Raw genomic sequence first — 51,737 nt, 5'->3', positions numbered from 1 at the left:
CAGCATGCCATCGACGTCACCGGCGTTGAAGGCATCGAAATAGGTTTTGACGGTCTGGTTCATGTCCCCTCCGTTGGTTCGCCCCAGCGGTCTTTCAGATGCTGAATGATCTGGTCGCGGGTCTGTCGGTAGTGATGTAGCTTTTGTTCGCGGGTCTCGCCCATCCCGGTAGGGTCCATTATTGGCCAATAATCGACATCGAGGTGAAAAACACGGGTCAGTTCCAGCGCCTGACGCTGGCTGGCGGGTGAAAGCGCCACAACCAGATCGAACGAGCTGAGGTCATCGCCCCATTCCTGCATCTCGTCGAAGGAGCGCGACCGGTGGCGGGACAGTTCCACGCCGACCTCGTGGCAGACCGCGATGCTGAAGCCGTCGATTTCCAGATCGTTATGCACACCGGCGGACTGAACATAGGTGCCGGTGCCATAGAATTTCTTCATCAGCCCCTCGGCCATCGGGGACCGAACCGCGTTGTGGTCGCAACAGAACAGGACCGACTGCGGCAGAGGCTTCACGCGTCAGCCCCCAAAATGCAGAACGCAGATCAGCGTGAACAGGCGGCGGGCGGTGTCGGTGTCGACATCTGCCTTGCCTTCCAGCCGTTCCTGCAAAACACGGCTGCCTTCGTTGTGGATACCCCGGCGGGCCATGTCGATGGTTTCGATCTGGCTGGGTGGCAGCGATTTCACCGCGTCAAAATAGCTTTCGCAGATCTGGAAGTAATCCTTGACCACCTGCCGGAAGGGGCCGAGCGACAGGTGAAACTCGGCCGCTTTTTCGTTGGCCTCGGTTTCAATGTCGAAGACAAGCCGTTTGTCGCGGATCGAAAGCTGGAGGTGATAGGGGCCCTCGGGCACAACGCGGTCGTCGCGTTTGGGCAGCGAGAAGCTGTTTTCTTCCAGCAGATCATAGATGGCGACCTTGCGCTCCTGCTCGATCTCGGGCGTTGGCGGCGGCAGATTTCTATCATCCAGTTCGATATGCGAGATGCGGGTCATCTTTACAGTCACATTCCTTGCGTCAGCACAGACCTATAACAATGATATTCGGCGAGCAACGCACAGAAACGCCATATGCGCCCGGTCTTTGCGTCATTTCAGCCATTCAGGCGGTTCAGGCGCGCGGTGACCGAGAGGCCATGCGCCTCGAGGCTTTCCGATTGCGCCAGCTGTTCGGCAGCAGGGCCGATGGCACGCAGGGCTTCGGGGGTCATCTGGCTAAGCGTGGTGCGTTTGAGGAAATCCATCACGCTGAGGCCTGACGAAAACCGTGCCGAGCGGGCGGTGGGCAACACGTGGTTGGGACCGCCGACGTAGTCGCCGATGGCTTCGGGTGTGTACTGACCCAGAAAGATGGCTCCGGCGTGGATGGTTTTTTCGCTCAGCGCGCGCGGGTCGGCCACGCAAAGTTCCAGATGTTCCGGGGCAATGCGGTTGGACAGGGCGGCGGCCTCGTCCAGGTTGCGCACGGTGATCACCGCGCCGTAGTCACGCCAACTGGCCCCAGCGATGGCGCGGCGTTGCAGGGTTTCCAGCCGTTTTTCGACCGCCTGCGCGACGGATTGGCCGAATGCGGCGTCATCGGTGATCAGGATCGACTGCGCGCTTTCGTCATGCTCGGCCTGGCTGAGCAGGTCCAGCGCGATCCAGTCAGGGTCGTTGTTCTTGTCGGCGATGACCAGAATTTCCGAGGGGCCGGCAATCATGTCGATGCCGACCTTGCCAAAGACGCGCCGCTTGGCGGCGGCGACAAAGGCGTTGCCTGGCCCGGTGATCTTGTCGACCGGCGCGATGGTGTCAGTACCATAGGCCAGCGCCGCCACGGCCTGCGCGCCACCGATGCGATAAACCTCATCCACACCAGACAGTTTTGCTGCCAGCAGCACCAGCGGGTTCACCTGTCCGTCCGGGGTGGGCACCACGATGGCCAGCCGTTCCACACCGGCCACCTTGGCTGGGATCGCGTTCATCAGCACCGATGACGGGTACGAGGCCAGCCCACCCGGCACGTAAAGCCCTGCGGCCGAAACAGCAGACCAGCGCCAGCCGAGTGTTGCGCCCGTTGCATCCGTCCATTCCTGATCCTCGGGCATCTGCCTTTCGTGATAGGCCTGGATGCGGGAAGCCGCCAGTTCCAGCGCCGTGCGATCTTCGGCCCCGACCAGCGCCACCGCTTCTGCGATCTCCTGCGCGCTGAAGGCCAGCGTTTCGGGCGTCAGCGTCAGCCGGTCGAATTTGGCCGTCAGTTCGATCACCGCCGCGTCACCCCGGTTGCGCACGTCGTCGATGATCTGCGCCACAACCGCATCCACATCCGGGCTGTCCTCGCGCTTGGCCGAGAGCAGGGTCCGGAAGGCGGGTTCGAAATCGGGCGATGTGGTATCAAGGAAAACGGGCATGATCTGGCACTCCGGGCGTTGCGCATTGGGACATATCGCCCGGAGCGCGCGGCCTCAACCCTCAGCCCACGGGGTGCAGCGATTTGTGCATGGTAAAGCAGGACAGATCCCCGTGGCCGCAGCACCGGCCGGTAGCCTGCCAGCCGTGGCGCAGATAGAAATCCTGCGCGGTTTTTGTTGCCTCAAGCGAGGCTGAGGAACATCCCGCCGCGAGCAGTTCCCGTTCCAGCCGGTTCAAAACCGCCGCCCCCAGACCACAGCCCTTATGATCCGGGTCGATGTAAAGCAGAGTGATCTCTCCGGTTTCCAACAAACCGCCTACGGCGGCCACCTGCCCGGCCCGTTCAGCCAGCCAGATCTGCGATCCAGGTTTGATCCAGCCCCGGATCGAGGCCGGGTCCTTGTTATCGGTCCATTGCGCGATGGCCTGCGGGTCACCCTGATGATCGGCCCCGCAGAGCTGCGTGATCGAACGGATCAGAACCCGACTGATGTCGAAAACGTCGAAAACGGTGGCGCGACGCAGAGTGACACCTTCGGGCACCTTCGAAAACGCCTGAGATATGCCGCGCTTGTTTTGCATCTATTCGGGATGATACGGGGCCTGACCGGAGGGGGCCTGATAAGGGCGCGTGACGTCCTTGAGGGTGGCATCCAGCGCCTCGACCGTCAGGCGGATCGCGCCGTCACCGGCCAGCGTCAGCAGGACATGGCCCGCGCCATCCTCGCCGGGTTCGAAAACGACCGACATCAGCGACATGATCATGTCGGTGTCACCGCGATCAATGCCCTGACTGGACACCGAGAGAACCGAACCGAAGACCAGCACCGACTGCACCCGTTCAAACGGGCGGTCGCGGCGGGCGGCGGCATCCTTGTCTTCCCAGCGAAAGCGGTTCAGCAGCAGGCCAAAGCGGCGCTGCGCCGGTTGCCACTTCATCTCGGTCACCGGAAACACGGCATCCTGCGCGAGGGTCGAGATCACCTGAAGGTCATCTGCATCCTCGGCCCCCAGATTTAGCGGCGCCTCGCGCCCGTCTTCAAAACTTGCGTCTGTCATTGGCCCTTGATCCGTTCAATCTTTGCACCCACGCCTTCCAGCTTGCGCACCACATGTTCATATCCGCGGTCCAGATGATAGACCCGGCTGACCGTTGTTTCCCCTTCTGCCGCAAGCCCTGCCAGAATCAGCGAGACCGAAGCCCGCAGGTCAGTCGCCATCACCGGTGCGCCTTTCAGTCGCTCGACGCCGGTCACCGTGGCGGTGCCGCCATGCACCTCGATATGCGCGCCCATGCGCACCAGTTCGGGGGCGTGCATGAAGCGGTTTTCGAAAATGCGTTCTTCGAGAACCGAGGTGCCCTCAGCCGTGCACATCAGCGCCATCATCTGCGCTTGCAAGTCGGTCGGGAAGCCGGGGAAAGGTTCGGTCACCACATCCACCGCGCGCACGCGCCCGTTTTTGCGCGCCACTTTCAGACCGCCTTCGGTTTCTGAAACGCTGACGCCTGCCGCATCCAGTTTGGCCGCAAAGGATTCGACCAGCGACATGCGACCGCCCAGCAGTTCGACCTCGCCCCCACAAATCGCCGGGGCCAGCATATAGGTGCCCAACTCGATCCGGTCGGTGACAACCTGATGTGTGGCCCCGTGCAGCCGGTCGACGCCCTGAATTTCGATGGTCGGGGTACCTTCGCCAGAAATCTGGGCACCCATCTTGCGCAGGCATTCGACCAGATCGACGATCTCGGGTTCGCGCGCGGCGTTTTTCAGAACCGTGGTGCCCTTGGCCAGCGTCGCCGCCATGACGATGTTTTCGGTGGCCCCGACCGAGGCAAAGCGCATCTGGTGCACGGCGCCTTTCAGACCGCCCGGAGCCTTGGCGTGCAGATAGCCGTCCTTCAGCTCGATCTCGGCGCCCAGCGCCTCGAGCCCTTCGACATGCAGGTCCATCGGCCGTGCGCCGATCGCGCACCCGCCGGGCAGAGAAACAACCGCCTGCCCGAACCGCGCCAGCAAGGGGCCCAGCACAAGGTTCGAGGCGCGCATCTTGCGTACGATGTCATAATCGGCGGTCTGGCTGGTCAGGCTGTGGCTGGACATTGCAATCACCTGACCGTCTTGCAGCGACGACACCTCGGCCCCCAGCGATTGCAGCAGCGCGGTCATGGTCTTGATGTCGCTCAGCCGCGGCGCATTGGTCAGCGTCAGCGGTTCTTCGCTCAGCAATGTTGCGGGCATCAGTGTCAGGCACGCATTCTTGGCGCCCGCAATCGGTATCTGACCGTTCAGCGGGCCATTGCCCGTTACCAGAATCGAATCCATCTGCTCTTATCCCTCGTCCTTGTCAGGCTTGTCCCCTGCGGCCGCACGCGCCTTGGCCTGCGCCTTGCGACGCGCCATGTTGGCCTTCAGCGCCGCCTTCAGCCGCGCCTCGCGCGCATCGCCGGGTTTACCTTGTTTTTTGGGTGAATTTTTATCCGTCATGATCTTTCTCTACAGGAGGCGAAAAAAACCGTCCAGACACCCTTGCGCCGCGTTTCGTTTGAGTCTAATCACCCGCCCACAGCGCTGCTGTAGCTCAGAGGTAGAGCACTCCCTTGGTAAGGGAGAGGTCGAGAGTTCAATTCTCTCCAGCAGCACCATCCTTCATATTCCTGCGAAAAAGCGCGCTTTTATCCGGAAGGGTTTGGGTGTTCCGGCGTCTTTGGCTATTGGCGTGTCAGAGACTTTTGTGGTGCACGTTTGGTTTATGGGCGGTTCGATACAGCCCGGAGGCGTCGAGCGCTGTGCGTGGTAGTACCATGCGCTTGGCAAGGGGAGCTGCTGCGCGCCCGTTGCATCCCCCCGGCCAGTGGCTCTTTCAGGGCATTGAACCCATTCCAGAGCCATAGATCGTTTCGTGGCGGTCGGGCTTAGGTCATGCCCAGCGCTTCTTTGTACATTTCGATGACGGCCTCTTGCTCGGCGATGTCATCCTTGTCCCTTTTTCTGAGGGAAATGATGCTGCGCAGGGCCTTTACGTCATAGCCGCGCGACTTGCTTTCGGCGTAGACCTCTTTGATCTGGTCGGCGATGTCTTTCTTTTCCATCTCCAGGCGCTCGATACGTTCCACAAACTGGCGCAGCTCGCCCGCGGTGACCTTGTAATTTGCTTCTGCTTCTTCAGACATGCTCATCTTTTTTGTTCCCGGTTATGGACCTGCAACCAGAAGAGGTCAGCCTGCCGCTGGCGGTGAACGGCGGTGGCCCGATCATCGGGGGCACCTTCGAAACACGCCTGTCCCAGAGGCTGAAACCCTGGTGTGGAATGCCGGATACAGTGCTGCCGCCCGGGTCGCAAGCACCCAATGGGCTGGCGCACTTGTATGACCCCAACCGATCCGTTAAGCGCGTGATCAGGTCACGAGGATATGCGGGGAACCATGTTTGAATTCATCACCTGGGGCGGTGCAGCCCTGTCTGTGGCCGGGCTTGCCGGTCTGGTCTGGTGCATTCTTCGCGTGATGCGGGCGCGCAAGGCCGGTCTGTCGGATGACGAGCTGCGCGCGGTGGTTCAGGGGGTCTTGCCCTGGAACCTGGCCTCACTGTTTCTGTCGGTGCTTGGATTGATGCTGGTCATCCTCGGGATTTCCCTTGGATGACCATCCGGTTCACACCGGCAAGTTATCAAACTGCGCTTCAATCGCATCTTCGCACAAGGCCGCATCCAGACGACGCAGGCGCGAAGGCACCTCCATCCCCTGCTGCCGCATCCGGTCAACAATCTTACTCACACTCGGCTGAAGCGCCAAACGCGTTTCCAGACCCGCGTTCACAAGCTTACGTTCAAGCTGCTCGGCTTCGGAATAAAGACCAGTCGGTGTCATAACTATCCTCCCAAGTGGCGCCAGTATCCCCAATATACGTAACGGGATTACGACCCGCAGATAATATCGTAGCCTTGTGCGGGAAATTGCCTGCCATGGTCGAAGTTTCGGCAATCTGACGCGGATAGGTTAAAGATTAAGCCAGGATTTCAGCGGTTGCTTTGACCGGCATCAAATTCAGGTTCGATATTGCATCACATTCCAATTCACATATATGATATGCGTGACCGAAACGGAGAAGATCATGACACCGAAAGTGAAAGCGTTTTTTGACGAGCAGACCTTTACGGTTTCCTACGTGGTTCATGAACCTCAGGGGCGGGCCTGTGCCATCATCGACAGCGTACTGGATTTCGATCATGCCTCGGGGCGGACGTCGACAACCTCGGCGGACAAGATCATCGATTTTGTGCGCGAGCAGGACCTTAAGGTCGAGTGGATTCTGGAAAGCCATGTCCATGCCGACCACCTTTCGGCGGCCCCCTACCTGCAACAGGAGCTGGGCGGCAAGATCGGGATTGGCGACCAGATCGTCACCGTGCAGGACACGTTTGGCAAGGTTTTCAACGAAGGAACCGAGTTTCAGCGCGATGGCAGCCAGTTTGACGCGCTGTTCAAGGAAGGCGACAGTTTTCACATCGGCCAGATGCGGGGCGACGTGCTGCACACCCCCGGCCATACACCGGCCTGCATGACCTACGTGATTGGCGATGCCGCATTTGTGGGTGACACGCTGTTCATGCCCGATTTCGGCACGGCGCGCTGCGATTTTCCCGGAGGATCGTCGGCCACGCTGTTCCAGTCGATCCAGAAGATACTGTCGCTGCCGGACAATACCCGAATCTATGTCGGGCATGATTACAAGGCACCGGGCCGCGACGAATACGCGTGGGAAACAACGGTGGGTGAGCAGAAGGCGCTGAACGTCCATATCGGACAGGGGCGCAGCATCGAAGACTTCGTGGAAATGCGCGACGCGCGGGACGCCACGCTGGCTATGCCGCGCCTGATCCTGCCGTCTTTGCAGGTCAACATGCGGGCCGGTCAGATGCCCCCGGCGGATGAACAGGGCGATGTTTTCCTGAAACTGCCGGTCAACAAGCTGTGACGCGGGCACAACTAATCACAAAGGGAAGTCCCACATGAATATAGAGTGGATCTGGGGGCTGTGCGGCGGTCTGGTGATCGGTCTGGCCGGGGCGGTTTACCTGCTGGGCAATGGCAGGATCATGGGCGCAAGCGGCATTCTGGGCGGCCTTGTCGATGGCAGCGCCAAGGGGAGCATGGCCGAAAAGCTGGCCTTTATTGCGGGGCTTGTCGGAATGCCCCTTCTTCTGCGCCCGTTGATCCTGCCCGAGGCTCAGACGCATCTTACCAGCAATCTGGGCGTCGTCATTCTGGCCGGGCTGCTGGTCGGTGTCGGTACACGGATCGCCAATGGCTGTACCTCGGGGCACGGGGTGTGCGGGATCTCTCGGTTCTCGCTGCGCGGCATCGTGGCCACCGTTTTCTATATCCTTGCCGGGGGCGTGACCCTTGTGCTGCTGCGTCATGTGATGGGAGTGATCTGATGCGTCTTATCATTGCGTTGATCGCCGGATCACTGTTCGGTGCCGGGTTGCTGATTTCGGGCATGACGGACACCACAAAAGTTCAGGGCTGGCTGGATGTGTTTGGCAACTGGGATCCGACGCTGGCCTTTGTGATGGCCGGTGCCATCCTGCCGATGCTTGTGGCATGGCGGATGACAACCGGACGGCAAAACGCCCTGACCGGCGGAGCCTTTCCACCCCCTGCAAAGCCCGAGGTTGATCGCAGGCTGATCGTGGGTTCGGTTCTGTTCGGGATGGGCTGGGGACTGGCCGGGCTGTGCCCCGGACCGGCAATGGCCTCGCTGAGCTATGGCGGGCTGGGCGGGCTGGTCTTTCTGGTTGCAATGGCGGCCGGGATGTTCGTGGCACCACCGCTGGGCGCGCAACTGGACAGGGCGGCAAACGCGGCCTAAGGAATTGGCATGGAGATTCGTCAGATTACCCCCCGCTATGCTGTCTCGCCGCAGATCACGGTCGAGGATGTTCCGGCCATCGCCGAGGCTGGCTTTGCCAAGGTGATCTGCAACCGGCCCAATGCCGAAGTTCCCCCGGCCATGCAATCCGACGCGATCGGCGAAGCGGTGCGGGCCGCCGGTATGGAATATGAGGTGCTGGAGCTGACCCACCAGACGATGACGCCTGAGAACGTGAAGCGGCAGCGCGACATGGCGGAAAACGGCAGTGGTCCTGTTCTGGCCTATTGCGCCTCGGGCACGCGGTGTTCGGTGGCTTGGGCGTTGGGCCAGTGCGACCACATGAGCACGGACGACATCCTGAGTGCGACCGGCAAAGCCGGGTATCAGCTGGACAATCTGCGCCCCATGCTGGACCAGATCCGCGGCACTGGCGGCTGAGTGCCCCTCAACCTAGCTGGTGGACTCCGGGGGTGCCAACCCCGCCAGTTGCGTGATTTCAGCGACCATCCGTTCGGAATCGTTCACGATCAGATCGCTATCTGTCAGATCTGACACCCCGGCCGGGACGGTCTGGGCGTACGCATCATGCTCAGCTGGTTCAACCGGATAATCCTGCGGCGGTGTTCCACTTTTGCTGGCGATGAAGTCCTGCGCGTCAGCGCCGGTCAGGGCCGGCAGTGCAGCGGTTTCATTCAGCCGCACGGCCCGCAGGCCGCCGCATTGCCCAAGGCGACCGATACCGGCGCGTGTCCGGTCAATCGTCAGAACCTCGGTCCGGTCCAGACGCGCCCCGCGCAACGGCAGAATGTCCCCGATCCGCAGTCCGGATAGGTCGGACAGCGGCAACGACATGCGGCACAGCGCGGCGGTCAGTTCCGCCCGCATCACGCCCGAACACTGATCCATGCGCAGATCAGCCTTTTCCCCGGCATCTTCGGCCACGTCCGGGACGGCAGGATGTTCTGGCAGAAAGACCGAGATGCGGCCCTGCTGCTCTCCGTTCGCCAGATCGACGGTCAGTTCGAAAATGCGGTACGCCTCTTCCGTCATCGCCAGTGACAGGGTGCGCAAATCCTTGGCGCGCGAGGTAAATTCCAGCCCTGCAAGGCAAATCTGATCGCTTGAGGCGTCGAACAAAGCGGCGGAACCGGTCAACGCGGCTTCGATCAAGGGGGCCACGATGGCGGCGTCGGTATCCGTGAACGTGCGTGTGCCGGGATCTCCGGACAGGACCTGACCAATGGTCTGGGCCTGAACTATGGCCGAGACCACATTCGGGTTGAGACAGGCTGCGGCGCGCCCTTCAGGGCCGTCAAACACCAGCAGCAGCCAATCCTGCCCTGCGGCGTCCCCCGGCACCTCCTGCGACTGGTTGGATTGCTTTGCCCCGATAACCGCCAGCGGCAGGTTCAGCCGGTCGCCCGCAGCCCGTGCGAACCCAAGGCGCAGCGCCCGCAGAACCGAGCGCGGGCGATCCCCCAGATCCTTTTGCCCGACGGACAGTTTGCGCGCCAACGCGGCATTGACATCTTGTGACATGACGCCCGATCACCAATTGTTCCAGAACCTGGAAACCGGTTTACACCCTCGGGCGTTACCAAGTTCTTTATGGCCGCTTCACTGCGCCGCCTGCTGATAGGCCTGTGGCAGGCTGATCCGGAAGGCCGCGCCGCCCTGCCCCGGCAGATAGGTAATCTCACCCCCCAGCCGCTGCATGATTTCGCGGCAGATGGCCAGACCAAGCCCCGCTCCGCCAGCCTTGTCGCCGCCCACGCGGGCAAACTTTTCAAACACCATCGAACGCGCGCCCGGTGGGATGCCGCTGCCATTGTCGATGAAGTCGACGATGACCCGCCCGCCGACATCATGGGCGGAAATGACCAGCACCGGATCGTCCGCATCGCAATATTTCTGCGCGTTCGAGATCAGGTTGATGAACACCTGCCCCAACCGATCCAGATCCGTATGCAGGAAAATACGCTCGGCCGTGCGAGTCCGGCGGACGGTGATCTTTCGGTCCGCCCCGGCCAGAGCGCTGGGCACGGCGCGGTCCAGAACCGAGCGCAGGCTGTCATCGCTGAGATTAAGGCTGACCTGCCCGTTTTCAAGCACGCTCAGATCCAGCAGATCATCGAGCAGCCGGGTCAGGCGCAGGGCTTCGTCATGAATGATCGCGGCATAGCGGGTCTGCTCCTGGCGGCTGAGGCCATCGGTGTCGCGCATGATTTCCGAAAACGCCCGGATCGAGGTCATCGGCGTGCGCAATTCATGACTGACCTGACTCAGGAAGCTGTCCTTCTGTTCGGAAATCTGGGTGAGCTTCGCGTTGGCTTCGCGCAGCTGGCGTGCGGTTCGGCTGAGTTCGGAGGACTTTTCCTCGAGCTGGCCGGAATATTCCAGCAGCTGCGCGGATTCGTCTGCCACGGCCAGCAGATCCTCGACCGAAACCGACGATCCGCCCACGATCTGGCCGATCATCGCATGGGCCATGGCCGCGCCGACCGAGCCGCTGAGCTCGCGTTCCAGACGGTTCAGGAAACCCGGCGTCGGTTCCGGCAGGTGCGAACGGCCACCCTGTTTTTGCGCCTCGGCCTGAAAGAATTCCTGTGTGGGGCCGGTGCCCAGAATGCGCTGCGTCATGATCATCAGGTCTTCGCTTTGCGCCACTGACCCGGACCACCCGCGCGGCGCGACCGAGTGATCAAAGACGTTGACGAACTGCGCCCCTTGCAACCGTTCCAACGGGCTGGGAAAGCTGAGCAGGGACGCGACGCAGAAGGCAAGCGTGTTCAGGGACAAGGACCACATCACCGTATGCACCATCGGATCGATCCCTTCGATCCCGAACAGGGCATGAGGGCGCAGCCAGCCAAGGCCGAACAAGCCGTTTTGCAGCACGGTTTCGGGCATCCACGCGCCGCCCATTCCCGGCAGCAGCAGAGTGTATATCCACAGCACAAAGCCAACGGTCAGCCCGACCAGCGCCCCGGTCCGGGTCGCCCTGCGCCAGAACAGCCCCCCGACCAACGCTGGCAGAATCTGCGAGATACCGGCAAAGGCGATCAACCCGATCGAGGCCAGCGCCGCACCGCCCCCGGACAGCCGGTAGTAGAAAAAGCCCAGCGCGATGATGGCGGCAATGGAAACTCGGCGTGCCATCAGGACAATGTTGCGCACATCGCCCGATACTGAGCCGGTGCCTTCCTGCGTGTTCAGCCAGATGGGCATGACCACATGGTTCGACACCATTGTCGACAGGGCCATCGCACTAACGATGACCATCGAGGTAGCCGAGGAAAACCCGCCGATGAAGGACAGCATTGCCAGCCAGTCATTGCCCTGGGACAGCGGCACGGTCAGCACGAACAGGTCGGGGTTGGCGCCCTGGGGCAGCAGGTCCAGTCCGACCACGGCGATGGGCACGACAAACAGGCTCATGAACAGCAGGTAGAGCGGGAAAGCCCAGGCAGCGGTTCTGAGATGGCCTTCGTCATCGTTTTCCACCACCATCACCTGAAACATCCGGGGCAGGCAGATGAAGGCGGCGGCGGACAGAAAGATGAACGTCGTCCAGCGCCCGGCATCGACGTTCCACTGGCCGATTTCCGAGGCGTCGATCCGGTCCATCATCGGGCCAATTCCACCCGCGATCCCCCACACCACGAAAACGCCCACGGCGATCAGCGCAAACAGTTTGACAACGGCCTCGACCGCGATGGCCGTGACCACGCCATGGTGACGTTCGTTCACGTCCAGATTGCGGGTGCCGAACAGGATGGCAAACACGGCCAGTCCAGCCGCGACCCAGAACACGCTGGACCCTTCGCGGTAGAGGCCTGACGGGTCAGCCTCGGCAAAGATCGAGAATGACAGGGTAATGGATTGCAGTTGCAGCGCGATATAGGGCGTGCCGCCCAGCACCGCCAGAATGGTCACGCAGACCGCCAACGTGTTCGACTTGCCATACCGGGACGACAGCAGGTCGGCGATCGAGGTGACCCGCTGGCTGCGCCCGACGCGCACCAGCTTACGCAGCCCCCACCACCAGCCGACCATCACCAGCGTCGGACCGAGGTAGATGGTGACAAATTCCAGCCCCGACCGCGCGGCGTTGCCCACCGCGCCATAAAATGTCCAGGCGGTGCAATAGATCGACAGGGACAGCGTGTAGATCACGGGTGAACGCAACCATTTGCCGCGCCCGGCCGCAGCCATGCGATCCGCGGCGAAGGCCACCGCGAACAGGAACACGACATAGGCAAGGCAAACCAGAATCAGAACGTTTATGGTGGCCATCACTCAGCGCCCGTGTCCGATCCCTCGCGCGCGGCCATGCGACGGGCGGCCAGCCCAAAGACAAACCCGGCCAGGATCAGCGCGCCCCAGCAGAGGAATATGTAATACATCGCCGAAGACAAGGGCACCGCCGCATCCCCGCCAGACGGGTCTGGCCACAGCAACGGAAGGGCCAGCAGCGCCGCACCCAGAAAGGGCAAAATCCGGGCGGCATCCGTCAACCTGTGACGGCGATAGCTTTGACGTTCCAGAAAAAGCGAGGGGCGTGTGCCCGGTGGTTTGGTCTTGTTGCCCTCGCCGGACATCATAAGCGCGTCGCCTGCGCGTGAAGGTCACGCACGGCTGTCAGAACTTCGGCATTGGAAAACGGTTTGGTCATGAAGCGGCTGACGCCTGCGTTTTCAGCCATTTCCCGGTCGCGCGACTGACCCCGTGCGGTCAGCATCAGAACCGGCAAGCCTGCCAGTTCCTCCATTTTTCTGAGTTCCCGAAGGATATCCATACCGTTCTTGCCCGGCAGCATGACATCCAGAATGACCAGATCGGGCTGCGCCCCCTGGATCACCTGAACCGCATCCGTTCCGTCGCCATGCGTTTCGACCTGCCATCCCTCGCGCGACAGCAGGAACCGGATAGCCTCGGCGATGTTCGGTTCGTCCTCAATCAGCAGAACCTTTCGGCTCATATGTTCAGTTCCTCCCATAACCGGTCTTCCATCCCGAGACCGGTTCCCGCCAGATTAAGCGGTCTGTCATGAACGTGTCAAAAACCTTCGCTCAAAATCGACGGCTCGCGCCGGGACTTGCAATCGCGGTTTGGGCAGACACGGCAATTTGGCCCGACCTGAGTGACCGGCACCCCGTCTGACGGGTCCCTGACCGGGCGCACCACCATGACCGAGCGATAAGCCGGGTCCTGATCGTATCCCGACACCGCATGCGGCCAGGCATAAGCGACGCAGTCGAACACGGCCGAGGACCTTCCGGTCAGGACGACCTGCTTGCGCACAGGCACCAGCGGACGGCTGAGGGCCGTGAACAGCGGCCAGAGCGGGCAGACATCGCCGTGTCGGGGCAAGGTAAACCCCTGAATCGGCTTGAGAAACAGGATGCTTCCAGACGCATCGCACAGCACCATGCCGACCGGTTGTGACAGGATGCCATCTGGCAGAAAGGCCAGGCGCCTGAGGACGGTGGCAAAATCAACCGAGAACCGCTGCGCCAGTTCGATGGGGTTCGGATCACCCTGCTGAACAACCGCTTTGACGGCCTCCAGCGGCAGCGCCTGCGCGTCTGCGCGATAGATCCTGAGAACTTCGCGCGCGACGGTGCGCGCCGCCGAGGTATTGAGCCCGCTCAGGTCAACCGCGTCCACATCACCCCCGTCTTCCAGTTCGGAAATCGTGTAGGCGCGGGCTTCAAAGAAAGCTTCGACCGCTTCCAGGGGAACGGCACGTGGATCAACCGCCGAGTCGCTTTCGTCGAGGAAGGTCACCAGCGCCTTGGAACTGCCTGCCAGCCGTTCGGCATCCTGATGCAGGTTCTTGTGAAAACGCTCGCGCCATTCGGCCTCGATATCTTGGGTATCCGCAAGGATCGCGGCGGTCGAGCGTATCGCGGCGGCGGTTGACAGAACCTCGTGCATCGACGCGGCCAGTTGCGGGTCGTGCGTAAGGCGGTCGGACAGGGTTTCGACGTTCCGCTCCAAAGACACGACACGGCGATGCATTTGCGCCAGAACACCAGCCCAGCCGGGAAAACGCCCGGCGAATTCCTCGAGCCCGTCAACCTCGGCCTTCTGCCCGACCGCATCCTCGGCCGCCTCGCGCAGGGCGGAAACCAGAGTTGCCTCGATCCCCTGTGTCAGGACCGAAGGTTCAACGCCCAGCGCCGTCGCGATATCGACCAGCAATTTGCCCCCGATCCTGCGCCGATTGTGTTCGATCAGGTTCAGATAAGACGCCGATATTCCGGCCTGCCGCGCCAGTTCCGCCTGCCGCAGCCCGGCAATCTGCCGTCTTTCGCGAATGCGACTGCCTGTCAACGTGTCGCGCATGCTTACTTTCCCTGAATTCAGACCCGTCGAAATTCACTCTCGTTTTCAGATTATAGCATCTGTTTCCGCAGGTTAATCATTTCTTTTCAACCGGCATTTACAACTTTCACAAACTGGCGCAGACCACAGCATCTGTTTCGGGCGTCAATCTGGCGCAAGACATCGCATCCCCCCTTCATTTCCGCGCGCTTTCCCGGCACCATACAGGCATGAGCGACCCCGCCTTTGAATATGCGCCGATCGGGCTTGTTGAGCTGGAAAACCGGATCATCCGGCGCTGCAACCTGCAATTTGCCCGCACGTTTGGCGGAGAAGAAAACGACTATCGCAACATGCCGCTGTTGCACCTTTACCCTTCGGTCGCCGATTGGGAGAGGATCGGCGAACGCAGCCTGCAAGTGATGCGCGGCACCGGATATTACACGGATGAGCGCGTCATGCGCCGCCGTAGCGGGGATCTGTTCTGGTGCCGCGCCCGGGGCCGGTCGCTGACGCCCGACGACCCGTTCCGCCACGGTATCTGGAGCTTTTCCGACATATCCGAGGAACGACCGCTGGTTGAGCTGACCATCCGTGAACGCGAAGTGGCCATCCTGTCCTGCCGCGGCCTGTCGGCCAAGGAAATCGGAGCAGAGCTGGGCCTGAGTTACCGCACAATCGAGGCTTACCGCGCCCGTTTGCTTGAAAAATTCGGCGCACGAAAGCTGTCTGAACTGGTCGCCAAATTATCGGGGATGCCCCTGTGACGCGTTCGACCCCTTAAATTACGCGTGAAACGCATGCCAGATGGTGCGAGTCGGCGCTTTTCATGCACCGCCGCTTAGCCTATAACCCTGCGTAATTTGATCAGAGCCCGCAAGAAACAGACGGGCCAAAGGGGAACCGTCGAGGACACTCATGACAGACACCAAACACGAAGCGGATGTGGCATTCATCAAGGCTCTGGCCGAGTTGCTGCGCGAAAACGATCTGACCGAGTTGCAGGTCAAACGCGAATATGGCGAAGAAGACAGCCTGAACGTGCGCGTCAGCCGTATGACACAGACCGTGGCCGCTCCGGTTCAGATGGCTGTTCCTGCGGCAGCGCCCGCCCCTGCTGCGGCACCGGCTGCGGCCCCCGCGGCGGCCCCTGCTGCTGCCGAAGATCCGGCCAGCCATCCGGGCGCTGTCACCTCGCCCATGGTGGGCACGGTCTATATGCAGCCGGAACCCGGCGCGCCCGCGTTCATTTCCGTCGGCGCGACAGTGTCTGAAGGCGACACGCTGCTGATCGTCGAAGCGATGAAGACCATGAACCACATCCACGCCCCCAAATCGGGCACCGTCAAGCGCGTGCTGGTGGGCGATGGCGACGCTGTTGAGTTCGGCACTCCTCTGGTCATCATCGAGTAAGGCGGGCCCATGTTCGACAAGATCCTGATTGCCAACCGAGGCGAGATCGCCCTGCGCGTCATCCGCGCCGCGCGCGAGATGGGGATAAAGACGGTTGCCGTCCACTCCACCGCCGACAGCGACGCGATGCATGTGCGCATGGCGGACGAATCGGTCTGCATCGGCCCCCCGCCCAGCCCGCAAAGCTATCTGTCGGTGCCCGCGATCATTTCGGCCTGTGAGATCACTGGCGCGCAGGCGATCCATCCCGGCTATGGCTTTTTGTCCGAAAACGCCGAGTTCGTGCAGATCGTCGAAGATCACGGCATCACGTTCATCGGCCCCACCGCGGAACATATCCGCGTCATGGGCGACAAGATCACCGCCAAGGACACGATGAAGGCGCTGGGTGTGCCTTGCGTTCCCGGTTCGGACGGTGGCGTTCCCACGCTGGCCGACGCCAAGCGCATCGGTGAGGAATTCGGCTATCCTGTCATCATCAAAGCCACGGCTGGTGGCGGTGGGCGCGGCATGAAAGTCGCGATGAACGCGAAAGAGATGGAAAGCGCCTTCATGACTGCGCGCGCCGAAGGCAAGGCCGCCTTTGGCAATGACGAGGTCTATATCGAGAAATATCTGACCACGCCGCGCCATATCGAGATTCAGGTCTTTGGCGACGGCAAGGGCAATGCGGTGCATCTGGGCGAGCGCGATTGTTCGTTGCAGCGCCGTCACCAGAAGGTCTTTGAAGAGGCCCCCGGCCCCTGCATCACCGCCGAAGAGCGCGCCCGGATCGGCAAGATCTGCGCCGACGCAGTGGCCAAGATCAACTATATCGGCGCTGGCACCATCGAGTTCCTGTATGAAAAGGGCGAGTTCTATTTCATCGAGATGAACACTCGCCTGCAGGTGGAACACCCGGTCACCGAAGGGATCTTTGGCGTCGATCTGGTGCGCGAACAAATTTTGGTCGCAGCGGGTGAACCGATGTCATTCGGTCAGGACGATCTGAAGATCAACGGTCACGCCATCGAGGTTCGGATCAACGCGGAAAAGCTGCCGAATTTTTCGCCCTGCCCCGGCAAGATCACGGCCTATCACGCGCCGGGCGGTCTGGGCGTGCGGATGGATTCGGCGCTTTATGACGGCTATTCGATCCCGCCCTATTACGACTCGCTGATTGGCAAGCTGATCGTGCAGGGCCGCGACCGGGCCGAGGCGCTGGCGCGTCTTCAACGCGCGCTGGGAGAGTTGATCGTCGACGGTATCGACACCACCGTGCCCCTGTTCCACGCCCTGTTGCAGGAGCCCGATCTGCACAGCGGCGAGTACAACATCCACTGGCTGGAGCGCTGGCTTGCGGAGAACATGGAAAAATAAGGGCCAAGTGCCAGAGGGCCCGCGCCCTCTGGTCGCCCTATCACCGGCATGAGCCTGACCCCAGAACTGCTGCTGCACGGGTATTCCATCGGTATTTTCCCGATGGCCGAACACCGCGACGATCCTGAACTGTTCTGGGTTGATCCCAAGTTTCGCGGGATATTTCCGCTGGACGGGTTCCACATTTCGCGCAGCCTTGCGCGCCGCATCCGGAACTGCGGGTTCGAGATTTCAATCAATCGGGATTTCTCCGGCGTTGTTGATGGGTGCGCTGACCGGTCCGACACCTGGATCAACGCGGAACTGCACGCCCTTTATCGCCAGTTGCACCAATCCGGTCATGCGCATTCACTGGAAGTCTGGGACGGAGCGGCGCTGGTGGGCGGCGTATATGGTGTGACGCTGGGGGCCGCGTTCTTTGGCGAAAGCATGTTTTCGCGCCGCACGGATGCCTCCAAAATCGCGCTCGCCTATCTTGTGGACCGGTTGCGGCAAACCGGCTTTCACCTGTTTGACACGCAGTTCCTGACCGCGCATCTGGCATCCCTTGGGGCGATCGAAATCCCGCGTGGCGCTTACAAGAAAGAACTGGAAGAAGCCCTGAACCAGAGCGCCTATTTTGCTACGCCGATCACTCAGTCCGCAGAAGGCGTGATACAACGGATGACCCAAACGTCATACCGCGCGTGATCCAGCGCATTCAGCGCCGGAGAGGTCGCAATCATCCAACCGTCAAACAGCTGATCCGCTTTGCCCGTTTCCCAAATGGTCAGATAGGCGAAGGCATCGCCTGTCGGGTTATCCACCGGATACCGGCAATCCCCCAGCGCCACATCCAGCCCGAACACAGCTTCGGTCTGACCTGTCTGCAATTCGATATCAACCGTCTGGCCACTGACTTTGTCGAGCCCGCGCAGCATGGCGCCGGGGCCAGAGTTGACTTTCTGCTGCGCGGCGGCGCCGGTTCCAGCCAGCAACAGGGCAATCAGGGCGGCGCGCATCATTCGCCGCCATCTCCGGCTACGAACTTGACCAGCAGCGAGATCAGGCTGACCGCACCCTGGGTATCCTGAATCTCGTCTCCGGGTTCAAAAAAGAAGGGCGAACCGCCAGGCATGACTTCGACAAAGTTTCCACCCAACAGCCCTTCGGACGAGATCACGATGGCGCTGTCATCGGGTACAAGAACGCCTTCGGCAACAGAGAATGTCGTGTCGGCACGATAGGTGTCCGGGTTCAGCTTGACCCCGGTAACGGTGCCGATTTTCACACCGGCAAGACGGACATCCGTGCCGACGCCAACCCCTTCCAGCGACCGGAACGAGGCGCCCAACTCATAGCCCGCAGCACCTTGCGACAGGCCGGTTGATTGGCTGGCATAGACGCCAAACGCAATGGCACCGGCCAAAACGACGCCTCCGACAAGAACTTCGGTCCAGTTATGGGTCGACATCTTCGCCTCGTTTATTCCGGGCTCCAGGCCTCGTAATCCCTGCGCTCAACCGGCTTGGCCCGCCGCAGCGACCCGGCAGGCGCATAGGCCAGCGCCGTACCTGTCAGGTTCTCCTGATGCGGTTTTTCCCAGGCTTTGTGCGGCAGCGGTTTGTCGGTCGGGGGTTCGTCCCAGGTGCGGTGCAACCAGCCGTGCCATTCGGGGTCAACCCGGCTGGCTTCGGCCTCGCCATTGAAAATCACCCAGCGCCTGCTGTCGTCGGCGGTGCGATAAAACACATTGCCTTCATTGTCTTCGCCCACTTTCACACCCTTGCGCGCCGTATAAAGCTGCGTGTTCAGTGTTGACCCGTTCCACCAGGTCACGGCTCGTAAAAGACTGTTCAGGATTCCCATCGGCTGCCTCCGGCATTTCGGTCGAGAGAAGGTATGGACCAAAGGCTCGCCAAGGTCCAGTGCCCCTTGGGCTTCCAGTGTTACTGCCGCAGGATGGCGGTCACTTCGATCTCGATCCGGTACTTCGGATCAATCAAACCGCATTCGATCATCGTCGCAGCCGGTGGATTGGCGCCAAACGTCTCGGCCAGAACCGGCCAGCACTGCGCGAACTCATTGCGGTCCGGCAACATGTAGGTGACCCGAACCACATCTTCAAAACCCGCGCCCGCCTCAGCCAGTGCCTTGCCGATGACATCCAGCGCAGACCGGCATTGCGCCACCACGCCCTCGCCCTGCCCGACGGTCCCGGCGACATGAACCCAGCCGCCCGCAACCACTGCACGGCAATAGCCGACTTTCGCCTCAAACTCACCGCCCGAAGAAATGCGCTTCACTGTCATAACCCGTCACCTTTGTTGTTCGAAAACTTGCTTAAGCTCCCGCCGCCTGACCGCGCATGCCTTCGCGAGCGAGCGACGGATCCCCAGCTTCATCTGGCTATAAATATCCCGGGGGAGATGCCCGAAGGGCAGCGGGGGCAGAGCCCCCTGAACCTGTTCAACTGAAGTCCCGCCGCCGCGAAATGACCGGCCTCAACCAGCCGAGGCCGATTCCTTGGCCGCATCGGCATAGATGAACAGCGGCTGCGCGTCGGACATCACCGCCTCTTCGTTCACCACAACCTCGCTGACATTTTTCATGCCCGGCAGTTCGAACATGGTGTCCAGCAGGATATCCTCGAGAATTGACCGCAGGCCGCGCGCACCGGTTTTGCGCTCGATGGCTTTCTTGGCAATCGCCTTCAGCGCGTCATCGGTGAAGCCCAGCTCAACATCTTCCAGCTCGAACAGGCGCTGGTATTGCTTGACCAGGGCGTTCTTCGGCTTGGTCAGGATGGTGACCAGTGCTTCCTCGTCCAGATCCTCCAGCGTTGCCAGAACCGGCAAACGGCCCACGAATTCCGGGATCAGGCCGAATTTCAGCAGATCTTCAGGTTCCAGATCCTTGAAGATCTCGCCCACGCCGCGCTCGTCATTGTCACGCACATCGGCGCCAAAACCCATGGCCGAGCCCTTGCCGCGTTGTGCAATGATCCGGTCCAGACCCGCAAAAGCGCCGCCACAGATGAACAGGATGTTCGTGGTATCCACTTGCAGGAATTCCTGCTGCGGGTGTTTGCGGCCGCCCTGCGGCGGAACGCTGGCCACGGTGCCTTCCATCAGTTTCAGCAGCGCCTGCTGTACGCCTTCACCGGACACGTCGCGCGTGATCGACGGGTTCTCGGATTTGCGGGTGATCTTGTCGACCTCGTCGATATAGACGATGCCGCGCTGCGCGCGTTCGACATTGTATTCGCTGGCCTGCAACAGCTTGAGAATGATGTTCTCAACATCCTCACCCACGTAGCCGGCTTCGGTCAGCGTTGTGGCATCGGCCATGGTAAAGGGAACATCCAGTATCCGGGCCAGCGTTTGCGCAAGCAATGTCTTGCCACAGCCGGTGGGGCCGATCAGCAGAATATTGGATTTCGCCAGTTCGATATCATTGCCCGCTTTCTGGGCGTGGTTCAGACGTTTGTAGTGGTTGTGGACCGCGACCGACAGGACGCGTTTTGCGGTGGCTTGACCGATCACATAATCGTCCAGCACCTCGCAGATATCCTTGGGCGTCGGAACGCCGTCCGAAGACTTCAGCCCGCTGGCCTTTGTCTCTTCGCGGATGATGTCCATGCAAAGTTCGACACATTCATCACAGATGAAAACGGTCGGGCCTGCGATCAGCTTGCGCACCTCATGCTGGCTTTTGCCGCAGAAGCTGCAGTAGAGCGTGTTTTTCCCGTCACCGCCTGAATTCGTCGCCATGATCTACCTTTCGGGCCTCATCCCAGCACCCCCGGCGGGGATGCGTTTTCGCCTGTTCGTGCAGCTTAGGCCAGCGCTTTGGCCGCTACAATCTCAAAATGGTTCCTGCACCGGTGGTGCAGGCTCCGAAACTCAGACCTCATCCGCGTCCATTTTTGCGCGATTTTCCACGATCTCGTCGATGTGGCCCCATTCCTTGGCCTCTTCCGGACTCATGAAATTGTCACGGTCCAGCGCTTTTTCAACTGCCTTTTTTGTCTGCCCGGTATGACGCACATAGATGTCATAAAGGCGATCCTTGAGCTTTTGCGTCTCGGCCGCGTGGATCATGATATCGCTGGCCTGACCCTGATATCCGCCGCTGGGCTGGTGCACCATGATCCGGCTGTTGGGCAGCGAAAAGCGCATTCCTTTCTCACCACCGGCCAGCAGAACCGATCCCATCGAGGCCGCCTGACCGATCACCAATGTGGAACATTTCGGCTTGATATACTGCATTGTATCGTAAATCGACAAACCGCTGGTCACCACGCCACCGGGCGAGTTGATGTAGATCGAGATTTCCTTGTTGGGGTTTTCCGCCTCAAGGTGCAGCAGCTGCGCCACAATCAGATGGCTCATGCCATCGTGAATCGGGCCGTTGATGAAGATGATCCGCTCTTTCAGCAGGCGGGAGAAAATATCATACGCGCGCTCGCCCCGGCTGGTCTGTTCAACGACCATGGGAACAAGCGTATTCATGTAGGTATCTACGGGATCGAACATTCGTAACCTGCCTGTTTTGCTGTGGATCGGGACATTATCCCAACAAGTGTTACCTGAGTCTTAGTGTTGGCTCCGGGGGGCTGCAAGGGGGTGTCGGTGAGAACGCGGAATGAATGTGGATCGCCGTCAATAAGATTGTCACACCTGCCGCTGTCCCGCAGCAGCACCCTATCCATGATTGCGCCCCGCTAAAGGGGCTGCGGGGAAAACGGCTGCGGGTTCCCCTTTTTTCATCACGGTTTTTTGATTCATACATATAGCAATAATTGATCGAAACATGTACTGAAGTGGCTCGCAGGCGACGAGCTTTACGTTACGGAAACTACGCCCGGTCAACGGGTTCACAAGGAACACATTCGATGGCACTTCCACAGCTGTCTCAGGACATGTCGCAACACGACCTGGATCGTATGGTCGATAATGCGACACGCGCGTCCAACTTCCTCAAGGCAATCAGTCACGAAGGCCGACTGATGATCCTGTGTCACCTGGTGTCCGGTGAGAAATCTGTTACCGAGTTGGAAGAGCTGTTGTCCGCCAGACAAGCCGCTGTTTCGCAACAGCTTTCCCGCCTGCGTCTGGAGGGGCTTGTGATACCGCGCAGAGAGGGCAAAACCATCTTCTACCGGTTGGCCGATGACCGCCCGCGCCGGATGCTTGAAGTGGTGTACGAGCTGTTCTGCGGTGAGGACAAAGGCTAGCTCTGGCTTGGTGTCGAGAAAGGTGCTACCGAATCCGTATCGAGCACTGAGGAGACACACATGATCCGCGTAATTCTGATTGGCCTGAGCCTGTTTGCACTGACCGCCTGCGAAACCGCCAAAGGCGCGGGCAAAGATATCGAAAAGGCCGGGGATGCAATCCAGAACGCAGCTTCGGACGTGCAGGAAAGCCTGTAAGCGCGCTTATCTTGCGGGCGAGCCGGACATTAACGCAATATATGGTTGAAGATTGCGCCCACACGCAGTAGTCTAGCCCTACAGGTGCATAGACGCGGCATTGCATATCTGACACTAAATCGGGGCTCTTTCGCGCACGCAGAAGAGCCCCGTTCCCGTTCGGCAGGGGTGAGTGGTAGCCTGTATGAAACCGAATTTCGGCATAAGAAAAGGCGTCAGGTGCGCAGACGCGGTCTTTGCATGTACCCTTACGGATACGCCCTGACGCCTTACCGGGTCGACGCACCCCGAGGAGCACTCCGATCCAGTCGCCCCAGCCCCCTGAGAGACTGTAGCCGCCGCTTTGTCCCCTAAGGTCCATCGCGGCATGCATTGGCCGTCTGAGAAGATGGTCACCCGACTTGGGTCTGAGACCCATATCTGGCTGATCACCCACCGGTAAGCCTTTGCAGTTAAACGCAAATCCTAAGATCCACCTTCCTCTGCCCAGACCCCCTTGGCCTTTGCGTTCCGCCCCGGCTCCGAAGACCCTGTGCGGTGAGATGACTGTTGCACCACGCCCTGCATCGGACAAGAAAATAGCACTGCAGCATGAAAATTAGACGGGGATAAGATGTTGATATCCGGCGGGAGAATTTTGTGGATAACCTGAGAAATGCCCATCCCGCGAAGGGTTGAGGGCGGAAAAATCCGGACATAACCCTCATCCCCGAAATCCGGGCGATGCTGCGGGTGCGAAACGCTCCGCGCGGCCCGTTAGGCCAATATTGTGCGATTTGTACAACGCTCGGACCCCCAATATTACGAATCGTACAGACGGAGATTCGCCGATGCGCTGCACCATTTCCTATGCCCGCGCCCATCTGGGGCCGCTGATCACCCGCGCCCAGGACCCGCGTGAAGTGATCATCCTGACCCGGCACGGCAAGCCGCTGGCCGCGCTGGTCTCGATGACCGAGGCCAACCGGATCTGGCAGTTGCAGGATGATGAGGAGATCGGATGGAAACACCCGCTGTCGGGGCTGCGGGGGATGTGGTCGAAGGGGCGCAACATCCCCGGTATGGAACCGGGACCGGACGGCCGCTATGTCACCGCACGCGAGGCCGCGCTGAAGGTCCGCGAGATCCAGATGACCCGCGCCGAGGAACGCCGCATTCTTGCGCGGGGCGGTCTGGATCCTGTCGCAGGCGGTGAACTGGCCGCCCGGCCTGCCTCCGCACGATGGAGACGCTGGTTCCGTTTCTGAGAAGCGTTCCGGCCCGGCGGTGGTACCAACACCCCCTCCGCCGCAATCCGTGAGCAATGGCGGCTCATACCCCTTAACAACCCGACCGGGCCGGAAACGCTTCGGTTCACCTCACGGGCCGGAACGGGGTCGAAAACAGTCCCGGTGCGCAGGCTACGGAATTCTCTGATCTGATGATCGGCACCCTTCTTTGGGGTGCGGGCCGTGCTGGCCTGTGACTGAGATTGGATGCGCGCGCGGCGGTTGCAACTTGTCTGAAGGAAACTTCATCAAGGGTTTATGCGCGGGAAAGGTGGGCAAGAAGAAAACCCCACCCTGCCCGGTATCGCGCATTGCGTTTTTCCTTCCAACACCGCGCGCCACAACTTAAACAGGGATTTCAAATAACTGCCCTCATCCAGGGGCGTCCGATCCAACTTGAAAAGCCCCAGACAGAACATGCGATTTCCAAAGCGACAACATCGAGAGTTCAAGAGCATTGTGCGCAGGTTCCGCAACGAGTTTTCGCTGTTCGTGCTGGAACAAAGCCGCGGACAGGTGCTGTGCGGGCCGATGAAGGGGTTTCGCTTTGTCGAAAACGCATTCTGGGGCGGGCATTCGGATACGGCCACGAAAATCTTTGGCCTGTATGAGCAGCAGAACCTGAAGGTGCTGAGCAACTCGGACAAGCCGGTGCTGGTGGATATCGGGGCGGCGGACGGCTTTTGGGGCGTCGGGCTGGTGGCCGCCGGGCAGTTCGAAAAAAGCGTGTGCTTTGAGGTTTCGGCAAAAGGCCGGGATGTCATCCGGGAAACGGCGGAACATAACGGCGTGGGCGACCGCGTGACGGTGTTTGGGGATGCGCTGACGGACACGGTTGAAAATATCGCAAGCGTGGCCCCCGACCCGGCGGACATCTTCTTTCTGATCGATATCGAGGGCGTCGAATTCCGCCTGTTGACCGAAGATTTTCTGTCGCATTTCCGCAGATCGGAGTTTCTGATCGAACTGCACCCCCAGATGGTGGAGGATGGCGATGCGAAACTGAAAGCGATCGAAGCGTTCTGCGCCGGGTATTTTGATGTCACCTATGTGGACGGAAGCGTGCGCGACACGTCCGAGATGGATGAAATCATCCGGTTGGGGGATGATTTCAAATGGCCGATCCTGTCCGAAGGCCGCGGTTTCCCGATGCAATGGTTGCATTTGATCCCGCGCGGGTGAGGTGTGGGTCAGACGGTTGACCCGCAGACCCGAGGGCCGCGAACGGCCAGAATCCCAAGGACGCAAGCGCAGATACAACCGCCCAACCAACCCCACCCCGTAGGGCGGGCTTCAGCCCGCCACCGGACACAGCCAATCCATGCGCGGTGGTTTGGGGTCGGGGAAATGGGGGAGTTGTGGATTGGCGGGCTGAAGCCCGCCCTACGACCCTATCGAAACGTCCTGATTAAATAGGCACCCATCTGAAAGACAGTGTAAATCATCCATACACCCAAACCTGCCTCAGCCAACCATACGGGGTTAAAACCCCAATCAGACCGCGCGACATGGTATGAGTTCAAAAAACTTCCAACAACGAAGAACGAAAGGAATGTCAGTGCTATGGTTACGATAAGTCTGCGCTCCAGCACATTTCGATAAGAAAAATTCATCTTGAGAACCTAACTCGGCAACCCAGTCTTGGCCAGACGGCTGATCACCAGAACAGAGGGACGCGACCGACCCGAGGGGAGGCGCAAACGCGCCGCCCCATGGGGACGGGTCGGCGCGGCCCGGCGGTGCTGCCGGGCGGGAGGTTACAATTGAGTTAACTCACACCGTTTTTTTAGAACTTAGTTCTTCAGGTAGGTATTTACTCAGTTTCGGAAGGAATACTGATACGTAGCTCTTTTGACGATTCTGCACTAACAACAATATATTCCTTCGTTTTCTCGGACCAGAAAACTAGGTTTTGCCCATCACCCGCAATATACGAAAGCTCCGAGACACCTGCCCAACTGTAATAGTTTTCAGATCTCAAGTGAGTTTCTCGCATCTTCCCAAACAAATACGAAGAATGTGTACACACAAGCAATACGAGAAAGACGATACGAGTAGCACTTCCGATCAGTTTTTTTTCGAGCAATCGCGCAACGCTTTTTTCTGACGGTGTTTCGCGAGGAAAAAACCCCTTAAAATGAAAGTAGAGCCGGGACCTGTCTTTGCCTCTCAGGAAGCTCGAAGCAATCAATAAACCTTCTTCTGAACTAGCATAAAATGCCATTACCCCGATCGGAATTATACAAACGAACAAAGCAAGAAAGAATCCTGTTCCAAGATAGATCATATTAAAGATCACGATTGAAACCACGGAAACCAACACGATATTACTGACTGGCTTGCGAACCAAGATGACCGTCAGCACTCGCAAGTTTCTTCGAAATTGCTCCAAAAAACCCAGTTTCAGCACCACTATGGCCAGTATTCTGAGAAAGTAACCTCTCCCTAAGTAGACAACCAACCTTGCCATAAGAACTGAAAACACAATGCTTGCAAAGAATGCCCACATCAAACCAGACAACATACCTGTCGTTAGCAATCCGAGAAGTGCAAAATCTGAATTGGCCGTAAAACCAAGAATGTGCACTGTAAACAAACTGACAAACGGAACTAATACTGCTGCGATTTTAAGTAAGGTCATCGCAACGGACTCTAGCTATCCATCTTCAGCGCTGAAATAAACGCCTCCTGAGGAATATCAACCTTGCCGAACTGACGCATCTTCTTTTTGCCAGCTTTTTGTTTATCCAACAATTTCCGCTTACGTGTTGCATCCCCGCCATAACACTTCGCGGTCACGTCCTTGCGCAGGGCGGACAGGGTCTCGCGGGCGATGACCTTGCCTCCGATGGCGGCCTGGATCGGGATTTTGAACATGTGGCGCGGGATCAGGTCCTTGAGCTTTTCGCACATCGCGCGGCCCCGCATCTCGGCCCGGTCGCGGTGAACCATGGTCGACAGCGCATCGACCGGTTCGTCATTCACAAGGATCGACATCTTGACCAGCGCGTCTTGACGGTAGCCGGTCATCTGGTAGTCGAAGCTGGCATAGCCCTTGGTCACCGATTTCAGGCGGTCGTAGAAGTCAAAGACGACCTCGTTCAGGGGCAGGTCATAGACGACCATGGCGCGCTGGCCCGCATAGGTCAGGTCCATCTGGATGCCGCGGCGGTCCTGGCAGAGTTTCAGCACGTCGCCGAGATATTCGTCGGGCACCAGAATGGTCGCCTTGATGCGCGGTTCCTCAAGGTGGTCGACCTTGGACAGGTCGGGCATGTCGGCGGGGTTGTGCAGCTCGATCATCGCGCCGTCTTTCATGTAGACGTGATAGATCACGCTGGGCGCGGTGGTGATGAGGTCGATATCGTATTCACGCTCGATCCGGTCGCGGATGACCTCGAGGTGCAGCAGGCCAAGGAAGCCGCAGCGGAAGCCAAAGCCAAGCGCGGCCGAGGTTTCCATTTCATACGAGAATGAGGCGTCGTTCAGCGCCAGCTTTTCGATCGCGTCGCGCAGGTCTTCGAATTCGGCGGAATCCACCGGGAAGAGGCCGCAGAACACCACCGGCTGCGCGGGTTTGAAGCCCGGCAGTGCAACTTCGGTGCCGTTGCGGTCATTGGTGATGGTGTCGCCGACGCGGGTGTCGCGGACCTGCTTGATCGAGGCGGTCAGAAACCCGATCTCACCCGGGCCGAGGCTGTCGATCATCTGCATTTGCGGGCGGAAGACGCCGACGCGGTCGACATGGTGCAAGGTGCCGTTCGACATGAACTTGACCCGCATCCCCTTTTTCAGCGTGCCGTCCATGATGCGGACCAGAACGATGACGCCCAGATAGGCGTCGTACCACGAATCCACCAGCATCGCCTTGAGCGGCGCGTCCAGAGTACCCTGCGGCGCGGGCAGTTTGTGCACGATCGCTTCCAGCGTTTCGTGGATGCCCTGCCCGGTCTTGGCGCTGACCCGGATGGCGTCGCTTGCGTCGATGCCGATCACGTCCTCGATCTGTTCGGCCACGCGGTCACAATCGGACGCGGGCAAGTCGATCTTGTTGAGGACCGGCACGATCTCATGATCGGCGTCGATGGCCTGATACACGTTCGCCAGCGTCTGCGCCTCGACCCCCTGGGTGCTGTCCACGACCAGCAGCGAGCCTTCGACGGCGCGCATCGACCGGCTGACCTCATAGGCGAAATCCACGTGGCCGGGGGTGTCGATCAGGTTCAGCACATATGTCTCGCCATTTTCGGCGGTATAGTCGATGCGAACCGTGTTGGCCTTGATGGTAATGCCACGCTCGCGCTCGATATCCATGCTGTCGAGCAGCTGTTCCTTCATGTCACGATCCTGCACTGTCCCGGTCTCTTGGATGAGCCGGTCAGCAAGGGTGGATTTGCCATGGTCGATATGCGCGACGATGGAGAAATTGCGGATATGAGCGAGGTCTGTCATGGAGTGGGGATATGCGTCGGAAATGGGCTGTGGTCAATGGTTCAAGATGATCTGCCGCGACCAATACAACTTCATTGCCAATCGCATACAAATCGCTTCAAGGAATGTACTTAGCACCAAACTTGATGCAGGAGATAAACTTGCATTGCGGCGAAACACCGTTTCAAGGCCAATGCGCTCGCTGAAGGGCCTGCATGTTGGATGTAAAGCACTGATTGTACGTATACTCTGAAGCAAACTCCACATCCCGGATGTCAAGAATTGAACGCGCAACGTCGCCTTCAATGCGATCACTCGACCAATAGTCTTCATTGGCGATCAAGCTCTGTAGCGGGCTTCTTGGAGAATAAGGTGAGGCGAGCAACGCAGCAGCAGTTACCGTACAATCGGCGACCTCATCCGCACAGTAAATGCTACAAAAGTTACGAATGGGGGTCCAGGCCACTATCTCTGAGCTAAGTTTCGTTGCTTTTTCCCTGATGCCGGCGTCACTAATCAATTCTCTTGGAGTAAATAGGCCCCAAGCTAGTTCGGAAGATAAGAAGCGATCATCTCCAGTATTCAGCCAAGCGAGCGATGCCGAACCTCCCAGATTGGAACCCTCCGAATTATGTTTCTGCAGGTACAATGCCCAGAACAAAAAGACACTGGCGTCTTGGGGTAGTTTGTGGTCGAGGCCTTGCAAAACCTCAACCAAATCAGCCCCTTCACCATCGTAGAGCATAGATTGCGCTGCAAGCATCGCGGTAATTGGTTCACCAAGTTCGACCAACACTGCAATCGCAGGAGCTTTATTCTCGAATTTGGCAACTTGTAGCAGGGCAAGGGCCAGAGGCTCGGAGTTTTGCACTTCCGTTAGCCATGATTTGCCCGACAGACCACCAGGTTTTCGCAGTAGAGCTATGCGATCCTTGCGATCCATTTCGGACGTCACATGCGCATGAAAACTACTTCGACTTGCGATGTTCGCCAGCAATATTTGAGCTGCAGCGTTTCCATTTTGGGCCTGAGCAGAAAGGCTTTGCAATGCAGCCAGATCTTCGCCACCCAACCAAGCTAGAACCGCTTCTCTGAATTCCGGCGCGTCTTGACCTTGCAAAGAGGGCACTTCCGACAAAGCCACCATTGGATAAAACCAAACTGCGGCTGACAGAATCAGCTTTTTTATCGAAATCACTGCCCTACCCCTTGTATTCGCCGCTCAAATTCGCTTCCGGCATTTCCCGATGCGCGGCTTTTGTCCTCGTCAAATCAACACCGTTTGATTTGCCTGTCAAAACAATTGATCCGCGGGCCCGTTTGATTCATACTCCGCCGCAGACCGAGAGGGGCGCAAGACCCGTCCGGGCAGGCAAAAACGAGGCTCGAGTATGAAACAGTTCCTCATTATCGCATTTTGTGCGGCATCGCTGACGGCGGTGGCTCAGGTCGCGGATGCGGCGCAGATCAGGCAGGCGTGCATGGCGTCGGACCGCTCGGCGGCGACGCGGGACCGGTGCAGCTGCATTCAGCGCGTGGCGGATCAGGCGTTGACGCGCAGCGATCAGAAAACCGTGGCGAAATGGTTCAAGGACCCCCATCAGGCGCAGGTGTTGAAGATGTCGAAAACCGCGCGCGATGATGCGCTGTGGGATCGGTACCAGAACTTTGGCCAGATGGCGCAGGCGATCTGCAGCTAACCCGTTCAGAATGCTTGACCTGATCCACGCTGCGTCCCAGAAAGGCGCAGCGAAAGGTGTATTGCATGGTAATGAAAGGGCTGACCCTGCGGGGCCTTGAAGTGTTCGAGGCATTGGCGCGGACGGGATCGGTGGCGCAGGCTGCCGAGATCACGGGGCTCAGCCAGCCATCCGTTTCGCAGCAATTGCGCAATCTGGAAAACGCGCTGGGGACCGAATTGGTCGATCACGGGCGGCGGCCGATGCGGCTGACGCAGGCGGGGCGCAGTTTCCTTGCGCGGGCCGAGGCGGTTCTGTCCGAGCTGCACATGGCCCAGAGCGAGCTGTCGGTCATGGATCTGGGGCATCTGACCACGCTGTCGATCGGGCTGATCGATGATTTCGACAATGATCTGACGCCGCGGCTGGCCACCTTGCTGGCCGACAGCCTGACCCGGTCGAAATTCAAGCTGATCACCCTGTCGAGCCTTGATCTCTTCGAAGCCCTGGCCGAGCAGCGCCTGCATATGGCGGTCACCGCCCATAGCGGCGAAGTGCTGGAGGGGGTGGTCGAATACCCGCTGGTCCACGATCCGTTCATTCTGGTGGCCCCACAGGGATCGGGGGGCGTCGAGGCCGTGCAGGAGCGGCTGCCGTTTCTGCGCTATGCCCGCGAGCAGCTGATCAGCCGCCAGATCGAGGCGCATCTGGCGCGCCGGTCGCAGGTGTTCGAGGAACGGTTCGAGATCGGCTCGCACATGGCGCTGATGGCCATGGTGGCGCGGGGTCTGGGCTGGGCGATCACCACGCCGCTGGGCTTCATGCGCGCGGCGCGGTTCCATGAGGGGCTGGAGGCGCACCCTGCCCCGTTCGGAGAGTTCTCGCGCAACATATCGCTGCTGGCGCGCACCGAGTGGTCCGATCAGGTCCCGCAGGAGGTTGCGGGCATGACCCGGCGTCTGATGCAGAACCAGATCGTGGACCCGGCGGTTGCCAAGCTGCCCTGGCTGAGCGGCCAGTTGCGGGTGACCGGCGGCTAGGTGTCCAGATGGGCGGCAAGCCCGTCAACCGCTGCTTCGATCAGGTCCAGAGCACCGTCGAAATCCCGCGTGTAATACGGATCGGGTACGTGATCGGCACCGGTCTGAGGGGCGAAATCCGTTAACAGGCGAACCGGTGTGCCGTTGCCCGGTGGGCGCAGGTCTTCGATATCAGCGATGTTTTGGGCATCCATGCCGATGATCAGGTCGAACCGGTTGAAATCCGCGACGGTGAACTGGCGCGCGCGCAGGTCGCCGAGGTCGATGCCTCTGCGGTTTGCGGCCTTCTGCATCGGGCCATAGGGCGGATTGCCCGTGTGCCAGCCCATGGTACCGGCACTGTCGGTTGCATGATGCGGTGCGCGGGCGCGAAAGACGCCCTCGGCCGCGGGAGAGCGGCAGATATTGCCCAGGCAGACAAAGAGGATACGGTGTGTCATGGCCAAGGTGTAACGCGCGGAGGGGATATGGAAAAGATCGTCATTCTGACCGGGGCCGGGATTTCGGCTGAAAGCGGGCTGAGCACCTTCCGCGACGAAGGCGGGCTGTGGGCGCAGCACCGGATCGAGGATGTGGCCACGCCCGAAGGTTTTGCCCGCGATCCCGCCTTGGTGCAGGGGTTTTACAATGCGCGCCGCGTTCAGGCCGCCGCTGTGCAGCCCAATGCGGCCCACATGGCGCTGGCGCGGTTGCAGCAGGGCTGGCCCGCAGAGGTCGTGATCGTGACCCAGAATGTCGACAGCCTGCATGAAGCGGGCGGTGCGACGGGTGTCATCCACATGCATGGCACATTGGCGGGAGCCCTGTGTTCCGGGTGTGATCATCGCTGGCCCGCCCCGCCCGAAATGGCCGTCGCCGAGCCCTGCCCCGCCTGCGGCCAGCCCACCGCCCGGCCCGATGTGGTCTGGTTCGGCGAGATGCCTTATTACATGGACGACATCTACGACCACCTTGCCAGCGCATCGATCTTTGCCGCCATCGGCACCTCGGGTCAGGTCTATCCGGCGGCGGCCTTTGTCCACGAGGCGCAGGCGGTGGGCGCGCGGACGGTCGAGATCAATCTGGAGCCGACGCCCGGGCCGTCGGGCTTTGATGAGCGCATTGTCGGCAGGGCATCCGAAACGGTTCCGCGATGGGTCGGTCAGCTTCTTGCGGGATATTCTTAAGCTACAGACAACGCTGGCTTAATTTGTGTACACTATCTGCGATAGCGACTGGAGGACACGCCATGACTGATCAAGACCCCCGCACCGGTGAAATCCTGGATGACGGCAGCATGGCCGGGCGTGACATGCTGGGGGAACAGCTGTCCAGCCTGTGGTGGACTTTTCTGCTGCGCGGGGTGCTGGCCGGGCTTGTCGGTATTGCAGCGCTGTTCTGGCCGTCTGGCAGCATCGCGCTGCTGCTGCGGCTGGTCGGTGTGTTGCTGATCCTCGACGGTGGGCTGACGCTTTTGGGTGTTGGTCGTCGCGGGGTGCTGGGAGGTGCTGCGATCAGCGCGCTTCTGATCGGGCTTGTCCTGCTGATCTGGCCGGAAGGCACGGTGAAACTGGCGTTTTTCCTCATGGGCGCATGGGCACTGATCATCGGGATCGGATCCCTGGCGGCTGCCGGGCAGATGCATGCAAGTGACCCGCAACGCGGTTCCATGCGCGTCTCGGGATTTGTCGCGCTTGTCGTCGGGCTTGTCCTGATGATCTGGCCGGCGGTGGCGCTGGTTGCGCTGGGATGGGGTATCGCATTCTCGGCGCTGGCCATGGCCGCTGTGATGTTCTGGCTGGCCTCTCGGTTTCGGCAGGCGGGCGACCGCGTCGGTATGAAAACCATCAACAAGTAGCTCTATCCGCAGCCGCATGGAAATCAGGCCGGGCAAAGCCCGGCCTGACGCATGGATGAGGGCCGCAGCGCGGCCCGAAGACAGGCGCTGCCCTAGTTCGAATGTGATCCGTGGCCGCCTTTGTCCTGACGTTCCAGATCGACGGGAATCTCGATCTCGACCTCGCCTGCCTTTTCAAAGATCAGCGTGACCGGCACCATGGCGTCCTGTTCGAACGGGGCCGTCAGCCCCATGAACATCACATGGTCGCCGCCACGTTTCAGCATGTGGGTTTCACCGGCCGGAATGGCAAAGCCTTCTTCGACATGCACCATCTTGGCTACGCCGTTTTCATCGACCTTGTGGGTGTGCAATTCCACACGCGCTGCCGCGTCCGAGGTTGCACCGATCAGCCGGTCATCGGCGTCGCCCTGATTGTGGATCATCATGAACGCGGCTCCGGCGATGGCGGTCTTGCCCGAGGAGCGGGCATAGGCGTCGTCAACCTTGATGGGGCCTTCGGCAAAGGCGGGGATGGCCAGCGACACGGCGGCCAGAGTTGCAAGCAGAGTGGTTTTGAGGGACATCGTGCCTCTCCTGTATAAAGGTTTGAAAAGGGTGGTTTTCAAACGCTGACAGGAGGCGCGCGGGCCGGGGTTGCGGGAACCGGCAGGGCGATCTGGTTGCCCAGATGCCGCAGCGGAGCTGGCTGCGCCCGTTCCGGCGCGGCTGGCAGTGCTGGTTGCGCGACAGCCACGGCCCCCAGCAGGGATATTGCATAGTCCGGGCAAAAATGCGGCGGTGCAGTGGGTTGCCCGTTTTCGTCAATATAGACGACGACCGGTCCGGTGCCCGTACACAGCACCATCTGACCCACGGCCTTGTCCATGCCGCGCGACATGGCCAGCCCCTGCCCGGTCAGAACCAGCAGCAGGGACAGCGCATAAGGCAGAAATCTGGTAACAACAGGTCTCATCCTGACCCAGCTATAGGTCAGCAGCGGGAAAAGCTTCAAGCGCCAAAGGGTCGCGCTTGAAGCTGTTTTTCAGTAATCCAGTCCGGGTCTTTTTACCGTGTCTGCCGTGAAGCTGGTATGAGACCGGTTCACCCAGCGCTGCATCCGCGTGCAGGTTGCAATCGCCTTGCGGAATACCGCGGCCAGAAACAGGAAAAGATAAAAACTTTTTAACGTCATAATGTGGCCCCCGCCTGATGAATGACAGTGACGTTAGGTCAGATTCGGAAACCTGTATGTGAAGAAGTTCACCAATGGCGAAAAATTAGTTCCAGATTGAGAACAATGGGGGCCGAAAGGGGCTGGCCCAACAGAAAAGGCCCCGCACCGAGAGGGTGCAGGGCCTGAAATTCTGTTGGTTGAAAGACCTTAGGCCGAAGCTTGCGCCTTGGCGATTTCTTTCTTCACTTTCAGAGCGTTTGCCGACAGCTCATCATCCTTGGCTTTGGCTAGGAACGCGTCCAGACCACCGCGGTGGTCAACCGAACGCAGCGCAGCCGCCGAGATGCGCAGCTTGACGCCACGGCCCAGAGTTTCGGACTGCAGGGTAACGTCATTCAGGTTCGGCAGAAAACGACGACGAGTTCTGTTTTTGGCGTGGCTGACATTGTTGCCAGTCATCGGGCCTTTTCCGGTCAGTTCGCAACGGCGCGACATGGTTTCTTCCTTTGTTTCTGGAGGCCGGGCTGGATACCCGCGGCCAAATCACAAGGGGCGCAACCCGAAGTCGCGCCCGAAAACTGGTTGGATGCGTGTAGTGGGAATCGCGCGGAGGGTCAAGACGGGCCGCGCGAAATCTTTCATTTTGCCTGCCATGCAGGAATGGCCCGGACGGGCCATGCCGTTGGCAAGAGTATTTGGCAAAAGGTGAAACGTCTATGGCGGCCCTTTAGCCGAGCGTGTCCAGAAGCTGACCGGCAGCGACCGCCGGGCTGAGTCGCCCTTGTGAGACTTCGTCGTTCAGGCGCTCCATCTCGGCGCGGGCCTGCGGTGTGTCGAGGCGGGCAAGAAGGGCGTGGCGGACCTCCTGATCGAACCAGTAACGGGCCTGGGCAGCGCGGTTGGCCTCCCAGATACCGGTGTCGCGGCGCCATTGGGTCAGGGTTTGCATTTCGTCCCAGGCCTGTTCCAGCCCGTGTTCTTCGACGGCGGATACGGTCATCGCCTTGGGGAAGCCTTCGGGGTCCTGCGGGCGTTTGCGCAGCAGCCGCAGTGCGCCGGCATAATCCGCGCAGGTGCGGGTGGCGGTGGCTTTCAGGTCGCCATCGGCCTTGTTGACCAGAATGATGTCCGCCATTTCCATGATGCCGCGCTTGACGCCCTGCAACTCGTCCCCACCCGCCGGGGCCAGCAGCAGCAGGAACAGGTCTGACAGTTCGGACACCACAGTTTCCGACTGTCCCACGCCCACGGTTTCGATCAGCACCACGTCATAGCCTGCGGCCTCGCACAGGGCGATAGCCTCGCGAGTGCGGCGGGCGACGCCGCCAAGGTGGCTCTGGCTGGGAGAGGGCCGGATGAAGGCGTTCTGCTCGCGGCTCAGGCGTTCCATCCGGGTCTTGTCGCCCAGGATCGAGCCGCCCGAGCGGGCCGAGCTGGGATCGACCGCCAGAACCGCGACGCGCAGCCCCTGCCCTGTCAGCATCATGCCAAAGCTTTCGATGAAGGTGGACTTGCCCACGCCGGGTGTGCCAGACAGACCGATGCGCAGCGCCTGACGCCCCGAACCGGCAAGCTGTGCCAGAAGGTCGCTGGCCTGTGCCCGGTGATCGGCGCGGTTGCTTTCAACAAGGGTGATCGCACGCGCCAGCGCCCGGCGCTCGCCCTTCAGAATTCTGTCGCTCAGGCTGTCTGTCTGCATTCTTGTCCCGATCCTAGAGGCAGGAACAGTTGCCGTGCTTGGGGGGTGTTTGTCCAGACCGGAGGCGGCAGGAAGTGCGAAGATCGCGCAGCCTGCGTCATTTCGTGCGGGGCGATTTGCTGATGTGAGCGCGGAAACTGGACGCCACCTGCGGGATCGCGGATAAGGGCCGGATGACCCTACGCCTGCCCATAGACGATGCCATACCCGGCCTGCTGGACACCCTGCGCGCGCAGGGGCGGGCCGTGCTGCAAGCACCGCCCGGTGCGGGCAAGACCACGCGGGTTCCGCTGGCGATGCTGGAGGCGGGTCTGTGTGGCGGCAGGATCGTGATGCTGGAGCCCCGGCGACTGGCTGCACGGGCCGCGGCAGAGCGGATGGCAGAGACACTGGGAGAACGCGCAGGCCAGAGTGTTGGCTACCGCGTGCGGGGCGACGCGAAAGTGTCAAAAGAAACAAGGATCGAGGTGGTGACCGAGGGCATTCTGACCCGGATGCTGCAATCGGACCCTGACCTGCCGGGCATCGGGGCGGTGATCTTTGATGAATTCCACGAACGCTCACTCAACGCGGATCTGGGGTTGGCGCTGTGCCTTGAGGTCACGGGCGCGTTGCGGGACGATCTGATTCTGCTGGCCATGTCGGCCACGCTGGACGCAGACCCGGTGGGGCACCTGATGGCCGCGCCGCTGGTTACGTCGGAAGGGCGGAGTTATCCCGTCGAGATGCGCTGGCTGGATCGGCCGTTGGGGCCACAGGCGCGGCGGCTGGATGCATTGGTCGATCTGGTCGTTGAGGCCGAGCGCGAGACCCGCTCCACCGGTGGCGGGATCTTGGTGTTTCTGCCCGGTGAGGGTGAAATCCGGCGGGCTGAGGCAGCCCTGACCGGACGCCTGCCCGCCAATTGCACGGTGTGCCCGCTGTTCGGGGCCATGCCCTTTGCGGCCCAGCGCGCGGCGATTGCCCCGGTTGAGACCGGACGCAAGGTGGTGCTGGCGACGTCGATTGCCGAAACCTCGCTGACGATCCCCGATATCCGGGTGGTGGTGGATATGGGGCAAGCGCGGCGGGCGCGGTTTGATCCGGGCTCGGGCATGTCCCGGCTGGTGACCGAGCGGGTAACACGGGCTGAGGCCACGCAACGTGCGGGTCGTGCAGGCCGTGTGGCCGAAGGGCTGTGTTACCGGCTTTGGTCAAAGGGGGAAGAGGGCGCGCTGGCCGCGTACCCGCCTGCCGAGATCGAAGCCGCCGATTTGACCGGGCTGGCGCTGGAGCTGGCCCTGTGGGGCGCGGATGCCGCCGATCTGGCCTTTCTGACCCCGCCACCCGAAGGCGCGATGGCCGAGGCGCGTGCCCTTCTGGCGATGCTGGGCGCGCTGGACGGCAAGGGGCGGATCACCGAACACGGGCGGGCGCTGGCGGCGCTTCCGTTGCATCCCCGGCTGGGGCATATGCTGGTGCGGGCCGGACCGAATGCCGCGCCATTGGCCGCTTTGATGGCCGAGCGCGACCCCCTGCGCGGCGCGCCGGTGGATATCGCCTTGCGGCAAGAGGCACAGCGGGATGTGCGCACCTTTCAGCGCAACCGGGTCTGGCAGGTGAACATGGGCGCCGTGGATCGGATCAATGCCGAGGCCAAGCGGTTGAGGAAACAGGCCGGAAGCAAGACGGATGATCTGAGCGCTGCTGCCATGGCCGCCCTCGCCTATCCCGACCGTATCGGGCAGCGGCGCAAGGGCGATGCGCCGCGTTATGTGTTGTCGGGGGGCAAAGGTGTCGTGCTGGACAGCGGCGATTCGCTGGCGGCGGCGCCTTTTCTGGTTGTCACCGACACCGATGGAAACCCGCGCGAGGCAAAAGTGCGGATGGCCACCCAGATTTCGGAACGCGAGATCCGCGAACTGTTCGCCGATCAGATCGATTGGGACGAGGTTTGCGCCTGGTCAAAACGTGAGCGGCGGGTTGTGTCACGACAGCAGGAGCGGTTTGGGGCGATCACGCTGGACGACCGCATCTGGAAGGACGTCCCGGATGACGCCGTGGCGCGTGCGATGCTGGACGGGGTGCGCGATCTGGGGTTGCGGCTGGACGGGGCCGCCGCACGGCTGGCCGCGCGGGTAGAACTGGTGCGTGCCGACGGGGTGGACCTGCCCAACTTTTCGGTCGAAGGTCTTATGGCCGAGCTGGACGACTGGCTGTTGCCGATGCTGTCCGGTGTCAAAAGCGCAGAGGACTGGAAACGGTTTGACCCGCTGCCCGCCTTGCGCGCGCGGCTGGACTGGGCCCAGACCCAGGAGCTGGACCGCCGCGCGCCGGGATCCTTTGAAACACCGCTGGGGCGCAAGGTGCCGATCGACTATGGCGCGGCGGTCCCCGAAATATCGGTTCGGTTGCAGGAGCTGTTCGGCGTGACCCGGCATCCGGTGGTTGGCGGACAGCCCCTGAAGATCACCCTGCTGTCCCCCGCGCAGCGCCCGATCCAGATTACCCGCGATCTGCCGGGGTTCTGGGCTGGGTCTTATGCGGATGTGCGCAAGGATATGCGGGCGCAATACCCCAAACACCCCTGGCCCGAAGACCCGACACAGGCCGACCCGACGCTGAGGGCCAAACGCAGGCGGGATTAGACCCATTGCCGCGTCGCTTCCGGCAAGCGGCTCGGGCTTTCGGGGCCGTTGCGCGAAATCTCACAAATCACAGTAAATTGACCGAAAATCCGGTCATAATCAGAAATAAGCGGACATTTCATTGAAGTCTGGCATTATTGTTGTTACGTCACACAGGTTTCGAAGACAGAAACAGGATTTGAAGAACATCTTATGAGTGCTTGGCTGCGAAATATCTGGGAAGAGGTCGGACGCCCCTTGTTCCTGCGCCCCCAACGGGTGCAGTTTGCGGCCCTGTGTACACGCAGGCATGAGGGTCAGGACGAGGTTCTGCTGATCACCAGCCGCGAAACCGGGCGCTGGATCATCCCGAAAGGCTGGCCTGTCAATGGTCTGGACGGGTTGGAGACGGCCCTGCTGGAGGCGTGGGAAGAGGCTGGCGTGCGCGCAGAAGCGGTCGACAAGGAGCCCGTCGGCCAATTCACCTATGACAAGATCTTCAAGGGGGGATCGGCACAGTCGGTCCTGACCCGTGTCTACCGGGTTTCCGTGCGCGAGCTGGCCGATGATTTTCCCGAAGTGGACAAGCGAAAACGTCAGTGGTTTTCACCGGCAGAAGCCGCCAAACGGGTTCAGGAGCCCGAGTTGCAGGCGCTGCTGCGACAGATGTAGCCGTTTCGCAACAATTTGATGGCTGCGCGCTTGCCCCTGAACCGGGAAACCGTTAGCTGCGGGCGATCTGCCAATCTTTGACCAAGCCCATGTCTGACACAAATTCAAAACCGCGCTGGCAGTCGCTTGACAGCGACCTGCAACGCATCTCGCGCGTAGAAATCGCCAATCTTCACGTCGCCCGCCCGCTGCTGGCGCCGGGAATTGCACTGGCGTTCATGGTGCTTGCCGGATTGATGGCGGCGGTGCTGTTTGGACGCGCCGACGGCACCTATATCGTCGTGGCTGCGGCCGCGTTCGGAGCCTATATGGCGATCAACATCGGTGCCAATGACGTGGCCAACAACATGGGTCCCGCGGTGGGTGCGAACGCGCTGACCATGGGCGGTGCCATCGTGATCGCCGCCGTTGCCGAAAGCGCGGGCGCTTTGCTTGCGGGAGGCGATGTGGTCTCGACCATCTCGAAGGGGATCATCGACCCGGCCTCGGTGCAGAACAGTAACGTGTTCATCTGGGCCATGATGGCGGCGCTGATCTCGTCCGCCATGTGGGTCAATCTGGCGACCTGGATCGGCGCGCCGGTGTCGACAACGCATTCGGTTGTTGGCGGGGTCATGGGCGCGGGGATTGCCGCTGCCGGGCTGAGTGCGGTGAGCTGGGGCACGATGGGCGCGATTGCGGCCAGCTGGGTGATATCTCCGGTTCTAGGCGGCGTGATTGCGGCGGCATTCCTGGCGCTGATCAAGACCAAGATCCAGTATCAGGACGACAAGATCGCCGCCGCGCGGCGTTGGGTGCCGATCCTTGTGGCGGTGATGGCGGCGGCGTTCGCCACCTACCTGTCGGTCAAGGGTCTGAAGCGGATCGTGAAGATCGAACTGGAGGTGGCGCTGCTGATCGGTCTGGGCAGCGGTGTGCTGGTCTGGGCGCTGACGGTTCCCTGGGTGCGTCGCAAGTCCGAGGGGCTGGAGAACCGGACCCGGTCGCTGAAAACCCTGTTTGGCCTGCCATTGGTGATATCGGCCGCGTTTCTGAGTTTTGCCCATGGCGCAAATGATGTGGCCAACGCGGTCGGCCCCCTGGCGGCGATTGTCCACGCGGCAGAGTTCGGGGATTTCGCCCAAAAGGTTTCGATCCCGTTATGGGTGATGATCATCGGCGCGTTCGGGATATCGTTCGGTCTGTTCCTGTTTGGGCCCAAGCTGATCCGGATGGTCGGCAGCCAGATCACCAAGCTGAACCCGATGCGGGCGTTTTGCGTGGCGCTGTCAGCGGCGATCACGGTCATTGTCGCCAGCTGGCTGGGCCTGCCGGTCAGTTCCACGCATATCGCCGTTGGCGCAATCTTTGGCGTCGGGTTCTATCGTGAGTGGCAGTCGGATCGCAGGCGGAAACAGAACAATGGGCGAAACGCGACAGCGCAGAAGCTGGCCCCGGAAGAATACCGGCGGCGCAAGCTGGTGCGGCGGTCGCATTTCATGACGATCATTGCGGCCTGGGTCGTGACCGTGCCTGCCGCAGCCGCCATGTCGGCCGTGATTTTCTGGACATTGACCAGACTCGTCTGACGACTGCGATCAGAGCCTGATCTGTTCCGGGGACAGCGGATGATCGGGCGCGTGTTTGATCAGGTCAGACACTTTCGTGCAAAGGGGGGTGGGCACCCCGGTTTCGTGCCCCAGCCGAATGATATGGCCCTGAAGGCTGTCGATTTCCGTTTGCCGCTCGGCCATCAGGTCATAGGCCATCGAGGTCCGGGCGGTGGGGTCGATGGTGAGCATCCGCGCCGCGATCCGGCTGAACAAAGGTGTCGGCAGCCGCAGGATATGCGGCGTCATCCACGCCGGAAGCGGCGTTGTCGAGGCCACCGGATGCCCCGCCGCCTTGAGAACGGACAGCGCCTCGGCCATCTGATCGGCCATAAGGTTGCGCCAGTCACGGCTGAGCAGCTGATCCACAAGCGGCAGGCCCGACAGCGCGTTCAGCGCGTTGTTGAGGTTGATCACCAGCTTGCCCCATTGCACCGCCTCGATCCGGTCAGTTGCGATAACGGGCAGGTCCGGGCTGCTGAGGGCGGTGGCCAGATCGCCGGGGCCGTTCTGGATGACGATTTCGCCCGATGTGGCCCGGTGATAGGTGGCGGGGCCGTTCGGGACCACGTTGAAGGGGACCATGCCCGCGCGCACATCGCGACCGGGCAGCGCCTTGCGCAGGGTTGCCGCATTCTCGATCCCGTTTTGCCAGGACAGGACGGGTGCGTCCCAACAGGCGGCGTCCGCGATATGTCCGGCCATATCCGCCGTCGCCCCGGATTTGACGGTGACGATGACCAGTTCGGCCTGATCCAGGCAAGCAGGATCGGTGCTGAGTGTCAGGGTTTCCGCCGCAACATGGGCATTGAGGTCATCGTAATCCGTGACCGTCAGCCCATGTTCGCGGATGGGGTCCAGTACACGGGCACGACCCAGCAAGGTCACCGCATGCCCTGAGCGGGCCAGTAAACCGCCGCAGTAGCAGCCGATGCTGCCCGCGCCTGCGATGACAAGTTTCATGATACCCCCTCTGGTATACCAGAAAGGATCACCGCAAACGGACGGTTACACAAGCCCACCCGGCCCCGACGCCGTACGCGGGCGGGCCAACCGGGGCTTAGTACGCTCAAACTGTTCTGAAATGGCGATAAACTCGCGGTCATCCCCTGCCGGAAGGTGGAAGGCGCCATTGACCCAATCGGCGCTTTTCCACTCATGAATCGCCGTCTCGATCTTTTCTTTCGAGGATGAGACGAAGTTCCACCAGATATAGCGATCCTTATTCAGAGTGGCACCGCCCAGCAGCATCAGCCGCGCGCCCTGCGGGCCTGCCCGGGCCGACAGCCTGTCACCGGGGCGGAACACCATCATGCGGCTTTCGTCGAACATGTCGCCTGCAATCTCGATCGATCCTTGCGTGACATAGACACCGCGATCCTCGTGGTCGTCGGGCAGCGGGAAGGACGCGCCGGGGGCAAGCTGAACATCCAGATAGAAGGTCTCGGACAGCATCGTCACGGGGCTGGTTTCGCCATAAGCGTTGCCGAGGATCAGCCGTGCGCTGACGCCCTTGTCTTGGATATGGGGCAGCGCGCCTTGCTTGTGGTGTTCGAACTCGGGGGCCATATCCTCCTGCGCTTCGGGCAGGGCAAGCCAGGTCTGAATGCCGAACAGCTTGTGGCCTTTGCCGCGCGTTTCTTCGCTGGTGCGCTCGGAATGGGTCACGCCACGGCCTGCAACCATCCAGTTGACCTCGCCGGGGTAAATCATCTGGTGAGTGCCGAGGCTGTCGCGGTGTTCGAATTCGCCCTGATAGAGGTAAGTGACGGTTCCCAGCCCGATATGCGGGTGCGGACGCACATCAATGCCGCCTTCGGTGACGAATTCTGCCGGGCCGACCTGATCGAAGAAGATGAATGGGCCAACCAGTTGGCGTTTGACCGAGGGCAGCGCGCGGCGCACCTCGAACCCGCCCAGATCGCGGGCGCGGGGAATGATGAGTGTTTCCAGCGCGCCGTTTTCAGCTGCGTCGGTGGTGTGGGACGGGTTCCAGCTCACATTCGTATCCTCGGCCTTTTTGATCATCCAAAGCAGGTCTGCATTCGCTAAGTCAAAATATATGCAGGCCCGGGCCCGGCGTCAGTGCAGCCCTGCACGGGAGACGTGCATATTTGCGGCATTCGCGCGTGGTGGTGCATCTTGATATTATCCCTAACTAGTGATAAATGACTGCCATGACACACGAGACTCAAAACCGAGAAAATCAGGCCCTGGTATTGGCCCTGTTGCGCAGCCAGCAGTTGTTCATGCGTGCCATGGGACCGGTGTTTCGCGCCGGGGGTCTGACGGCACCTCAGTGGGATGCGCTGGAGACCCTGAACACCAAAGGTGCGCTGTCGATCAATGACCTGTTGCGCCTGACGCTGTCCACATCCGGCAATCTGGATGTTGTCGTCAAAAACCTGATTCAGGCCGGTCTGGTGGAGAAGACCGTTGATGAAACCGACAAGCGCGCCCGCGTTTTACGCCTGACAGAAGCCGGAAAACAGAAAGTGGCCGCGTTCATGCCCGTCCACAATCAGGCGCTGGAGCAGATATTCGGACGCCTGAGCACCGAAACCAGACGCGAGACAATCAGAACGCTCAACCAGCTTCGCAAAAAGCTGCCCCAACCACAGAAAGGCGAGACATGACCAACAAAACCTTCCTGACCGCGCATGGTGTGATCTACATGTTTTTCGCATTGGCGCTTTTATTTGCGCCAACCATCCTTTGGCCCAATTATGGACTGCAACTGAACGATCGGTATGCCGTGTTTCTGTCGCAGCATAATGCGATCTTTCTGGGTGGCATCGGCCTAATCAGCTTCCTGTTTCGAAACACTGAAACCGGTACCGAGACGGCACAGAACATCCTGAAAGGTCTGATGGGGACCAACATATTGGGCGTTGTCATCACGCTTTATGCCTGTCTGACCGGGGTGTTCACCGGCTTTGGCTGGTCCGACCCCATCTTCTTTGCGCTGCTTGCCATTCTGAGCTTTGTGCAGCTTGGCAGGAACCGCTGACCACACCCCCTACCCCTGAACGTGGAGCATTTGACCATGAGTACGATGAAAATCTGGGATCTGCATCTGGCCTATGACGGACCCGTAACCGCAGAGTTTCTGGCCGGAACAAAGGAACTGGCTGAAAGCATCGCCCAGGAACCCGGTGTCGTCTGGAAAATCTGGACCGTCGAAGAAGGCACGAACCATTTCGGATCGACCTATCTGTTTCGCGATCGCGCCAGTCTGGAGACCTACAAGGCGATGCACCTGAAACGCCTTGAGGCCATCGGGGTCGCAGTGACCTCGGATCATGTCTTTGATATCATGGAAGACCTCAGCGCGATCAACAACGCGCCGATACACGGCTGACGGACCCGGAGAGTACCCGCGCCATCAACCTGCCAGGCGCTTTGCATAGGTGGCGCGGGTCATCTCGACATCCTGCACGGTGATGCTGCCGACCTCGGGCAAGGTCTGGGCCAGAACGTCCAGAATGATGGCGTTAAGCTCGGCCCGTGTGGCCTCATCCCGGCCACGCATCAACAGCAGCGTGGCATGCACGAAGGTCTGCGGTTGCGTGCCGATGAAGGAATAGGCAATCGGTGCGGCGCGGATCTTGAGCGCTGAGGCGTCGATTTCATCATGTTTTGCGAGAACAGCATGCAGCCGCTCGCAAATCATCTGGAAATCATGAGTGTCGTCCAGAGATTTGGAAAATTCCAGTGTGACGTGAGGCATTGAATGCTCCGAAGGTCATGAGAGAGCCTGATGGCCCTCTCGAAACTGCAAGGTGATCCTAAACGCCAAGACACCAGCGCATGACGGCCTTTTGTGCGTGCAGGCGGTTTTCGGCCTCGTCGAAGATGACCGAGTTCGGGCCGTCCATGACCTCGGAGGTTGCTTCTTCCTCACGATGCGCGGGCAGGCAGTGCATGAACAGCGCGTCGGGTTTGGCATGTGACATGAGTTCCGCGTTGACCTGATAGGGGCGCAGCATGTTGTGGCGGCGTTCCTTGGCGGACTGGCTGTCATGCATCGAAACCCAGGTGTCGGCAACCACCAGATCGGCGCCCTCGACCGCTTTGTGCGGGTCTCGTTCGATGACGACTCTGGACCCCTTCTGGCGGGCAAACCCCATGAACTCTTCTTCCGGATCAAGCTGGGCCGGGCCGGAGAAGGTCAGATCGAAGCCGAACTGACCGGCGGCGTGCAGGAACGAGGCGCAGACATTGTTGCCGTCGCCGGTCCAGACCACTTTCTTGCCTGCGATGGGGCCGCGGTGTTCCTCGAACGTCAGCACGTCGGCCATGATCTGGCAGGGATGGGTGCGGTCGGTCAGGCCGTTGATGACAGGCACGTCGGAATATTCGGCCATCTCGGTCAGGATGGTCTCATCAAAGGTGCGGATCATGATCATGTCGACATAGCGCGACAGCACACGGGCGGTATCGGCAATGGTTTCGCCGTGACCCAGCTGCATGTCCTTGCCCGACAGCACCATGGTCTGCCCGCCCATCTGGCGCACGCCCACGTCAAAGGACACGCGCGTCCGGGTCGAGGGTTTTTCGAAGATCAGCGCGACCATGCGGTCTTTCAGCGGTTGTTCGTCATCAGGGGCGGCCTTGGGACGACCCAGACGCGCCTGTTTCATCGCGCCCGCCTGATCGATCATGGACCGCAACGCGGTGGCATCGGTTTTGTGGATGTCGAGAAAATGGTTCATATCGCTTCGCTTTTGGCTGGTCGGGCGGTGGGGGCCAGCCCCCACACCCCCGGAGTATTTGGGAAAAGATGAAGCTCAGGCAGTTGCGAGCTGGGTTTCGATCTGATTGGCGGCCTTTTCGAGGCGGATCATGGCCTGGGCGATGTCATCCTCGGTCAGGGTCAGGGGGGGCAGCAGGCGGATGACGTTGTCGGCGGCGGGGACGGTGATGACCAGATTGTCATAGCCCGCATTGACCACGTCGATATTGAGCGCCTTGCATTTCAGGCCGAGCATCAGGCCCGATCCGCGCACCTCTTCGAAGACCTCGGGGTGATCGGCAACCAGGCCTTCGAGTTTCTGGCGCAACAGGCCGGCCTTGCGGTTGACACCTTCGAGGAAGGCGGGTGTGGCGACCTGATCGATCACAGCACAGCCCACGGCGCAGCCCAGCGGGTTGCCGCCATAGGTGGAGCCATGCGTGCCTGCGGTCATGCCGGATGCCGCGTCTTCGGTTGCCAGCACGGCACCGAGAGGAAAACCGCCGCCGATGCCTTTGGCGACCATCATGATATCCGGGGAGATCCCCGCCCATTCATGGGCGAAGAGCCTGCCGGTCCGACCGACGCCGCATTGCACCTCGTCCAGGATCAGCAGCAGACCGTGTTCGTCGCAAATGGCGCGCAGGGCCTTGAGTTCGGCATCGGGTACGGGGCGGATGCCACCCTCGCCCTGAATCGGTTCGATCAGGATGGCTGCGGTATTTTCCGTGATGGCGTCGGTGACACCGTCGAGATCACCGAAGGCGACGTGGACAAAGCCCGGCAGAAGCGGGCCAAAGCCTTTGGTCATCTTCTCAGACCCGGCCGCTGCGATGCCCGCCGACGACCGGCCATGGAAGGAACCGTCGAAGGTGATGATCTCAACCCGTTCGGGCTGGTCTTTGTCATAGAAATACTTGCGGGCCATTTTCACGGCCAGTTCACAGGCTTCGGTACCGGAATTCGTAAAGAATACCGTATCCGCAAAGGTGTGTTCGACCAGCTTGTCTGCCAGTGCCTGCTGTTGCGGGATGTTGTAGAGGTTCGAGACATGCCACAGCGCGTGGGCCTGTTCCGTAAGGGCGGCCACCAGTGCCGGATGGGCGTGGCCCAGTGCGTTCACCGCGATCCCTGCGCCAAGGTCCAGAAAACGTCGGCCATCCGCCTCGGTCAGCCAGGCGCCTTCGCCCTTTACAAATGACAGGGGCGCGCGGTTATAGGTCGGCAGAACGGACGGGATCATGGGATCATCCTTTTCGGGTCGTTTGAGCCTCGTGAGTGATACACGAAGGCCCGGTTCGTCAACAGATTTGGTGAGATTTGTGCCAATTTGGCAGGCACATGGGATCAAACAGGCCGATTACGCAAAGAGGCGTCGGCGTCGGAGCAGCTGGATATGTGCGCGTTTGATCATGGCCGCTCTATAGACGTGAAAAGACAGCCTGAAAACCCTATTATTGCCGCCGCGTCAAAATTACCGCCGGATCATTTCGCCGGGCGCCAGCGGTCGAGCTTGCCCATACCGCGGGTGAAAGCCCAGGCAAGGATGCGGGGCATGCCTTTGGCGACGAGGGCATCGACGCAATGAGACTGGAACTCTTCCAGCGAAGCGTCGGGATGGCGGAATGCACCGTTTTCGTAACACAGCGAGCAGTAACGCGTGCTGCGCCCGCCGTCAGCTTCGGACCCGCCGCCCTGGGGATCTTTTGACAGCGGCATGCCGCAACTTTGGCATTTGGGACCCATGGTGCATGTCCTTGCAGAGAATGACTGTCTGACATAGGATCAAAACCATGGAGTTGAGTCAACGGTTTTGAAACATGCGGATCGGGGAACTTGCGCGGCGCAGCGGGCTGAGCCGTGACACGCTGAGGTTTTATGAACGCCAAGGGCTGATCCGGTCAGGCCCGGGTCCGGACAACACCAACAGCTATCGCGACTATCCCGAAGACGCGCTGATCACGCTGGAGCAAGTTGCCGATGCACAGGCGGCAGGCATCAGCATTGCAGAACTGGTCATGTTGCTGGGGCAGTTGGAAGCCGCCGATCCCGACAGCTTTGACGGCGAGGCGTTTTTGCAGGACCGGATTGACGAGGTCGAAGCACGGATTGTGCGTGCGGAGCGGTTTCTGGACAGCCTCAAACAAGCCAAGGCGGCGCTGGCGGCCGCTCCGGTTTTGCGCTGAGCGCTGAATTGCGTCTTGCCAAGGCCCCTTTTTTGGCGCACCGCTTTCGCCCATGTTCACCCCGAAGGCGCAAAATCCTGCTTTGGCCGCAGGGCTGATCTTTGTCGCGACCGCCTTTATCGCGGCGACGACGCTGTTGGCCAAGGCCTTGGGGACGGACACACTCGGGCCACCCTTGCACGCGATGCAGATCAGTCACGGGCGGTTTCTGTTTGCCCTGCTTGCCATCCTGTCGGCGGTCGCAGTGCTTCGTCCCCGGCTGGGGCGGCCCCATTGGGGGCTGCATGTCGGGCGAACCAGCTTTGGCTGGGCCGGGGTGACGTTGATGTTCGCGTCTGTTGCGTTCATTCCGATGGCGGATGCGACGGCGATCTCCTTTCTGAACCCGGTCTTTGGCATGGTCCTGGCCATTCCGCTATTGGGGGAACGCGTCGGCCCGTGGCGCTGGCTGGCGGCGGCCGTGGCCCTTGCGGGTGCGGTGATCCTGCTGCGCCCGACACCTGCAAGTTTTCAACCCGCCGCCCTTCTGGCGCTGGCTGCGGCTGCGTTTATCGGGATGGAGCTGATCTTTATCAAGAAACTGTCGGGGCGCGAGGCCCCGATCCAGATTCTGCTGATCAACAACACGATGGGGCTGGTGATCGCCACGGTCGCGGTCAGCTTTGTGTTTCACATGCCTACGCCACAGCAATGGGTTGCGCTGGTGGGGATCGGCCTGCTGATGGCCTGCGCGCAGGTTTGTTTCATCAACGGCATGGCACGTGCGGACGCGTCATTCGTGGCCCCGATCAGCTATGCCACACTGATTTTCGCCGCGCTGTACGATTTTGCGGTGTTTGATGTGATCCCCGACCGGATCAGCCTGATTGGCGCGGTCACGATTCTGACCGGAGGGCTGATCCTGGTCTGGCGCGAGGCGGTAAACCGCCGGACCTGACAGAAAAAACCGCCCTTGCGGTTCAGGGGCGACCTTTGTGTCGCAAATCCCCATGAATGGCGAGGTGACCGGCGCATTCTGGGCTGAGTTGATTTGCGAGTTTGTTATGCATGAACGCCGAATACCTGAATGGGTACGCCACGCGCCTGCCCCATCGGTGCGCGATTTCGGGATTCTGGCCGGAATCGAAGCCGTGGTGCGCGGTATTCTGATTTCGGTCTTTCCGCTGGCGATGTACCGGGCGCTGGGCGATGCCTCGTCCGTGTCATTCCTGTATTTCCTGATTGGCATCCTGTCCCTGCTGGTCGGGTTGATGGTGCCGTTCCTGATCCGTTTTGTACCGCGCAGATGGGCCTATTCCACCGGTTGCGTCATGTTCATCTGCGGTGCATCGCTGGCGATCGTGGGCAGCCCCGAGGCCGTGGTCGGCGCGTTGGCCCTGAATACCATGGCCGCGGTTGTCACTTTCATCTGCTTCAACACCTATGTGCTGGATTACATCAGCAAGATCGAACTTGGCCGGTGCGAGACCAGCCGCATGTTCTACAGCGCTTTGGGATGGACGGGCGGCCCAATGGCCGGTGTTCTGCTGATGGAGCTTTGGCGCCCTGCCCCGTTTGTCATCAGTGCCGGAGCGGCGCTGGTCATGCTGGCGCAGTTCTGGCGCATGCGTCTGGGCAATGGCAAGCTGATCACCAAGGCCCGTGGTCCGGCCAAGAACCCGTTGGCCTTTCTTCCCCGGTTCTTTGTCCAACCCCGACTGGTTGCCGGATATCTGTTTGCAATGATCCGGTCCTGCGGGTGGTGGATATATGTGGTCTACCTGCCCATTTTCGCCATCCAAAACGGGCTGGGAGAGCAACTGGGCGGCATCCTTCTGTCGTGCACAAACGCCATGCTGCTGGCCGCCCCGTTGATCCTGCGCTGGGTCCAGACGCGGTCGCTCAGGTCGGCTGTTCGCATCGGGTTTGCCGCCGCGGGGGCCTGCTTTTTCGCAGCCGGATTGGTCGCGGGATGGCCGGTCGCCTCGGTCGCTGCGCTGGTTCTGGGGTCTGTCTGGCTGATCGTTCTGGATATCTGCGCCGGATTGCCCTTCCTTATGGCCGTTAAACCGTCTGAGCGAACCGAGATGTCGGCGATTTATTCCAGTTACCGCGATGTCTCGGGCATTCTGACGCCCGGTGTTGCAGCTCTGGTCCTGCTGGTGGCACCGGTGGCCGGTGTGTTCGCGGCAGGCGGGATTGCCTTGTTCGGGGCATGGGCTGTCTCGGCCCGCTTGCATCCGCGGCTGGGCGAACCCAAACCTGCCCTGCCGCCCGACAGGCTGGCAGAGACCGGTTAAGCCTTAAGCCGATAACCGGTGCGCAGCATTTGCCAGGTGATCAGCCCGATGGCCAGCGTGGCAAAACCACAAACTGCCATGCCCAACCACGGTGAGCTGTCGGACACGCCGATCATGCCGTAACGCAGCCCATCGATCAGGTAGAAGACCGGGTTCAGATGGGTCAGACGGTTCAGGACAGGAGGCAGCGCCTCGACCGAATAGAAAGTGCCCGACAGGAAAGCCAGAGGTGTGACGATGAAGTTGGTGATCGCGGCCATCTGGTCGAACTTGTTCGCAAAGATCCCGGCAAAGAGGCCCAGCGCGCCCATGAATGCGCCCCCCAGAACAACAAAGATCAGCGCAATCAACGGGTGCTGGGGCGCGATGGACAGCAAAACCAGCAAAGCAATCGAAATCACCAGCGCGATCATCAGGCCACGGGCGATGCCACCGGCAAGATACCCCAGCAGGATCTCGAGCGGGGACAGCGGCGGCATCAGCGTGTCGACGATATTGCCCTGCACCTTTGCAATCACCATCGAAGAGGAGGTATTGGCAAAGGCGTTCTGGATCACCGTCATCATCAGGATCCCCGGTGCCAGAAACACCACAAACGGCACGCCCATGACGTCAGGGCGGCTGGGCCCAATGGCGATTGTGAAGATCAGCAGGAACAGGCCAGCCGTGACCAGAGGCGCCAGAACGGTCTGGGTCCAGACCGAAAGAAAGCGCCGAATCTCGCGCTGCGCCAGCGTGTAAAGCCCCATCCAGTTGACTGCCCCAAAGCTGCGTGCGGTCTGTTCTGCGGGATTCTGCATGCTTTGCCCTCAACCTGATTCGAAGACAGCTTGTAACTCGGGCTGCAGTGTTTAGAATAGGGGGCTGAGACGAATTCCCAAGGCGGCCCGAATCCGGGGCCGCTTTCCGCTTTTGAAAGGCTGACGATGTCCTGGACAGACGAGCGCGTAGAACTGCTGAAGAAGATGTGGGGCGAAGGCCAGTCGGCCAGCCAGATCGCCAAGGAACTGGGCGGCGTGACCCGTAACGCGGTGATTGGCAAGGTCCACCGCCTGGGCCTGTCCAACCGGACAGCAGGCGCAGCCCCGGCCAAGTCCGAACCGAAAGAGAAACCGGCACCCGCGCCCAAGGCCGAAGCCAAGCCCAGACCCATGCCAAAAACAGAACCGGCGCGCCCGGCTGCTGCTGCCGAGGCGAAACCCGCCGTTCCGGCGCGCCGCCAGATCATCCCGGCCGGCCAGCCATTGCCGCCACAGCCCTCGGCCAACGAGATCAGCCCCGAGGCGCTGGCCAAGGTCAACGAGATCGAGAAGAAGGCCAAGAAGCTGACGCTGATGGAACTGACCGAGAAGACCTGCAAGTGGCCCGTGGGCGACCCCGCGACCGAGGATTTCTGGTTCTGCGGCCTGCCGGTCGAGGCGGGCAAACCCTATTGCGAGGCGCATGTGGGCGTGGCCTTCCAACCCATGAGCTCGCGCCGCGACCGGCGGCGGTAATTGCGAACACAAGAACCTAAATCTTGTCTATGGAACGTGAAAAGGGCGCAGGCGTTTCGCCACGCCTCTTACCGGAGGCGTTGCATAGTCAAGAACGACGCAAGACGTAACGAGCTCTTACAAAGAAAACACCCTCGCTGAATGCTGCGAAGGTGTTTTAGTTCGGAGCGTCAACTTTGCGGAGATAGTGTTGAAGAAGTCGACGTTTGAACTGCCGGTTGGCGAAGCCGAAAGCAGTCGATTTATTCCTCTCAGCCTGTTGGTTCTG

65 protein-coding genes and 1 tRNA gene (1 of these 66 running past the window's edge) are annotated in these 51,737 nt (G+C 60.6%); 29 read left to right on the top strand and 37 right to left on the bottom strand.

What is annotated here, in order from left to right; genetic code table 11:
• The 8 genes from ACR0M3_RS17515 to ACR0M3_RS17480 form a co-directional block, all read right to left on the bottom strand.
• Positions 1-63, bottom strand: partial view of a ketosteroid isomerase-related protein gene (locus ACR0M3_RS17515; protein WP_480488382.1) — the beginning only. 336 nt of this gene lie to the left of the window's left edge; the window shows 63 of its 399 coding nt (coding positions 1-63); its start codon is at positions 61-63; its stop codon lies beyond the left edge, outside the window.
• Positions 60-518 carry an arsenate-mycothiol transferase ArsC gene (locus ACR0M3_RS17510; RefSeq protein WP_209505795.1) on the bottom strand — a complete coding sequence of 153 codons (459 nt, stop codon included), beginning with the start codon at positions 516-518 and terminating at the stop codon, positions 60-62. The genes ACR0M3_RS17515 and ACR0M3_RS17510 overlap by 4 nt, the downstream gene beginning before the upstream one ends.
• Before the next feature lie 3 nt (positions 519-521).
• Entirely contained in the window at positions 522-1,001 is a 480-nt protein-coding gene (locus ACR0M3_RS17505) for a UPF0262 family protein (protein ID WP_480520976.1), read from the bottom strand.
• 98 nt (positions 1,002-1,099) lie between these two features.
• A complete protein-coding gene (hisD, locus tag ACR0M3_RS17500; RefSeq protein ID WP_480911884.1) occupies positions 1,100-2,401 on the bottom strand; it encodes a histidinol dehydrogenase in 1,302 nt (433 codons plus the stop codon).
• Between the two features lie 61 nt (positions 2,402-2,462).
• The gene (locus ACR0M3_RS17495; protein WP_480911882.1) at positions 2,463-2,984 is read right to left on the bottom strand and encodes a GNAT family N-acetyltransferase; all 522 of its coding nucleotides are present in this window, start codon (positions 2,982-2,984) and stop codon (positions 2,463-2,465) included.
• The gene (locus tag ACR0M3_RS17490) at positions 2,985-3,461 is read right to left on the bottom strand and encodes a DUF2948 family protein (protein WP_480560300.1); all 477 of its coding nucleotides are present in this window, start codon (positions 3,459-3,461) and stop codon (positions 2,985-2,987) included. It abuts the gene before it with no gap.
• The gene (gene murA / locus ACR0M3_RS17485) at positions 3,458-4,726 is read right to left on the bottom strand and encodes a UDP-N-acetylglucosamine 1-carboxyvinyltransferase (RefSeq protein ID WP_480773887.1); all 1,269 of its coding nucleotides are present in this window, start codon (positions 4,724-4,726) and stop codon (positions 3,458-3,460) included. The genes ACR0M3_RS17490 and murA overlap by 4 nt, the downstream gene beginning before the upstream one ends.
• Before the next feature lie 6 nt (positions 4,727-4,732).
• Positions 4,733-4,888 carry a hypothetical protein gene (locus tag ACR0M3_RS17480; RefSeq protein ID WP_209505784.1) on the bottom strand — a complete coding sequence of 52 codons (156 nt, stop codon included), beginning with the start codon at positions 4,886-4,888 and terminating at the stop codon, positions 4,733-4,735.
• A gap of 83 nt (positions 4,889-4,971) precedes the next feature.
• Here ACR0M3_RS17480 and ACR0M3_RS17475 point away from each other — a divergent pair.
• Positions 4,972-5,046: transfer RNA gene (locus tag ACR0M3_RS17475), tRNA-Thr, on the top strand.
• Positions 5,047-5,316: 270 nt separating this feature from the next.
• Here the strand turns inward: ACR0M3_RS17475 and ACR0M3_RS17470 are convergent.
• Positions 5,317-5,580, bottom strand: a complete 264-nt coding sequence (locus ACR0M3_RS17470) for a DUF2312 domain-containing protein (RefSeq protein WP_209505782.1) — start codon at positions 5,578-5,580, stop codon at positions 5,317-5,319.
• Positions 5,581-5,597: 17 nt separating this feature from the next.
• Here ACR0M3_RS17470 and ACR0M3_RS17465 point away from each other — a divergent pair, with 17 nt between their 5' ends.
• Positions 5,598-5,834: a hypothetical protein gene (locus ACR0M3_RS17465; protein WP_480546361.1), complete on the top strand. Its 237-nt coding sequence runs from the start codon at positions 5,598-5,600 to the stop codon at positions 5,832-5,834.
• Positions 5,827-6,045, top strand: a complete 219-nt coding sequence (locus tag ACR0M3_RS17460; RefSeq protein ID WP_209505778.1) for a hypothetical protein — start codon at positions 5,827-5,829, stop codon at positions 6,043-6,045. The genes ACR0M3_RS17465 and ACR0M3_RS17460 overlap by 8 nt, the downstream gene beginning before the upstream one ends.
• Positions 6,046-6,054: 9 nt before the next feature.
• Here the strand turns inward: ACR0M3_RS17460 and ACR0M3_RS17455 are convergent, their stop codons facing one another.
• Positions 6,055-6,270 carry a hypothetical protein gene (locus ACR0M3_RS17455; RefSeq protein ID WP_209505776.1) on the bottom strand — a complete coding sequence of 72 codons (216 nt, stop codon included), beginning with the start codon at positions 6,268-6,270 and terminating at the stop codon, positions 6,055-6,057.
• Between the two features lie 244 nt (positions 6,271-6,514).
• Here ACR0M3_RS17455 and ACR0M3_RS17450 point away from each other — a divergent pair, with 244 nt between their 5' ends.
• The 4 genes from ACR0M3_RS17450 to ACR0M3_RS17435 are packed head-to-tail and all read left to right on the top strand — an operon-like array spanning position 6,515 to position 8,716.
• Positions 6,515-7,378: an MBL fold metallo-hydrolase gene (locus tag ACR0M3_RS17450; RefSeq protein ID WP_480911878.1), complete on the top strand. Its 864-nt coding sequence runs from the start codon at positions 6,515-6,517 to the stop codon at positions 7,376-7,378.
• Between the two features lie 34 nt (positions 7,379-7,412).
• On the top strand, positions 7,413-7,841 hold the full coding sequence (locus ACR0M3_RS17445) for a YeeE/YedE family protein (RefSeq protein ID WP_480911877.1): 429 nt from the start codon (positions 7,413-7,415) through the stop codon (positions 7,839-7,841).
• Entirely contained in the window at positions 7,841-8,275 is a 435-nt protein-coding gene (locus ACR0M3_RS17440) for a DUF6691 family protein (protein ID WP_480518974.1), read from the top strand. Before ACR0M3_RS17445 ends, ACR0M3_RS17440 begins: the two co-directional genes overlap by 1 nt.
• Positions 8,276-8,284: 9 nt before the next feature.
• On the top strand, positions 8,285-8,716 hold the full coding sequence (locus tag ACR0M3_RS17435; protein WP_480507459.1) for a protein tyrosine phosphatase family protein: 432 nt from the start codon (positions 8,285-8,287) through the stop codon (positions 8,714-8,716).
• A 12-nt stretch (positions 8,717-8,728) separates the two neighbouring features.
• On the opposite strand, the gene ACR0M3_RS17430 is transcribed toward ACR0M3_RS17435, so the two are convergent.
• The 5 genes from ACR0M3_RS17430 to ACR0M3_RS17410 all read right to left on the bottom strand — a co-directional run bounded on the left by ACR0M3_RS17430 (position 8,729) and on the right by ACR0M3_RS17410 (position 14,629).
• The gene (locus ACR0M3_RS17430; protein WP_480911874.1) at positions 8,729-9,817 is read right to left on the bottom strand and encodes a FliM/FliN family flagellar motor C-terminal domain-containing protein; all 1,089 of its coding nucleotides are present in this window, start codon (positions 9,815-9,817) and stop codon (positions 8,729-8,731) included.
• Positions 9,818-9,895: 78 nt separating this feature from the next.
• Complete coding sequence (locus tag ACR0M3_RS17425) at positions 9,896-12,574, bottom strand: sensor histidine kinase (protein WP_267364699.1); 2,679 nt, start codon at positions 12,572-12,574, stop codon at positions 9,896-9,898.
• The gene (locus ACR0M3_RS17420; protein ID WP_209505761.1) at positions 12,574-12,882 is read right to left on the bottom strand and encodes a hypothetical protein; all 309 of its coding nucleotides are present in this window, start codon (positions 12,880-12,882) and stop codon (positions 12,574-12,576) included. The genes ACR0M3_RS17425 and ACR0M3_RS17420 overlap by 1 nt, the downstream gene beginning before the upstream one ends.
• Complete coding sequence (locus ACR0M3_RS17415) at positions 12,879-13,259, bottom strand: response regulator transcription factor (protein WP_480484506.1); 381 nt, start codon at positions 13,257-13,259, stop codon at positions 12,879-12,881. The genes ACR0M3_RS17420 and ACR0M3_RS17415 overlap by 4 nt, the downstream gene beginning before the upstream one ends.
• A 77-nt stretch (positions 13,260-13,336) precedes the next feature.
• The gene (locus ACR0M3_RS17410; RefSeq protein WP_480911871.1) at positions 13,337-14,629 is read right to left on the bottom strand and encodes a helix-turn-helix domain-containing protein; all 1,293 of its coding nucleotides are present in this window, start codon (positions 14,627-14,629) and stop codon (positions 13,337-13,339) included.
• Between the two features lie 209 nt (positions 14,630-14,838).
• On the opposite strand from ACR0M3_RS17410, the gene ACR0M3_RS17405 reads away from it, so the two are divergent.
• The 4 genes from ACR0M3_RS17405 to aat all read left to right on the top strand — a co-directional run bounded on the left by ACR0M3_RS17405 (position 14,839) and on the right by aat (position 18,070).
• Positions 14,839-15,375, top strand: coding sequence for a LuxR C-terminal-related transcriptional regulator (locus ACR0M3_RS17405; protein WP_209505755.1), 537 nt, complete (start codon positions 14,839-14,841; stop codon positions 15,373-15,375).
• A 151-nt stretch (positions 15,376-15,526) separates the two neighbouring features.
• Entirely contained in the window at positions 15,527-16,021 is a 495-nt protein-coding gene (gene accB, locus ACR0M3_RS17400) for an acetyl-CoA carboxylase biotin carboxyl carrier protein (protein WP_267364694.1), read from the top strand.
• Between the two features lie 9 nt (positions 16,022-16,030).
• A complete protein-coding gene (accC, locus tag ACR0M3_RS17395; protein WP_209505751.1) occupies positions 16,031-17,380 on the top strand; it encodes an acetyl-CoA carboxylase biotin carboxylase subunit in 1,350 nt (449 codons plus the stop codon).
• A 48-nt stretch (positions 17,381-17,428) separates the two neighbouring features.
• Positions 17,429-18,070: a leucyl/phenylalanyl-tRNA--protein transferase gene (gene aat, locus ACR0M3_RS17390; RefSeq protein ID WP_480911869.1), complete on the top strand. Its 642-nt coding sequence runs from the start codon at positions 17,429-17,431 to the stop codon at positions 18,068-18,070.
• Here the strand turns inward: aat and ACR0M3_RS17385 are convergent.
• The 6 genes from ACR0M3_RS17385 to ACR0M3_RS17360 form a co-directional block, all read right to left on the bottom strand.
• On the bottom strand, positions 18,016-18,384 hold the full coding sequence (locus ACR0M3_RS17385) for a DUF2155 domain-containing protein (RefSeq protein WP_480488407.1): 369 nt from the start codon (positions 18,382-18,384) through the stop codon (positions 18,016-18,018). The two genes, aat and ACR0M3_RS17385, sit on opposite strands and share 55 nt — an antisense overlap.
• Positions 18,381-18,833, bottom strand: coding sequence for an outer membrane lipid asymmetry maintenance protein MlaD (mlaD, locus tag ACR0M3_RS17380; RefSeq protein WP_480488409.1), 453 nt, complete (start codon positions 18,831-18,833; stop codon positions 18,381-18,383). The genes ACR0M3_RS17385 and mlaD overlap by 4 nt, the downstream gene beginning before the upstream one ends.
• Positions 18,834-18,844: 11 nt before the next feature.
• Positions 18,845-19,228: an NADH:ubiquinone oxidoreductase subunit NDUFA12 gene (locus ACR0M3_RS17375; RefSeq protein WP_267364687.1), complete on the bottom strand. Its 384-nt coding sequence runs from the start codon at positions 19,226-19,228 to the stop codon at positions 18,845-18,847.
• 80 nt (positions 19,229-19,308) lie between these two features.
• Entirely contained in the window at positions 19,309-19,671 is a 363-nt protein-coding gene (locus ACR0M3_RS17370; protein ID WP_480911866.1) for a RidA family protein, read from the bottom strand.
• A 192-nt stretch (positions 19,672-19,863) separates the two neighbouring features.
• Positions 19,864-21,132 carry an ATP-dependent Clp protease ATP-binding subunit ClpX gene (gene clpX / locus ACR0M3_RS17365; RefSeq protein WP_209505741.1) on the bottom strand — a complete coding sequence of 423 codons (1,269 nt, stop codon included), beginning with the start codon at positions 21,130-21,132 and terminating at the stop codon, positions 19,864-19,866.
• A 132-nt stretch (positions 21,133-21,264) separates the two neighbouring features.
• A complete protein-coding gene (locus tag ACR0M3_RS17360) occupies positions 21,265-21,897 on the bottom strand; it encodes an ATP-dependent Clp protease proteolytic subunit (protein ID WP_480484514.1) in 633 nt (210 codons plus the stop codon).
• 359 nt (positions 21,898-22,256) lie between these two features.
• Between ACR0M3_RS17360 and ACR0M3_RS17355 the strand changes: the two genes are divergently transcribed.
• The 4 genes from ACR0M3_RS17355 to ACR0M3_RS17340 all read left to right on the top strand — a co-directional run bounded on the left by ACR0M3_RS17355 (position 22,257) and on the right by ACR0M3_RS17340 (position 25,246).
• Positions 22,257-22,598, top strand: a complete 342-nt coding sequence (locus ACR0M3_RS17355) for an ArsR/SmtB family transcription factor (protein WP_480473625.1) — start codon at positions 22,257-22,259, stop codon at positions 22,596-22,598.
• Positions 22,599-22,658: 60 nt separating this feature from the next.
• Positions 22,659-22,796, top strand: coding sequence for an entericidin A/B family lipoprotein (locus ACR0M3_RS17350; protein WP_209505735.1), 138 nt, complete (start codon positions 22,659-22,661; stop codon positions 22,794-22,796).
• 830 nt (positions 22,797-23,626) lie between these two features.
• Positions 23,627-24,043, top strand: a complete 417-nt coding sequence (locus ACR0M3_RS17345) for a type II toxin-antitoxin system Phd/YefM family antitoxin (RefSeq protein ID WP_480518955.1) — start codon at positions 23,627-23,629, stop codon at positions 24,041-24,043.
• Between the two features lie 438 nt (positions 24,044-24,481).
• Positions 24,482-25,246 (top strand): hypothetical protein, encoded by a 765-nt coding sequence (locus ACR0M3_RS17340; RefSeq protein WP_480911863.1) that lies wholly within the window; start codon positions 24,482-24,484, stop codon positions 25,244-25,246.
• Positions 25,247-25,877: 631 nt separating this feature from the next.
• Here the strand turns inward: ACR0M3_RS17340 and ACR0M3_RS17335 are convergent.
• From ACR0M3_RS17335 to ACR0M3_RS17325, 3 genes are all read right to left on the bottom strand, one after another.
• The gene (locus tag ACR0M3_RS17335; RefSeq protein WP_480911861.1) at positions 25,878-26,705 is read right to left on the bottom strand and encodes a hypothetical protein; all 828 of its coding nucleotides are present in this window, start codon (positions 26,703-26,705) and stop codon (positions 25,878-25,880) included.
• Between the two features lie 11 nt (positions 26,706-26,716).
• Positions 26,717-28,516, bottom strand: a complete 1,800-nt coding sequence (gene lepA, locus ACR0M3_RS17330; RefSeq protein WP_480488419.1) for a translation elongation factor 4 — start codon at positions 28,514-28,516, stop codon at positions 26,717-26,719.
• Positions 28,517-28,679: 163 nt separating this feature from the next.
• Positions 28,680-29,693, bottom strand: coding sequence for a hypothetical protein (locus ACR0M3_RS17325; protein WP_480484519.1), 1,014 nt, complete (start codon positions 29,691-29,693; stop codon positions 28,680-28,682).
• Between the two features lie 193 nt (positions 29,694-29,886).
• Here ACR0M3_RS17325 and ACR0M3_RS17320 point away from each other — a divergent pair, with 193 nt between their 5' ends.
• The gene (locus tag ACR0M3_RS17320; protein ID WP_209598134.1) at positions 29,887-30,195 is read left to right on the top strand and encodes a hypothetical protein; all 309 of its coding nucleotides are present in this window, start codon (positions 29,887-29,889) and stop codon (positions 30,193-30,195) included.
• A gap of 65 nt (positions 30,196-30,260) precedes the next feature.
• A complete protein-coding gene (locus ACR0M3_RS17315) occupies positions 30,261-31,214 on the top strand; it encodes a LysR family transcriptional regulator (protein ID WP_480484520.1) in 954 nt (317 codons plus the stop codon).
• Here the strand turns inward: ACR0M3_RS17315 and ACR0M3_RS17310 are convergent.
• On the bottom strand, positions 31,211-31,654 hold the full coding sequence (locus ACR0M3_RS17310; RefSeq protein WP_480911858.1) for a low molecular weight protein-tyrosine-phosphatase: 444 nt from the start codon (positions 31,652-31,654) through the stop codon (positions 31,211-31,213). The two genes, ACR0M3_RS17315 and ACR0M3_RS17310, sit on opposite strands and share 4 nt — an antisense overlap.
• Positions 31,655-31,681: 27 nt before the next feature.
• On the opposite strand from ACR0M3_RS17310, the gene ACR0M3_RS17305 reads away from it, so the two are divergent.
• The gene (locus ACR0M3_RS17305; RefSeq protein WP_480507840.1) at positions 31,682-32,380 is read left to right on the top strand and encodes an NAD-dependent deacylase; all 699 of its coding nucleotides are present in this window, start codon (positions 31,682-31,684) and stop codon (positions 32,378-32,380) included.
• A 62-nt stretch (positions 32,381-32,442) separates the two neighbouring features.
• The gene (locus ACR0M3_RS17300; protein WP_480484523.1) at positions 32,443-33,051 is read left to right on the top strand and encodes an HdeD family acid-resistance protein; all 609 of its coding nucleotides are present in this window, start codon (positions 32,443-32,445) and stop codon (positions 33,049-33,051) included.
• 92 nt (positions 33,052-33,143) lie between these two features.
• On the opposite strand, the gene ACR0M3_RS17295 is transcribed toward ACR0M3_RS17300, so the two are convergent.
• The 5 genes from ACR0M3_RS17295 to meaB form a co-directional block, all read right to left on the bottom strand.
• Positions 33,144-33,617: a copper chaperone PCu(A)C gene (locus ACR0M3_RS17295; RefSeq protein ID WP_209505710.1), complete on the bottom strand. Its 474-nt coding sequence runs from the start codon at positions 33,615-33,617 to the stop codon at positions 33,144-33,146.
• 38 nt (positions 33,618-33,655) lie between these two features.
• Entirely contained in the window at positions 33,656-34,006 is a 351-nt protein-coding gene (locus ACR0M3_RS17290; RefSeq protein WP_480539525.1) for a hypothetical protein, read from the bottom strand.
• A 69-nt stretch (positions 34,007-34,075) separates the two neighbouring features.
• Entirely contained in the window at positions 34,076-34,225 is a 150-nt protein-coding gene (locus ACR0M3_RS17285) for a hypothetical protein (RefSeq protein ID WP_209505706.1), read from the bottom strand.
• Positions 34,226-34,414: 189 nt separating this feature from the next.
• Complete coding sequence (gene rpmB / locus ACR0M3_RS17280; RefSeq protein WP_008756960.1) at positions 34,415-34,702, bottom strand: 50S ribosomal protein L28; 288 nt, start codon at positions 34,700-34,702, stop codon at positions 34,415-34,417.
• A 232-nt stretch (positions 34,703-34,934) separates the two neighbouring features.
• Positions 34,935-35,906, bottom strand: a complete 972-nt coding sequence (gene meaB, locus ACR0M3_RS17275; protein WP_209598140.1) for a methylmalonyl Co-A mutase-associated GTPase MeaB — start codon at positions 35,904-35,906, stop codon at positions 34,935-34,937.
• Positions 35,907-36,079: 173 nt separating this feature from the next.
• On the opposite strand from meaB, the gene hrpB reads away from it, so the two are divergent.
• The 3 genes from hrpB to ACR0M3_RS17260 all read left to right on the top strand — a co-directional run bounded on the left by hrpB (position 36,080) and on the right by ACR0M3_RS17260 (position 40,752).
• Positions 36,080-38,533, top strand: a complete 2,454-nt coding sequence (hrpB, locus tag ACR0M3_RS17270; RefSeq protein ID WP_480911854.1) for an ATP-dependent helicase HrpB — start codon at positions 36,080-36,082, stop codon at positions 38,531-38,533.
• A 192-nt stretch (positions 38,534-38,725) separates the two neighbouring features.
• Positions 38,726-39,184 carry an NUDIX hydrolase gene (locus tag ACR0M3_RS17265; protein ID WP_480911853.1) on the top strand — a complete coding sequence of 153 codons (459 nt, stop codon included), beginning with the start codon at positions 38,726-38,728 and terminating at the stop codon, positions 39,182-39,184.
• Between the two features lie 89 nt (positions 39,185-39,273).
• Entirely contained in the window at positions 39,274-40,752 is a 1,479-nt protein-coding gene (locus ACR0M3_RS17260) for an inorganic phosphate transporter (RefSeq protein WP_480911852.1), read from the top strand.
• Between the two features lie 9 nt (positions 40,753-40,761).
• Here the strand turns inward: ACR0M3_RS17260 and ACR0M3_RS17255 are convergent, their stop codons facing one another.
• Together ACR0M3_RS17255 and ACR0M3_RS17250 are read right to left on the bottom strand one after the other, a co-directional pair.
• The gene (locus tag ACR0M3_RS17255) at positions 40,762-41,736 is read right to left on the bottom strand and encodes a 2-dehydropantoate 2-reductase (RefSeq protein WP_480911850.1); all 975 of its coding nucleotides are present in this window, start codon (positions 41,734-41,736) and stop codon (positions 40,762-40,764) included.
• 45 nt (positions 41,737-41,781) lie between these two features.
• Positions 41,782-42,774, bottom strand: coding sequence for a pirin family protein (locus ACR0M3_RS17250; protein ID WP_480911847.1), 993 nt, complete (start codon positions 42,772-42,774; stop codon positions 41,782-41,784).
• 176 nt (positions 42,775-42,950) lie between these two features.
• Here ACR0M3_RS17250 and ACR0M3_RS17245 point away from each other — a divergent pair, with 176 nt between their 5' ends.
• The 3 genes from ACR0M3_RS17245 to ACR0M3_RS17235 are packed head-to-tail and all read left to right on the top strand — an operon-like array spanning position 42,951 to position 44,134.
• Positions 42,951-43,409 (top strand): MarR family winged helix-turn-helix transcriptional regulator, encoded by a 459-nt coding sequence (locus tag ACR0M3_RS17245; protein ID WP_480473645.1) that lies wholly within the window; start codon positions 42,951-42,953, stop codon positions 43,407-43,409.
• The gene (locus tag ACR0M3_RS17240) at positions 43,406-43,783 is read left to right on the top strand and encodes a hypothetical protein (protein WP_480473647.1); all 378 of its coding nucleotides are present in this window, start codon (positions 43,406-43,408) and stop codon (positions 43,781-43,783) included. Before ACR0M3_RS17245 ends, ACR0M3_RS17240 begins: the two co-directional genes overlap by 4 nt.
• 36 nt (positions 43,784-43,819) lie before the next feature.
• A complete protein-coding gene (locus ACR0M3_RS17235; RefSeq protein ID WP_480473648.1) occupies positions 43,820-44,134 on the top strand; it encodes a monooxygenase in 315 nt (104 codons plus the stop codon).
• A 24-nt stretch (positions 44,135-44,158) separates the two neighbouring features.
• Here ACR0M3_RS17235 and ACR0M3_RS17230 read toward each other — a convergent pair whose 3' ends face one another.
• The 4 genes from ACR0M3_RS17230 to ACR0M3_RS17215 all read right to left on the bottom strand — a co-directional run bounded on the left by ACR0M3_RS17230 (position 44,159) and on the right by ACR0M3_RS17215 (position 47,254).
• Complete coding sequence (locus ACR0M3_RS17230) at positions 44,159-44,503, bottom strand: 5-carboxymethyl-2-hydroxymuconate Delta-isomerase (RefSeq protein WP_480473649.1); 345 nt, start codon at positions 44,501-44,503, stop codon at positions 44,159-44,161.
• Positions 44,504-44,561: 58 nt separating this feature from the next.
• On the bottom strand, positions 44,562-45,488 hold the full coding sequence (gene argF, locus ACR0M3_RS17225; protein WP_480473650.1) for an ornithine carbamoyltransferase: 927 nt from the start codon (positions 45,486-45,488) through the stop codon (positions 44,562-44,564).
• A 75-nt stretch (positions 45,489-45,563) separates the two neighbouring features.
• The gene (locus ACR0M3_RS17220) at positions 45,564-46,751 is read right to left on the bottom strand and encodes an acetylornithine transaminase (RefSeq protein ID WP_480911844.1); all 1,188 of its coding nucleotides are present in this window, start codon (positions 46,749-46,751) and stop codon (positions 45,564-45,566) included.
• Between the two features lie 242 nt (positions 46,752-46,993).
• The gene (locus ACR0M3_RS17215) at positions 46,994-47,254 is read right to left on the bottom strand and encodes a zinc ribbon domain-containing protein (RefSeq protein WP_480773905.1); all 261 of its coding nucleotides are present in this window, start codon (positions 47,252-47,254) and stop codon (positions 46,994-46,996) included.
• Between the two features lie 74 nt (positions 47,255-47,328).
• Here ACR0M3_RS17215 and ACR0M3_RS17210 point away from each other — a divergent pair, with 74 nt between their 5' ends.
• The 3 genes from ACR0M3_RS17210 to ACR0M3_RS17200 all read left to right on the top strand — a co-directional run bounded on the left by ACR0M3_RS17210 (position 47,329) and on the right by ACR0M3_RS17200 (position 49,973).
• On the top strand, positions 47,329-47,694 hold the full coding sequence (locus ACR0M3_RS17210; RefSeq protein WP_480586237.1) for a MerR family transcriptional regulator: 366 nt from the start codon (positions 47,329-47,331) through the stop codon (positions 47,692-47,694).
• A 52-nt stretch (positions 47,695-47,746) separates the two neighbouring features.
• On the top strand, positions 47,747-48,631 hold the full coding sequence (locus ACR0M3_RS17205) for a DMT family transporter (RefSeq protein WP_480773906.1): 885 nt from the start codon (positions 47,747-47,749) through the stop codon (positions 48,629-48,631).
• A 106-nt stretch (positions 48,632-48,737) separates the two neighbouring features.
• A complete protein-coding gene (locus tag ACR0M3_RS17200; protein WP_480911896.1) occupies positions 48,738-49,973 on the top strand; it encodes an MFS transporter in 1,236 nt (411 codons plus the stop codon).
• Here ACR0M3_RS17200 and ACR0M3_RS17195 read toward each other — a convergent pair.
• Positions 49,970-50,773 (bottom strand): ABC transporter permease, encoded by an 804-nt coding sequence (locus ACR0M3_RS17195; RefSeq protein ID WP_480870682.1) that lies wholly within the window; start codon positions 50,771-50,773, stop codon positions 49,970-49,972. The two genes, ACR0M3_RS17200 and ACR0M3_RS17195, sit on opposite strands and share 4 nt — an antisense overlap.
• Positions 50,774-50,899: 126 nt before the next feature.
• Here ACR0M3_RS17195 and ACR0M3_RS17190 point away from each other — a divergent pair, with 126 nt between their 5' ends.
• Entirely contained in the window at positions 50,900-51,469 is a 570-nt protein-coding gene (locus ACR0M3_RS17190; RefSeq protein WP_267363457.1) for a GcrA family cell cycle regulator, read from the top strand.
• The last annotated feature ends 268 nt before the right edge of the window (positions 51,470-51,737 follow it).

The organism is Ruegeria sp. O5 (genome assembly GCF_056535105.1).
The sequence above is the reverse complement of the archived record's forward strand: the minus strand, read 5'-3'. Positions and strand labels throughout refer to the sequence as shown.

What these genes read in the sequence shown, in the direction of transcription:
- ACR0M3_RS17505 (WP_480520976.1), bottom strand. Translation starts at nt 1,001, where the DNA reads ATGACCCGCATCTCGCATATCGAACTGGATGATAGAAATCTGCCGCCG.
- hisD (WP_480911884.1), bottom strand. Translation starts at nt 2,401, where the DNA reads ATGCCCGTTTTCCTTGATACCACATCGCCCGATTTCGAACCCGCCTTC.
- ACR0M3_RS17495 (WP_480911882.1), bottom strand. Translation starts at nt 2,984, where the DNA reads ATGCAAAACAAGCGCGGCATATCTCAGGCGTTTTCGAAGGTGCCCGAA.
- ACR0M3_RS17490 (WP_480560300.1), bottom strand. Translation starts at nt 3,461, where the DNA reads ATGACAGACGCAAGTTTTGAAGACGGGCGCGAGGCGCCGCTAAATCTG.
- murA (WP_480773887.1), bottom strand. Translation starts at nt 4,726, where the DNA reads ATGGATTCGATTCTGGTAACGGGCAATGGCCCGCTGAACGGTCAGATA.
- ACR0M3_RS17480 (WP_209505784.1), bottom strand. Translation starts at nt 4,888, where the DNA reads ATGACGGATAAAAATTCACCCAAAAAACAAGGTAAACCCGGCGATGCG.
- ACR0M3_RS17470 (WP_209505782.1), bottom strand. Translation starts at nt 5,580, where the DNA reads ATGAGCATGTCTGAAGAAGCAGAAGCAAATTACAAGGTCACCGCGGGC.
- ACR0M3_RS17465 (WP_480546361.1), top strand. Translation starts at nt 5,598, where the DNA reads ATGGACCTGCAACCAGAAGAGGTCAGCCTGCCGCTGGCGGTGAACGGC.
- ACR0M3_RS17460 (WP_209505778.1), top strand. Translation starts at nt 5,827, where the DNA reads ATGTTTGAATTCATCACCTGGGGCGGTGCAGCCCTGTCTGTGGCCGGG.
- ACR0M3_RS17455 (WP_209505776.1), bottom strand. Translation starts at nt 6,270, where the DNA reads ATGACACCGACTGGTCTTTATTCCGAAGCCGAGCAGCTTGAACGTAAG.
- ACR0M3_RS17450 (WP_480911878.1), top strand. Translation starts at nt 6,515, where the DNA reads ATGACACCGAAAGTGAAAGCGTTTTTTGACGAGCAGACCTTTACGGTT.
- ACR0M3_RS17445 (WP_480911877.1), top strand. Translation starts at nt 7,413, where the DNA reads ATGAATATAGAGTGGATCTGGGGGCTGTGCGGCGGTCTGGTGATCGGT.
- ACR0M3_RS17440 (WP_480518974.1), top strand. Translation starts at nt 7,841, where the DNA reads ATGCGTCTTATCATTGCGTTGATCGCCGGATCACTGTTCGGTGCCGGG.
- ACR0M3_RS17435 (WP_480507459.1), top strand. Translation starts at nt 8,285, where the DNA reads ATGGAGATTCGTCAGATTACCCCCCGCTATGCTGTCTCGCCGCAGATC.
- ACR0M3_RS17430 (WP_480911874.1), bottom strand. Translation starts at nt 9,817, where the DNA reads ATGTCACAAGATGTCAATGCCGCGTTGGCGCGCAAACTGTCCGTCGGG.
- ACR0M3_RS17425 (WP_267364699.1), bottom strand. Translation starts at nt 12,574, where the DNA reads ATGGCCACCATAAACGTTCTGATTCTGGTTTGCCTTGCCTATGTCGTG.
- ACR0M3_RS17420 (WP_209505761.1), bottom strand. Translation starts at nt 12,882, where the DNA reads ATGATGTCCGGCGAGGGCAACAAGACCAAACCACCGGGCACACGCCCC.
- ACR0M3_RS17415 (WP_480484506.1), bottom strand. Translation starts at nt 13,259, where the DNA reads ATGAGCCGAAAGGTTCTGCTGATTGAGGACGAACCGAACATCGCCGAG.
- ACR0M3_RS17410 (WP_480911871.1), bottom strand. Translation starts at nt 14,629, where the DNA reads ATGCGCGACACGTTGACAGGCAGTCGCATTCGCGAAAGACGGCAGATT.
- ACR0M3_RS17405 (WP_209505755.1), top strand. Translation starts at nt 14,839, where the DNA reads ATGAGCGACCCCGCCTTTGAATATGCGCCGATCGGGCTTGTTGAGCTG.
- accB (WP_267364694.1), top strand. Translation starts at nt 15,527, where the DNA reads ATGACAGACACCAAACACGAAGCGGATGTGGCATTCATCAAGGCTCTG.
- accC (WP_209505751.1), top strand. Translation starts at nt 16,031, where the DNA reads ATGTTCGACAAGATCCTGATTGCCAACCGAGGCGAGATCGCCCTGCGC.
- aat (WP_480911869.1), top strand. Translation starts at nt 17,429, where the DNA reads ATGAGCCTGACCCCAGAACTGCTGCTGCACGGGTATTCCATCGGTATT.
- ACR0M3_RS17385 (WP_480488407.1), bottom strand. Translation starts at nt 18,384, where the DNA reads ATGATGCGCGCCGCCCTGATTGCCCTGTTGCTGGCTGGAACCGGCGCC.
- mlaD (WP_480488409.1), bottom strand. Translation starts at nt 18,833, where the DNA reads ATGTCGACCCATAACTGGACCGAAGTTCTTGTCGGAGGCGTCGTTTTG.
- ACR0M3_RS17375 (WP_267364687.1), bottom strand. Translation starts at nt 19,228, where the DNA reads ATGGGAATCCTGAACAGTCTTTTACGAGCCGTGACCTGGTGGAACGGG.
- ACR0M3_RS17370 (WP_480911866.1), bottom strand. Translation starts at nt 19,671, where the DNA reads ATGACAGTGAAGCGCATTTCTTCGGGCGGTGAGTTTGAGGCGAAAGTC.
- clpX (WP_209505741.1), bottom strand. Translation starts at nt 21,132, where the DNA reads ATGGCGACGAATTCAGGCGGTGACGGGAAAAACACGCTCTACTGCAGC.
- ACR0M3_RS17360 (WP_480484514.1), bottom strand. Translation starts at nt 21,897, where the DNA reads ATGTTCGATCCCGTAGATACCTACATGAATACGCTTGTTCCCATGGTC.
- ACR0M3_RS17355 (WP_480473625.1), top strand. Translation starts at nt 22,257, where the DNA reads ATGGCACTTCCACAGCTGTCTCAGGACATGTCGCAACACGACCTGGAT.
- ACR0M3_RS17350 (WP_209505735.1), top strand. Translation starts at nt 22,659, where the DNA reads ATGATCCGCGTAATTCTGATTGGCCTGAGCCTGTTTGCACTGACCGCC.
- ACR0M3_RS17345 (WP_480518955.1), top strand. Translation starts at nt 23,627, where the DNA reads ATGCGCTGCACCATTTCCTATGCCCGCGCCCATCTGGGGCCGCTGATC.
- ACR0M3_RS17340 (WP_480911863.1), top strand. Translation starts at nt 24,482, where the DNA reads ATGCGATTTCCAAAGCGACAACATCGAGAGTTCAAGAGCATTGTGCGC.
- ACR0M3_RS17335 (WP_480911861.1), bottom strand. Translation starts at nt 26,705, where the DNA reads ATGACCTTACTTAAAATCGCAGCAGTATTAGTTCCGTTTGTCAGTTTG.
- lepA (WP_480488419.1), bottom strand. Translation starts at nt 28,516, where the DNA reads ATGACAGACCTCGCTCATATCCGCAATTTCTCCATCGTCGCGCATATC.
- ACR0M3_RS17320 (WP_209598134.1), top strand. Translation starts at nt 29,887, where the DNA reads ATGAAACAGTTCCTCATTATCGCATTTTGTGCGGCATCGCTGACGGCG.
- ACR0M3_RS17315 (WP_480484520.1), top strand. Translation starts at nt 30,261, where the DNA reads ATGGTAATGAAAGGGCTGACCCTGCGGGGCCTTGAAGTGTTCGAGGCA.
- ACR0M3_RS17310 (WP_480911858.1), bottom strand. Translation starts at nt 31,654, where the DNA reads ATGACACACCGTATCCTCTTTGTCTGCCTGGGCAATATCTGCCGCTCT.
- ACR0M3_RS17305 (WP_480507840.1), top strand. Translation starts at nt 31,682, where the DNA reads ATGGAAAAGATCGTCATTCTGACCGGGGCCGGGATTTCGGCTGAAAGC.
- ACR0M3_RS17300 (WP_480484523.1), top strand. Translation starts at nt 32,443, where the DNA reads ATGACTGATCAAGACCCCCGCACCGGTGAAATCCTGGATGACGGCAGC.
- ACR0M3_RS17295 (WP_209505710.1), bottom strand. Translation starts at nt 33,617, where the DNA reads ATGTCCCTCAAAACCACTCTGCTTGCAACTCTGGCCGCCGTGTCGCTG.
- ACR0M3_RS17290 (WP_480539525.1), bottom strand. Translation starts at nt 34,006, where the DNA reads ATGAGACCTGTTGTTACCAGATTTCTGCCTTATGCGCTGTCCCTGCTG.
- ACR0M3_RS17285 (WP_209505706.1), bottom strand. Translation starts at nt 34,225, where the DNA reads ATGACGTTAAAAAGTTTTTATCTTTTCCTGTTTCTGGCCGCGGTATTC.
- rpmB (WP_008756960.1), bottom strand. Translation starts at nt 34,702, where the DNA reads ATGTCGCGCCGTTGCGAACTGACCGGAAAAGGCCCGATGACTGGCAAC.
- meaB (WP_209598140.1), bottom strand. Translation starts at nt 35,906, where the DNA reads ATGCAGACAGACAGCCTGAGCGACAGAATTCTGAAGGGCGAGCGCCGG.
- hrpB (WP_480911854.1), top strand. Translation starts at nt 36,080, where the DNA reads ATGACCCTACGCCTGCCCATAGACGATGCCATACCCGGCCTGCTGGAC.
- ACR0M3_RS17265 (WP_480911853.1), top strand. Translation starts at nt 38,726, where the DNA reads ATGAGTGCTTGGCTGCGAAATATCTGGGAAGAGGTCGGACGCCCCTTG.
- ACR0M3_RS17260 (WP_480911852.1), top strand. Translation starts at nt 39,274, where the DNA reads ATGTCTGACACAAATTCAAAACCGCGCTGGCAGTCGCTTGACAGCGAC.
- ACR0M3_RS17255 (WP_480911850.1), bottom strand. Translation starts at nt 41,736, where the DNA reads ATGAAACTTGTCATCGCAGGCGCGGGCAGCATCGGCTGCTACTGCGGC.
- ACR0M3_RS17245 (WP_480473645.1), top strand. Translation starts at nt 42,951, where the DNA reads ATGACACACGAGACTCAAAACCGAGAAAATCAGGCCCTGGTATTGGCC.
- ACR0M3_RS17240 (WP_480473647.1), top strand. Translation starts at nt 43,406, where the DNA reads ATGACCAACAAAACCTTCCTGACCGCGCATGGTGTGATCTACATGTTT.
- ACR0M3_RS17235 (WP_480473648.1), top strand. Translation starts at nt 43,820, where the DNA reads ATGAGTACGATGAAAATCTGGGATCTGCATCTGGCCTATGACGGACCC.
- ACR0M3_RS17230 (WP_480473649.1), bottom strand. Translation starts at nt 44,503, where the DNA reads ATGCCTCACGTCACACTGGAATTTTCCAAATCTCTGGACGACACTCAT.
- argF (WP_480473650.1), bottom strand. Translation starts at nt 45,488, where the DNA reads ATGAACCATTTTCTCGACATCCACAAAACCGATGCCACCGCGTTGCGG.
- ACR0M3_RS17220 (WP_480911844.1), bottom strand. Translation starts at nt 46,751, where the DNA reads ATGATCCCGTCCGTTCTGCCGACCTATAACCGCGCGCCCCTGTCATTT.
- ACR0M3_RS17215 (WP_480773905.1), bottom strand. Translation starts at nt 47,254, where the DNA reads ATGGGTCCCAAATGCCAAAGTTGCGGCATGCCGCTGTCAAAAGATCCC.
- ACR0M3_RS17210 (WP_480586237.1), top strand. Translation starts at nt 47,329, where the DNA reads ATGCGGATCGGGGAACTTGCGCGGCGCAGCGGGCTGAGCCGTGACACG.
- ACR0M3_RS17205 (WP_480773906.1), top strand. Translation starts at nt 47,747, where the DNA reads ATGTTCACCCCGAAGGCGCAAAATCCTGCTTTGGCCGCAGGGCTGATC.
- ACR0M3_RS17200 (WP_480911896.1), top strand. Translation starts at nt 48,738, where the DNA reads ATGCATGAACGCCGAATACCTGAATGGGTACGCCACGCGCCTGCCCCA.
- ACR0M3_RS17195 (WP_480870682.1), bottom strand. Translation starts at nt 50,773, where the DNA reads ATGCAGAATCCCGCAGAACAGACCGCACGCAGCTTTGGGGCAGTCAAC.
- ACR0M3_RS17190 (WP_267363457.1), top strand. Translation starts at nt 50,900, where the DNA reads ATGTCCTGGACAGACGAGCGCGTAGAACTGCTGAAGAAGATGTGGGGC.